Below are 57,671 nucleotides of genomic sequence, written 5' to 3' on the forward strand. Positions count from 1 at the left end.
AGCGTTCTGTAAGCCTGTGAAGGTGAGTTGAGAAGCTTGCTGGAGGTATCAGAAGTGCGAATGCTGACATGAGTAACGACAATGGGTGTGAAAAACACCCACGCCGAAAGACCAAGGTTTCCTGCGCAACGTTAATCGACGCAGGGTTAGTCGGTCCCTAAGGCGAGGCTGAAAAGCGTAGTCGATGGAAAACAGGTTAATATTCCTGTACTTCTGGTTATTGCGATGGAGGGACGGAGAAGGCTAGGCCAGCTTGGCGTTGGTTGTCCAAGTTTAAGGTGGTAGGCTGAGATCTTAGGTAAATCCGGGATCTTAAGGCCGAGAGCTGATGACGAGTTGTCTTTTAGACGACGAAGTGGTTGATGCCATGCTTCCAAGAAAAGCTTCTAAGCTTCAGGTAACCAGGAACCGTACCCCAAACCGACACAGGTGGTTGGGTAGAGAATACCAAGGCGCTTGAGAGAACTCGGGTGAAGGAACTAGGCAAAATGGCACCGTAACTTCGGGAGAAGGTGCGCCGGTGAGGGTGAAGGACTTGCTCCGTAAGCTCATGCCGGTCGAAGATACCAGGCCGCTGCGACTGTTTATTAAAAACACAGCACTCTGCAAACACGAAAGTGGACGTATAGGGTGTGACGCCTGCCCGGTGCCGGAAGGTTAATTGATGGGGTTAGCTAACGCGAAGCTCTTGATCGAAGCCCCGGTAAACGGCGGCCGTAACTATAACGGTCCTAAGGTAGCGAAATTCCTTGTCGGGTAAGTTCCGACCTGCACGAATGGCGTAACGATGGCGGCGCTGTCTCCACCCGAGACTCAGTGAAATTGAAATCGCTGTGAAGATGCAGTGTATCCGCGGCTAGACGGAAAGACCCCGTGAACCTTTACTATAGCTTTGCACTGGACTTTGAATTTGCTTGTGTAGGATAGGTGGGAGGCTTTGAAGCGTGGACGCCAGTTCGCGTGGAGCCAACCTTGAAATACCACCCTGGCAACTTTGAGGTTCTAACTCAGGTCCGTTATCCGGATCGAGGACAGTGTATGGTGGGTAGTTTGACTGGGGCGGTCTCCTCCTAAAGAGTAACGGAGGAGTACGAAGGTGCGCTCAGACCGGTCGGAAATCGGTCGTAGAGTATAAAGGCAAAAGCGCGCTTGACTGCGAGACAGACACGTCGAGCAGGTACGAAAGTAGGTCTTAGTGATCCGGTGGTTCTGTATGGAAGGGCCATCGCTCAACGGATAAAAGGTACTCCGGGGATAACAGGCTGATACCGCCCAAGAGTTCATATCGACGGCGGTGTTTGGCACCTCGATGTCGGCTCATCACATCCTGGGGCTGAAGCCGGTCCCAAGGGTATGGCTGTTCGCCATTTAAAGTGGTACGCGAGCTGGGTTTAGAACGTCGTGAGACAGTTCGGTCCCTATCTGCCGTGGACGTTTGAGATTTGAGAGGGGCTGCTCCTAGTACGAGAGGACCGGAGTGGACGAACCTCTGGTGTTCCGGTTGTCACGCCAGTGGCATTGCCGGGTAGCTATGTTCGGAATAGATAACCGCTGAAAGCATCTAAGCGGGAAACTAGCCTCAAGATGAGATCTCACTGGGACCTTGAGTCCCCTGAAGGGCCGTCGAAGACTACGACGTTGATAGGTTGGGTGTGTAAGCGCTGTGAGGCGTTGAGCTAACCAATACTAATTGCCCGTGAGGCTTGACCATATAACACCCAAGCAATTTGCGTCGGCTCTTTAATCCAGAGCAACCAGATTGCGGTGTGTGAAGACGCAATGAACCGAAAGTTCGATGCTCACAAAACACCGAATTCTATCCCATACCCAATTTGCTGAAGCGAGGCCACATGGCCACGACTCAGTACCCGAATTTCTTGACGACCATAGAGCATTGGAACCACCTGATCCCATCCCGAACTCAGTAGTGAAACGATGCATCGCCGATGGTAGTGTGGGGTTTCCCCATGTGAGAGTAGGTCATCGTCAAGATTAAATTCCAGGACCCCTGTTTGCGTACGCAAACAGGGGTTTTGTTTATGTAGAAGTCCATGAATTTCACCGGTACGTTGCTAACGCAACGATCTGGTACACAGAATTTCTTGACGACCATAGAGCATTGGAACCACCTGATCCCATCCCGAACTCAGCAGTGAAACGATGCATCGCCGATGGTAGTGTGGGGTTTCCCCATGTGAGAGTAGGTCATCGTCAAGATTGAATTCCGAAACCCCTGTCTGCTCACGCAGACAGGGGTTTTGTCGTTTAGGGCTCTAAGTGGCTGATAGTCGACTGTGCTCATACCGCCTGTCGTTCTCTTACGCTAAAAGCGGAAGATTCACACAAATCTCTAAGTTTTATCGATTTCTAGCCGAAAGCCTGACGAGCCATGCGTGCACCGAAATAGAGCGGTCGCAGAGTCCGCCTATCGCGATACATGGAATGTTCCACTCGGCACGCTCACCCCCCTTTGGCAAAAGAAGTCGATGAAATGAATCTCAAGTTCAGTCATAAAATTCTGTTGGCTGCGTCAGGCGTCGTGGTTCTGGCCTTCGCGCTATTCACGTTCTACAACGATTACCTGCAGCGCAACACGATCAGGCAGAACCTGGCGTCCTCCATCCAGCAATCCGGAGAGCTTACCGCCAGCAGTGTGCAGAACTGGCTCAGCGGTCGCATCCTGGTTCTCGAGAGCCTGGCACAAAACGTTGCCCATCAAGGTAGCGCCGCCGACCTTCCCGGCTTGGTCGATCAACCGGCGCTCACCTCCAACTTTCAGTTCACCTATGTTGGCCAAATCAACGGTGTATTCACCCAGCGCCCCGACGCGAAGATGCCTGAAGGCTATGACCCACGTCAGCGCCCTTGGTACAAGCAAGCCGTAGCAGCCGACAAAACCATGCTTACCCCGCCTTATATGGCGGCAGTAGGCGGCCAGATCGTGACGATCGCCATGCCGGTGAAGAAGAACGGAGAGTTGTTGGGCGTTGTGGGTGGCGACTTGAGCCTGCAAACCTTGGTAAAGATCATCAACTCGGTGGATTTTGGCGGTATTGGCCATGCATTCCTGGTCAGTGGTGATGGCCAGGTCATCGTCAGTCCTGACCAGGACCAGGTGATGAAAAACCTCAAGGATATCTACCCGGGCACCCAGGTGCGCATCGAGAAGGTTAACCAGGAGGTTGTCCTCAATGGACAAGACCGAATCCTGTCCTTTACACCAATCAACGGGTTGCCGGGGGCTGACTGGTACATCGGTCTGTCTATCGACAAAGATAAAGCCTATGCCGCACTGGGTAAATTTCGCACTTCAGCGTTGATCGCAATGCTCATCGCCGTGGTGGCGATTGCCGTACTGTTGAGTGTGCTGATTCAGGTGTTGTTGCGTCCGCTGACCACCATGGGCGTTGCCATGCAGGACATTGCCCAAGGCGAGGGTGATCTGACCCGCCGCCTCGACGTGACCAGCAAAGATGAGTTCGGCGAAGTCGGTAGCGCATTCAATCAGTTTGTCGAGCGGATCCACGCCTCGATTTCCGAAGTGTCCTCGGCCACCCGCCAGGTGCATGACCTGTCCCAGCGCGTAATGGCGTCGTCCAACGCGTCGATCATCGGCTCCGATGAACAAAGTGCACGTACCAACAGCGTGGCTGCCGCTATCAACGAGCTGGGTGCCGCTACCCAGGAAATCGCACGTAACGCCGCTGATGCCTCGCAGCATGCCAGCGGTGCCAGTGAGCAAGCTGATGATGGGCGCAAAGTGGTCGAGCAAACTATCCAGGCGATGTCGGAACTGTCGCAGAAAATCAGCCTGTCCTGCACCCAGATCGAAACCCTTAACGCCAGCACCGACAACATCGGACACATTCTCGATGTGATCAAGGGCATCTCCCAGCAGACCAACTTACTTGCGCTTAACGCGGCAATCGAAGCTGCCCGTGCCGGCGAAGCAGGGCGTGGGTTTGCCGTGGTGGCGGATGAAGTGCGTAACCTGGCTCACCGTACCCAGGAATCGGCAGAAGAGATCCACAAAATGATCACTTCGCTGCAAGTGGGTTCGCGTGAAGCCGTGACCACCATGAACGCCAGCCAGGTCTCCAGCGAAGAAAGCGTTGAAGTGGCTAACCAGGCCGGCGAGCGTCTGGTCAGCGTGACACAGCGAATCGTTGAGATCGACGGCATGAATCAATCGGTCGCCGCTGCCACCGAGGAGCAAACGGCGGTGGTTGAAACCCTCAATGTCGACATCAACCAGATCAACCTGCTGAACCAGCAAGGCGTGGCCAATCTCAACGAGACGCTCAAAGACTGCGACGCGCTGTCCCAGCAGGCCAGTCGATTGAAGCAATTGGTCGACAGCTTCAAGATCTGATCCTCGCTGTATCGGAGCGAGGCCTCGCTCCGATACAGCCGAGCAACTTCAATGCGGGCCCAAAGCCGCTCAGAGAAAGCCGATGGCCCTGAGGTAGTCACAGCCCTTGCGTAACAGTGCGGGGCTCTTTGGCGGATACTGTGTGCCCATTTGTTCCAGGCCCCATTGCGCGTTGCTGTAATGGATCATCGACGTGTCGCCGATGTCTTCACCCACCCCATCAAGGTAAAAGCCCAGTACGCCGAACAACGCATTGTCGTGGCGCACTGTGCGCAACGCCCGTTGCCAATGTTGAAGGCTTACCCGTTCGAAGGTGTGTCCGGCCTGGCTGAATGCATCAAGGTACTGGTCCCAGCTCAAAGGTTGAGGATTGTGCAGATTGAAGACGTTTCGCCCAGGGATAAAACGCGGGCTGTGAAACGCGATGAAGCGCGCCAGGAAGTCCACCGGCATCAGGTCGAAATTGCCCTCCATGCGAGGAACCCTGCCCAACTGCAGCGACCCCTTGAGCATCAACATCAATCGATTTTTATGGGGTTGGCAGACACCGTTCCGGCTGTTGAAACTGATATTCCCGGGCCGATGAATATTCACCCAGGCCCCTTGCTCGACTGCACGCCCCAACAGCCGCTCGGCCACCCACTTCGAGAGGTTGTAGCCGTTTTTTACATAGAGCGGCAACGCGCGGCTTGCGGGTGCTTCGAGCACATACCCATCAGTGTCGAGGCGACTGCAGGCCGACAGCGTTGAAATGAAATTGAAAACTTTCTTACAGTGGGTCTCGCAAAGGTGCAGGCATTCAAACACCGGTTCGACGTTGTCGTTGGCCAGTGCTATGTAGTCCATCACATGGTTGACCTGCGCCGCATTGTGCACCAGCACACCATGATTGCGGGCGAGGTGGTCGTACGCCTCTGCAGACAGACCCAGGCGGGGTTGGCGCAGGTCGGCGGCATACACCTGCACTCGGCTCAGGTCCAGCTGTTCCAGGCGGTATTCGCGCAACGCCTGAGAGAATCGGTCCGTCGCCGACTGGCCTGGGAGCGCCCGGACCAGGCACGCTACCTCCTGCGCCCCACCCGCCAGCAAGGCCTGGACGATGTGCACGCCGACAAAGCTGTTCGCCCCTGTGACAATCGCCTTGCGTGGATCCCCGGCGCGGGCCTCGGGCAGCACCTCAAGCGCCAAGGCTCGGGACGCATCTTTTTCCATCTGGCTGAACGATGTATTCGGCAGCGCTGCGCCCTCCATCTGCAAGGCCAGCGTACGAATCGTCGGCGCTTCAAAAAATTGGCTCAAGGAGAGGCTGCGGCCAAACTGCTCGCGCAGGCGCAGCAACAAGGTGGACAGCAGGATCGAATGGCCGCCCAGGTTGAAAAAGCTGTCGTCGATCGACACGTCACCGGCAGGCAACCCTAACAACTCCCCCCACAGGTCTACCAACTGCGCCTGGACTGGCGTGAGCGTGCTGCAACGCGTCATCTCCTGGGCGCGGGTAATCGGCGTCTCCCGCAACACCTTGCGATCGATCTTGCCGTTGCTCGAAGCGGGAAGGCTCGGCAGCTCGCTCCAGGCGACAGGTTGCATATGCTCAGGCAGCCACTGCCGTGCGTGCTCCTTCAGGCTGGCCAGCGTGGCGCCGGGTTCGGGCTGGGCCGCAAAGCCGATGATTCTGTGCGTCTGATCAATCACCACTGCCACTTGGCGAAACAACCGACTGCTGCGCAGGCAGTGCTCGATCTCCTGAGGTTCGACCCGAAAACCGCGAATCTTGACCTGGTCATCCCGTCGGCCGCCCAACTCGATACCGTCTTGCGTCCATTTCGCCAGGTCGCCGCTGCGGTAAGCCTGCAGCCATTGCCCGTCGGGCAACGTCAGCTTGATGAACGGGGAGTCGGCCTGCGGCGGTCCGTTCATATAGCTCAGGCTCACGCCCGGTCCTGCGAGGTACAGATCGCCCATCACCTGCTCGTCCACCGGTTGCAGGTGCTTGTCCAGGATCAAGACCTGACTGTTGGCGATGGGCAAGCCGATATTGCGATTGCTATCACCGAGCCGAAACGTTCGATGGGTTGCCAGTACCGTGGCTTCGGTGGGGCCATAGAGGTTGTGAAACTGGCATTGGCCGGCCATTCGCTCGATCACGTAGGGTTCGCAAAAGTCGCCGCCGGTGAGCAGGTGTGCGAGGCCCAGCGGCTGGTCCAGCGGCAAGATGCCGAGCAGTGCCGGTGGCAAGAAAGCATGAGTGACGCGTTGCAGGCGAATCAGCTCGACCAATTGCCGGGGATCGTGACGTTGTTCTGCGCTGGGGACAATCAACGCTGCGCCCGCGACCAAGGCGGGGAAAATATCGATCAGTGACGAGTCAAAGCTCAGCGGCGAAAATTGCAGAACGCGACTCTTATCGTCCAGCGCCACACAGGTACCGAGCCAGGCCGTGAAATGCGCCAGATTATGTTGGCTGAGCAGCACACCCTTGGGTTGCCCCGTGGTGCCAGAGGTGAAAAGCGCCATGCACGGCGCATCGGCGTGGGGACGATGGCGCATCAGCGGCTGTGTGGAGTCGATGCCGTGTGGGGCGAGCGTACTGACATCAAGTGAAACGAACTTATCCCGCAACGGGTGCAGGCCATTTTCCAGTAATACGCCTGCACCTGCGCTTGTCAGCATGCTGTGCTGGCGTTTTACCGGATGGTCCGGAGACAGCGGCAAATACACCGCGCCACAGCCCAGCACCGCCAGAATGCTTGCATAAAGCTCGGTAGATTTTTCCAGGCACACACCCACCACCGGTGGTGTTTCAATGCCCGCCAACAGGGGCAGCAGGTGTTGCTGAATCGCCACGGCTTTTTCCTGAAGCTGGCGATAAGTCACCCTGCGCCCCGCAATATTCAGCGCTGTACGATCGGCAAAGGCATTCAGGCTGGCCTGCAACCGTTCGATCATGGGCGCCTGTGCCGCCCGCAGCAATGCCGGGTCTGCTGTACGGTTGAATCGATGCATGAACGCCAGTGACTCCAGTCCTCGCAAGCCCTGTTCGGGCAAGGTGCCCGGGTTGGCCGTTGCACAGAAATAACCAGGGTCTCTCGAGAATCCGCTGACCAATGACGCTACCCACTCCACCAGAGCGTGCGCCGCACGACGACGCAGGCGCTGGCCGTTGCCGCTGGGCTCCTCGGCGACGTCGTGCACGGCCAACAGGCGCCGATCACGGTCATAGCAGCGAAACTGCAGTGCGGGTAACCCAGTTTCGGACACGGGGCCGATGCCCAGGCGCAGGCTCATCCACGGCGCATCGGTGGATAAGGCTGACGGTGACTGGCTGCCGTCCTCAATCACCAGGTCGACCGACCCCGCCCCCGCGATGTGCCCGTATTGTTCCAGCACCTGCTTGAGGGCCCCCAGTGCTTCACTGGTACCGCCCCATTCAATCATCAAGCGCCTCATGCCAGCCTCCCCGCCGCGGGCAGGTAGTCGTCCAGCGCGCGTGCCACGCTTGGGGTGTGCAGCACGCCGCTGTGGTGCAGGAAGCTCATGATGTTGCCCACCAGCGGGTGCTGGCGGGTGATAGGAAAATCCAACGCAACGATTTCATCCTGCAGCGCCAAACGAATATCGGTACTGACATCCAGGTGTTCGATCAACTGCAGGTCGAAGCCTTTCTGTATGTCGTTGGTCAGGTAATGGGCCAGAAAAGTCGGGAGCACGCCGGCAATGCTGTCGCGGTCTTGCGCGCTTGCCGACTGCCAGTAGATACGCACCAACTGTGTCCAGAACTGTGCGTGGCGCCCTTCATCGAACAGGTGATCGGCCATCAAGCCGCGTACGGACGACTTGATACTGTCGTCCTTGGAAAAGGCCGCCACATCATGGGTGACGGTGTTTTCGGCGATGGCCACGACAATCAACTCGACGGCATCGTGCAGGTGCTCCGGTGCCTGCGCCTGCGCGGCCGGCAAGGCGCGGCTCAGTTCGATCTGCCCCGGCAGGTCCAGGGGCTCGATACCGGTCAACGCCACGGCTTGCTGCAGGAAGTCCAGTGCCACCAATGCGTGGTAATCCTCATCCACCACGACGGTCATTGCATCGTAGCGGCAGGCGAGGGGGAGGGGCAGCGAGAAGCGATTCTTGGCAATACGGCGGGCAAGCTTATCGACGATCTCGGTTTCGAAAACCACGATGTCATGGATGAATCGATAAAAGCTTTGCGTCAGCACAAAGTCGCGGCATTGCGAGCAGCGCTCGAGAAAGGTCGCACTCAGTACAAGGGGTTGGCGGCTCAGGGGATAGATCAGTTTGCCGTCGTTTTCCAACATGCGGCGCGGGCGTGTGCGGATGGTTGCGCGCCGCTCCCAGTCTTCGGCAAAGGAGTGATAGCGGGTGGCGCTCATGGGTGTACCTCATGCATTGAGGCGTGTACGTCGTCCCAGAAGGTCATGCGGCTTTCCAGGGCACCGAAGGCAGCGCTATCGGCTTGTCGCTGGCGAGTCGGGTCTGCGCCGATCAAATGCTGGAGCACCTGCTCCGCCGCCGGGCCGTGCTCCTGGCTATCCAACTCGATATGACGGTTGAGGTAGTGACACAAGATGGGTGCCTGACGAGCAATCAAGGGGCTGCTGCACAGAAGGCGCTCGAACATCGATGCAATGACGCCTTCACGACCATGCAGGAAGGCCGCCGCGACGCAATGGGTGGGGGCGCTGAGTGCGATCTGCCATGTGCTGTCGACGAAGCGCGGCACACCGGGGGGCGCACCGATCATTCGCAGCGCTGCGCTGACCTCTACACCCTGGTGTTGCAGGTCAATGAAACGTGCGATGACACGGGTATTGGCGCCCACCTCCGCCATGGCTTCCAGGTACAGCTCAAAGTGACTGCAATGGCCCCGCGTCGGATGTTCGTCCGACTCCTCGCCCAGCACGATTTCATTGATCAGGCGTGCGGCCTGCGGATTGGCCGGCGGGAGCCAGGGTATTTGGGTGCAAGTAAGATCCTGCTGCAGGCGTTTGGTCAGGGTCATGAAGTCCCAAACCGCAAATACATGGCTTTCCATAAAGTGTTGTAATTTGCTAAGAGAAGTTATTTCTGCAAATAACGGATGACTGCACAGTTGAAGTTTCTTTTTTTCAAGCAAATGATGATGCATGGTTGACGCCTATGAAGTTGTTGCGACTGCTCTAGTTGCAGTGATGGATTGTAGTTGTTAGTTGGAAGATTAGCGTTAAGGCGCGCCCACGCGAGGAACGCTGGCTCAATACGCGGACAGCAATTGCGAGGTTTTTGGGTGGGTCGCTGATAATAAGCTGATTAAACGTTTGGACGAGCTTGTGAATGTATTAAATAGTTTTGCGAACAAAAACTTCCCGAAGAAATAGTTGTTTGAAGTGTGAGAGATTTCCTTATATAACGCCGATTTGAATAAGGCTTGCCGGTTTGTTCACAGTGTATCAACGCGGGACGCTTCCTGATAAAGAACGGTACCCCGCGATGCACAGGCTCAAAAACGGTAGGAGCCCCTTATAACGCGGCTGTTCTATTCGCAGTTTCGAGGCTATTGAGGTATCTATTGATGACCTCCATGCCTCGCATCAAGTGATTACGCAGTGTCAGGATGCTTTCGTCGATTTTCTTCTGCACCACCAGGTTGAGCAGTTCGCGGTGATCCTCTTGTGACGTCTCGCCCAGTCCCATCGCCTCGAGGTTGAAGCGCAGAAACCGCTCCTCTTCATTCAGCCCATGCTCCACCAATTTGAGCAGGCGATGGTTAGGCGCCTTGCCATACAGGATCATGTGAAACAGGCGATTGAGGCGACCGATCTCGCTGTAGTCTTTCTCGCATTCCAGCGCAGTGATACAGGCCTCTGCCTCGGCGATGTCCGACTCAGTGAGCAATGGGATCGACAAGCGCAAGGCTTCGGACTCCAACAGCATGCGCAGGGCATAGGTCTCAGCCGAATTGTCCTCGATCAAGGGCGCAACCACAGCGCCTTTGTGGGTCACCACATGCAGCAGGGATTGTGCCTCCAGTTGGCGCAAAGCTTCGCGCACCGGCATACGGCTGACGCCGAACAGGCTGGCGAGTTCTTGCTGGCGCATAGCAGTGCCACAGGGCAATCGGCCATCGAGAATGGCGTTACGCAACGTTTCTTCAATAACGGCGCGGGCAAGATGAGCAGGAATAGGTCCGCTGACCTTGATACTGCTTAAAGGGTTCGGCTTCTGCGTCACGGTTACGCTACCCTCCTTTTGAATAATAGAGTGTGTTTATTGGATCCAATGAACACTAGAGATGGGCCAGGTACTTGTCAAACAGCCAGAGTTTCCGTTTGTAAGGGCCCACAGCGTGTATTTTGTACGTCCCACAGGAGGCGGTTATAAACTCGCTCCACCGATGAATGATCGCACTGTGCCATTGTTTTTTGTGAGACGAAGCTTCACCATCCCTTGAAATTCCGTCTCTTTTCATGGACTGAACGCCTTGGCGGTAAGTTTTATTCCCTATCGAGTTTTTTGCTGGCTCTTATCAGCGATCTTATTGGCCGGCCTGATGCTCGGCGGGCTGCATGCCGATTGGGATTTCTCGCAGATCAGCCGCAAGGCCAGCGCCTTGTACGGGCCGTTGGGCGAGGGCCAGCAACGTATTGACGCGTGGCAGCGGCTGCTGAGCACCGAAAAACAGGTCAGCGAGCAAGACCAGCTCAAGGTCGTCAACGTGTTCTTCAACAAACAAATGACCTACGTGGAAGACATCGATCTCTGGCGTGCGGTCGACTATTGGGAGACACCCATCGAAGCACTCTGGAAGGGCGCCGGTGACTGTGAAGACTACGCCATCGCCAAGTATTTCAGTTTGCGTCATCTGGGCGTGTCCAGCGATAAATTGCGCATTACCTACGTCAAGGCCTTGCGTCAGAATCGTGCGCACATGGTCCTGACCTACTATTCGACCCCCGACGCGATCCCGTTGGTGCTCGACAGTCTGATGGACGACATTCTGCCGGCAACCCGCCGTACCGATTTGATCCCGGTGTATTCATTCAACGCCGAGGGGCTGTATCTGCCCGGCGCCAAGGGCAACAAGAAAGTCGGCGATACCAAACGCTTGTCGCGCTGGCAGGATGTGTTGAGAAAAATGCGTGCGGAAGGCTTCCCAGCCGAGCCTGCCAACTAGGAGTAACTGATCGGATGTCTTTGTTCAAACAGCTGTTGATCGCAATCTGTCTGTTCCTGGTGGTCGCCTTCAGCGGCAGCTTCATGGTCAGCCTGGAAAGTTCGCGCACGCAGTACGTCAACCAATTGCGCTCCCATGCGCAGGATGCCGCGACGGCACTGGCGCTGTCGCTGACCCCCAATATCGATGACCTGGCCATGGTCGAGTTGCTGGTCAGCTCGATCTTCGACAGCGGTTACTACGCCAGCATCCGTGTGGTGGACCTGGCCACGGACCAAACCATCGTCGAGCGCAGCGGCATACCCGACAACAATGGCGTGCCCCCTTGGTTTGTAAAATTGATCGGCCTGGAGCCGGCCGGTGGTGATGCGCTGGTGAGCCGTGGTTGGGAGCAGGCGGCGCGAGTCGAGGTGGTCAGCCATCCGATGTTCGCCCTGGCCAAACTCTGGCAGAGCGCCCTGGGCAGCCTTGGCTGGTTGCTGCTGTGCGGTGCGGTCAGCGTGGTGCTCGGCGGGCTGTTGCTGCGCCGGCAATTAAAGCCGTTGGACTATATGGTCAAGCAGTCCCACGCGATCGCCCGTCGGGAATTCCTCAGCCTGCCTGACCTGCCGCGCACGCCGGAGTTGCGCCGGGTGGTGCAGGCCATGAACCAAATGGTGGAAAAGCTCAAAGCGCTGTTCCAGGAGCAGGCCGAGCGCAGCGAAAAGTTGCGCACTGAATCCTATCAGGACAACCTCACCGGCCTGGCCAACCGCCGCTATTTCGAGATGCAGCTCAACGCCCGCGTCAGCAACCCCGAAGAAACCAACTCCGGCTACTTGCTGGTGTTGCGCGTCAAGGACCTGGCCGGCCTGAACCAGCGCCTGGGCGGCCAGCGTACCGACCAGCTGCTGCAAGCGGTCGGCGAACAACTGCTGCGCCAGTGCGAGCCGTACCCGGAAACCCATAACCTCGTGACCCGTATCCGAGGCGGCGAATTCGCCGTGCTGGCGCCTGGGCTCACCCGTGAAGAAGCGCTGCAATTGGCGCAGAACCTTGAAAGCACGTTGCTCAGCCTGCAGGCCACCGGCGCCAGCGATGTTACGCCCGTGGCCTACATCGGCCTGGCACCGTTCAACCATGGCGATGCGCCGCAGGCGCTGCTGACCCTCGCCGACCAAGCTTTGGCTCAAGCCGAAGGGCAGGGTGACAGCACCTGGGCGTGCCTCGACCACAGTGCCGCCGCCAGCGTCGGTGACGATCACCATGCCTGGCACACACTGTTGGACCAGGCGCTGACCCAACAGCGTTTCGAGTTGTACTTCCAGCCGGTTGTGGCCAGCCACGACCCGCAATTGGTCTTGCACTACAAAGTGCTGTCGCGCTTGCAGGACTTTGACGGCCATACCCTACCCGCTGGGCGTTTCCTGCCGTGGCTCGAGCGTTTCGGCTGGTCAGCCCGCCTGGACCGCATGATGCTCGAGCTAGTGCTCAAACAGATGAGCGGCCACAGCCACAATCTGGCGCTGAACCTCTCAGCCGCAACCTTGCAGGATCCTCAGGCACTGCAACGCATTTATGACCTGCTGCGCCAGCACAGCAACCTGGGCTCGCGCCTCACCCTGGAGATCGGTGAAGAGCAACTGCCGGAACAGCTCGTGCTGGAACAGATGACCCAGCGCCTGCGCGAGTTGGGCTTTTCCCTGAGCCTTCAGCGTTTCGGTGGGCGATTCAGCATGATCGGCAACCTGGCCCGCTTGGGTCTGGCCTACTTGAAAATCGACGGCAGCTATATCCGCGATATCGACCAGGAAAGCGACAAGCGCCTGTTTATCGAAGCCATCCAGCGCGCGGCCCACAGCATCGATCTGCCGTTGATTGCCGAACGTGTGGAGACCGAAGGTGAGCTGAGGGTGATTCGCGAGATGGGGATATTCGGAGTGCAGGGGCAGTTATTCGGCGAGCCCGCACCCTGGAAATAACGCAGATCCAATGTGGGAGGGGGCTTGCTCCCGATAGCAGTCAATCAGTCGATATTTGGGTGACTGATACGCCGCTATCGGGAGCAAGCCCCCTCCCACATTTCGATCCGGTTCGGCTTCAGGGCTCAGATAAGCCCTTTCTCATCATCATTGATCAACTGGCTCAACCCACCCAACGCTTCCCGCGCCTGGTTACGGTCCATCAACTTGGCCTGGGCTGCGGGCGGCAGGTCAGTTACGCTGATGACGCCCTTGCGGGTGAGCACCTGGATCAAGTCGTCCAGTACCCGGATCATCTCCAGGTCACTCTGCTTGAGCTGGGCCAGGCTGGTTTCCACCACTTCGTTGGCGTACCAGGCCTGGATCTCATGGTGATCGGCCGGCAGTGTTTCGGTGGATCCGGCAAAGGCGGCGGCCTCTACGCGACTCAACGCGCCCTGCGCATCACGTTGCACGTAAAACATAAGAACCCCTCGAAAAAAAGCCACACATCGTCAGCCGCATAGGGCGGTCGTGTGTTGATAAGCGCGAGTATGCGATGCAACCGGCCGCCAGGGCCAGCAACGTATCGCCCAAATAAATCGGCCGCCTCGAGGGCGGCCGATAAACCCAAGCTTAGGCGGTGTGATCGATCTTGATGGTCGGGTCGGCACCGCTGATCAGCGAGTTGATGTTGGTGTGGGACCAATCATTGCCTTCCAGCTTGATGGTCACATCCGCATTGGCCAGGCCACCGGCGGCGTTGAGCTTGCCTTCGCTGCTCACCTGCAGGGTCGACACGCCTTCTACCGTGGTGATCTTGAGGTAGTTATCGATGGTGCTGTCCGTCTCGCCCTTCAACAGATCACGCAGGTCAATTCGGTCACCTTCCGACGCCTTGAAGTCCTTGATCACATCGTTGCCGATGTCACCGGCCTTCCACACGAAGGTGTCGGCACCCGCACCGCCGATCAGGATGTCGTTGCCCTGACCGCCCATCAACGTGTCGTTGCCGGTACCGCCCAGCAAGATGTCATTGCCCTTGCCGCCGTCCAGCACGTCGTTGCCGCCTTGGCCGAACAGAATGTCATCGCCATTGCCGCCGAGCAGCGTGTCGTTGCCGTCCTTGGCGCCGGACACGTCGAAGTCCGCGTAATGCTCGGTGACGTACTGGTGCACATTCGAGGTGGTAACTGCCGAGACAGCCACACCGGCTTTCTGTGCCACGAAAGCCTGCAAGGCGTTGTAACCCTCGCCGGTCACCCCGCTGAAGCTCACTAGGTCGCCAAAGAGAATGTCATTGCCGTCGCCACCGCTGATGCTGTCCGCACCCGGCAGAGTCGCCTCGGTATGGCCGAGGATGGCGTTGGCCAGGTCTTTCGGATCGATATTGGCCTGTGGTTTGCCATCGCTGTCGTAAGGCTTCAGGTCGCTTAAGCTGATGTCGCTGTTGATGCCGATCGCTTCCACCTGCGACAGCCCGCCCAGCAGCGCAAAGGCGCTCTTGGAATTAGCCAATGTTGCCGCGTCAGTGCTGTTGCCTCGGCCGTCAAGATTGGACAGCTCAAAGGTGCCGTCGCCCTGAGCGCGGACCAGGCCCAGATTGGCGGCCGTCCACCAGAAGCCGTTCCAGGTTTGCAATTGAGCGGCACCCGAGGTGTCGATGCTGAAGTAATGGGTGTTATCCAGGTACTTGCCGACCGAGGTGCCGGGGGTGTAGTTGGCCGTCGTCACCACGTCATCGAACTTGACGTTGCCGTACAGCGTCACGTTGGTCTGCTCGCCGCTCTGGTAGAACGTCGGCTGACCGTCGGTGATGAAGTACGTCAGGTTAGTCGCACCGGTGTTTTTGCTCGCCAGGTCGCTTTGGAAGAAGTTGGCGGTGGTCTTGAACACGTCTTCGTAGTTGGTGCCGCCTTCCGACACCATCGAGTCCAACACCACTTTGAGCTGGGCCAGCGCATTGGGGGCATTGAGGTTGATGGCAATCGACTTGTTCACTTGGCTATCGAAGTCGGCCAGGAAGATATTCACCGTGCCCGACGTGTTGGCGCCCAGGCTGTTTTTCAGCGAGTTGAACACCGTGGTCAATGAAGCCTTCGCCGCGTCGATCGATGCGGTGCTCATGCTGCCGGAGCTGTCCACCATGAACGCGATGTTGTAGTTCTTGCCCTGCACCACGTTCAGGCCGCCGATGTCGGCTACCACGATGTCGTTGCCATCGCTGCCGATAATCGAGTCGCTGCCCGACGTGCCGGTTACCGAGTTATACGCCGCCGGGTAGACCGTCACCGGCAATTGCGCGGTGGTGGTCGCCGAGCCGCCGATGCTTTCGGTCGACGTCGAGGTCACGGTCAGGTTGAACTGGCCGCTGTAATAGGTCGGCGGCTTGATGGTCAGGGTGCCCATGTCCCAGCCGCTGACGTTGACTTCGCCCACGGTTTTCGTCGCGGTGAAGGTGTGTCCCGAAGCGTCGGTAAGCACCGAGCCTGCCGGAATGCCACCGATCTTCACCGCCAGGGTTTCCGAACCATCGGTGTCGGTCAGCGCGGTGGTGATCTTGGACAGTTTGACGCTGCCGTTTTCCAGGCCTTCGTTGAGCTTATAACCCACGTAGTAACCGTCACCGTTGCTACCATGCAGGTCGGACACGGTCACGCCGGCGTTGGTCAGGTCGGCAATGCCGGTGTACAGCGGGACGTTGCTGGTGCTCAAGTTCTGCGTCGCGCCGCCATTGATAGACAGGTTGACGTCAAAGCTGCCGGGGCCCGCCTGGTTGGCCTGATAGATCTCAAGGCTGTAGTAACCGCTGACCGCCGGCGTGAACGTGCCGCTGAACTTGCCGCTGTTGGTGCCCCACAGGCCGCTGGCCACGTCTTTACCGCCGACGTTGATCAGCAGGCTGTCATCGGCGACACCGCTGAAGGTGTAGTTCTTGCCGGCTTCCATGTACATCAGGCCGGAGATTTTTCCGCCTGAACCGGGGGTGACGTCAGTGGTGGACTCGACATTGGTCACCACCGCCGTGCTGTTCGGCGTGCCGGCGCCATCGATGGCTTTTTTCAGCACGTCCGGTGCGGCGCCGTTGCCGTTGGTGCCAAGGCCGGGAAGGCTGTTCCAGCTCTGTTTGATCAGGCCGACCGAGTTGACGTTGTTGTCAGCCACACCCAGGGTTGGCGCGTCGGCCACCGGGGTGATGTCGACCTTCACCGTGGCGCTGGTGCCCAGGTCCTTGCCGTCGGTGGGCTGGAACTTGAACTGTGCGTAATCGGCCTGCTTGTTACCGATGCCCGTGCCGCCATAACCGTCGGCGCCGGACTCGTTGGCGTTTGGCGTAAAGCGTAACTGGCCGCCATCGATCTGGGCTTTGGTAAGGGTCTGGCCGCTGGTCACATTGGTCCAGGTGGTGCCGTCGGTTGCCAGGTATTGCAGTTTGCCGGCCACCGGCAGGTCGGTGATTTTCACCCCGAGGCTGGCTGATGGCGAGTCCACGTCGCTCACGCCGAAGTTGGCCCAGGTCAAGGCCAGCGCAGTGTCTTCCGTACCGGTCACGGCCCCGCCCGTTGCCACTGGCGCATCGTTGACCGCCACCACGTTGACTGTGGTGGTGGCGACGTTGGAGTAATTGCCGCCGTCGGTCACCGCCACGGTAATGGTGCGCGGCGTGGTGCTTGGGTCGTGGCTGGTGTTGGTGAACGTGATGTTCTGGATACGCTGCATGTAGTCAGCCAGCGTCGCGCTGCCCGACAACGTCAGGGTGATGGTGCCCGTCTGATTGTTGGTGCTGACGCTGATGCCGTTCACGCTGTTGCCCAGGTTCAAGGCATCACCGGCTTGTGCATTGGTCAGGGTGACCGTTGCGCCGGTCAGCATGGTGCTGTCCGGATCGGTGATCTTGATATCGGTGTCGGCAATCGACACCCCCGGCCCGGCGGTGCCTTCGGTGAAGGTGGTCTTGAAGTCGTTGCCACTGGCACCGCTGGAGTTGTTGGCGTCCAGGTCGATAACCGGCGGCGCATCGTTGTCGAGGATGTCAGTGCTGACCGTGCCCTTGTCGATCACCAGGTTCTCGAAGTTGCCCCCGGTGGCCTTGTCGATGGTAATGACGATTTTTTCGGTCGGCTCGGTGATTCGGTCATCAAGCGTGCGGATATCAAACGGCACGCTGCTGGCGCCGGCTGGGATCTTCACGGTGTACACACCATTGAAATCCGAACCATCGGTGGCTGTGCCGCTGTACTTGAGGGTGACGGTTACATCGGTTTGCGCCGGGTTGCTCAAGGCCAGGGCGTAGTGCGCCGTACCGCCTTCGGTCACCGAAGCGTCGCCGCTGATGCTGAGGATAGTGTTGGTGACCACATCCGTGACTTTGGTGACCACGGTGCTGCCGTCGACCATCAAGTGCTCGTATTTGTCGCCGCCACTGACGACGGCACTGATTTTGGCAGTGACATCATTGGCGCCGACATACGCATCGTTCGGCGCGGTGGCGGTGGTGAAGCTGCTGGACTTGCCGCTGCCGATGGTAATGGTCGAGCCGTTATCCAGCTTCACCACCAGGTCGGAACCAACGTTGGTCACTGCCGCACCATTTTTGTCGACCAGCGACGCGGTGTAGACGATCTGCCCGCCCTCGCTGACCGAACCCGTGGCCTTGAGCACCACGGTTACATCGTCGATGGTGTCGTTGATCGTTGTCGTTGCGCCGTTGCCTGCGACTGCCAGTTTTTCGAAGTTACCGCCCGTGGCGTCAGTGATCTTGACCGTTTGGGTGCTCTTGTCGATGAACACGTCATCGCTTGGCGCGGCCACAGTTACGGTGCCGACGGTCTCGCCAGCCTTGATCGTGATGCTCGAACCGTTATCCAACTTCAGGGTGACGTCGCTGCCGGCCTTGTTGCTCAAGGTTGCGGTGTAGGTGATCTGGCCACCCTCGTTGACGGCGCTTGGCGCGGTCAGCGTGACGGTAGTGGTATCAGCTGTGCCCGGAGTGTCCGTGACAGTGGTGTTAACCGCTGTAGTACCTGGCACCAGGTTTTCAAAATGCTCGCCACCGGTCACGCCTTTGATGGCTGCGGTGACGGTTTGATCGCCTTTGTAAACGTCGTTTGGTGCCACGGTGGTGAGCGTGCCGCTGGATTGGTTCACACCGATGGTGATGGTTTTGCCGTTATCCAGAGTGACGGTTAGCGGATTGGTGGTGTTGTTCACCAGCGCGCCGTTTTTATCCACAAGGCTGGCGGTGTAGACGATATTGCCGCCTTCGCCGACGGTAGGAGTGGCGGTCAGAACCACATCGACCTTGTCGATGGTGTCGTTGATCGTGGTGGTTGCGCCGTTGCCCGCGACTTCCAGTTTTTCGAAGTTGCCGCCAGTTGCGTCGGTGATCTTGACCGTTTGGGTGCTCTTGTCGATGAACACATCATCGGTCGGAGCAGGTACGGTCACGGTGCCGACGGTATTACCCGCTTTGATGGTGATCGACGAGCCGTTGTCGAGTTTCAGCGTGACGTCACTGCCTGCTTTGTTGGAAAGCGTAGCGGTGTACGTAATCTGTCCACCTTCGTTGACTGCGGTTGGCGCTGTCAGGGTGACGGTAGTGGTATCAGCAGTGCCCGGAGTATCCGTGACAGTGGTGTTAACCGCTGTAGTACCTGGCACCAGGTTTTCAAAATGCTCGCCACCGGTCACGCCTTTGATGGCTGCGGTGACGGTTTGATCACCTTTGTAAACGTCGTTTGGTGCCACGGTAGTGAGTGTGCCGCTGGATTGGTTCACACCGATTGTGATGGTTTTGCCGTTGTCCAGAGTGACGGTTAGCGGATTGGTGGTGTTGTTCACCAGCGCGCCGTTTTTATCCACAAGGGTAGCGGTGTAGACGATGTTGCCGCCTTCGCCAACGGTAGGAGTGGCGGTCAGGACGACGTCAACTTTGTCGATGGTGTCGTTGATCGTAGTGGTTGCGCCGTTGCCTGCGACTTCCAGTTTTTCGAAGTTGCCGCCAGTTGCGTCGGTGATCTTGACCGTTTGGGTGCTCTTGTCGATGAACACATCATCGGTCGGAGCAGGCACAGTTACAGTGCCGACGGTGTCGCCCGCTTTAATAGTGATCGAAGAGCCGTTATCCAATTTTAACGTGACGTCGCTGCCCGCTTTATTAGAAAGCGTGGCGGTGTAGGTGATTTGACCACCTTCGTTGACGGCGCTTGGCGCGGTCAGGGTTACGGTAGTGGTATCAGCAGTACCCGGAGTGTCCGTGACAGTGGTGTTAACCGCTGTAGTACCTGGCACCAGGTTTTCAAAATGCTCGCCACCGGTCACGCCTTTGATAGCTGCGGTGACGGTTTGATCGCCTTTATAGACGTCGTTTGGTGCCACGCTGGTAACCGTGCCGCTGGATTGGTTCACGCCGATGGTGATGGTTTTACCGTTATCCAGAGTGACAGTCAGCGGATTGGTGATGTTATTCACCAGCGCGCCGTTTTTATCCACAAGGGTAGCGGTGTAGACGATGTTGCCACCTTCGCCAACGGTAGGAGTGGCGGTCAGGACGACGTCAACTTTGTCGATGGTGTCGTTGATCGTGGTGGTTGCGCCGTTGCCTGCGACTGCAAGCTTCTCGAAGTTGCCGCCAGTGGTTTCGGTGATCTGAACCGTCTGGGTGCTCTTATCGATAAACACATCATCGGTCGGAGCAGGCACGGTCACGGTGCCGACGGTATCGCCAGCCTTGATGATGATGCTCGAACCGTTGTCGAGTTTCAGCGTTACATCAGTACCTGCCTTGTTGCTCAAGGTAGCGGTGTAGGTGATCTGGCCCCCCTCGTTGACGGCGCTTGGCGCGGTCAGGGTGACGGTAGTGGTATCAGCTGTGCCCGGAGTGTCCGTGACAGTAGTGTTAACCGCTGTAGTACCTGGCACCAGGTTTTCAAAATGCTCGCCACCGGTCACGCCTTTGATAGCAGTGGTGACGGTTTGGTCGCCTTTGTAGACGTCGTTTGGTGCCACGGTGGTGAGCGTGCCGCTGGATTGGTTCACACCAATGGTAATGCTCTGGCCGTTATCCAAGGTGACGGTCAGCGGATTGGTGATGTTGCTCACCGGCGCGCCGTTTTTATCCACAAGACTGGCGGTGTAGACGATGCTGCCGCCCTCGCCAACGGTAGGAGTGGCGGTCAGAACTACATCGACCTTGTCGATGGTGTCGTTGATTGTGGTGGTTGCGCCATTACCTGCAACTTCCAGTTTCTCGAAGTTGCCGCCCGTGGCGTCAGTGATCTTGACTGTTTGAGTGCTCTTGTCGATGAACACGTCATCGCTTGGCGCTGGCACGGTCACAGTGCCGACGGTGTCGCCAGCCTTAACAATGATCGAGGAGCCGTTATCCAACTTCAGCGTAACGTCACTGCCCGCTTTATTGGAAAGCGTAGCGGTGTAGGTGATTTGACCACCTTCGTTGACGGCGCTTGGCGCGGTCAGCGTAACGGTAGTGGTGTTATCAGTGCCTGGGGTGTCAGTCACAGTTGTAGTGACTTTATCGGTACCCGGAACTAGGTTTTCGAAGTGCTCGCCACCGGTCACGCCTTTGATAGCAGCGGTGACGGTCTGGTCGCCCTTGTACACATCATCCGGAGCCACAACCGAAACAGAACCGCTCGATTGGTTCACACCAATGGTAATGCTCTGGCCGTTATCCAACGTGACGGTAAGCGGGTTGGTGATGTTGCTCACCGGCGTGCCGTTTTTATCTACAAGGGTAGCGGTGTAGACGATGTTGCCGCCTTCGCCGATGGTAGGAGTGGCGGTCAGAACTACATCGACCTTGTCGATGGTGTCGTTGATGGTGGTGGTTGCGCCATTACCCGCGACTTCCAGTTTTTCGAAGTTGCCGCCAGAAGCGTCGGTGATTTTGACGGTCTGAGTGCTCTTGTCGACGAACACGTCATCGCTTGGCGCGGGCACGGTCACGGTGCCGACAGTGTCGCCAGCCTTAACAGTGATCGAGGAGCCGTTATCCAACTTCAGCGTAACGTCACTGCCTGCTTTGTTGGAAAGCGTCGCGGTGTAGGTGATTTGACCACCTTCGTTGACGGCGCTTGGCGCGGTCAGCGTGACGGTGGTGGTGTTATCAGTGCCTGGGGTGTCAGTCACAGTTGTAGTGACTTTATCGGTACCCGGAACTAGGTTTTCGAAGTGCTCGCCACCGGTCACGTCCTTGATAGCGGCCGCGACGGTTTGATCGCCTTTGTAGACGTCATCCGGCGCAACAACCGAAACACTACCGCTCGACTGGTTCACACCAATGGTAATGCTCTGGCCGTTATCCAGAGTGACGGTCAACGGATTGGTGATGTTGCTCACCGGCGTGCCGTTTTTATCCACAAGGGTAGCGGTGTAGACGATGTTGCCGCCTTCGCCAACGGTAGGAGTGGCGGTCAGAACTACATCGACCTTGTCGATGGTGTCGTTGATCGTGGTGGTTGCGCCATTGCCTGCAACTTCCAGTTTTTCGAAGTTGCCGCCAGTGGCGTCAGTGATCTTGACCGTTTGAGTGCTCTTATCGATAAACACGTCATCAGTCGGAGCAGGCACGGTCACGGTGCCAACGGTATCGCCGGCTTTGATGGTGATCGAAGAGCCGTTGTCCAGCTTCAGAGTGACGTCACTGCCGGCCTTGTTGCTCAAGGTTGCGGTGTAGCTGATCTGGCCGCCTTCGTTAACCGCGCTTGGTGCGGTCAGCGTAACGGTAGTGGTGTTGTCGGTACCCGGTGTATCGGTAACAGTGGTGTTAACCGCTGTAGTACCTGGCACCAGGTTTTCAAAATGCTCGCCACCGGTCACGCCTTTGATGGCTGCGGTGACGGTTTGATCGCCTTTGTAAACGTCGTTTGGCGCCACGGTGGTGAGCGTGCCGCTGGATTGGTTCACACCGATGGTGATGGTTTTGCCGTTATCCAGAGTGACAGTTAGCGGATTGGTGGTGTTGTTCACCAGCGCGCCGTTTTTATCCACAAGGGTAGCGGTGTAGACGATGTTGCCACCTTCGCCAACGGTAGGAGTGGCGGTCAGGGCCACGTCGACCTTGTCGATGGTGTCGTTGATTGTGGTGGTTGCGCCATTACCAGCAACTTCCAGTTTCTCGAAGTTGCCGCCGGAAGCGTCGGTGATTTTGACGGTCTGAGTGCTCTTATCGATAAACACGTCATCAGTCGGAGCAGGCACGGTCACGGTGCCGACGGTATCGCCAGCCTTGATGATGATGCTCGAACCGTTGTCGAGTTTCAGCGTTACATCAGTACCTGCCTTGTTGCTCAAGGTCGCGGTGTAGGTGATCTGACCACCTTCGTTAACTGCACTTGGCGCTGTCAGGGTGACAGTAGTGGTATCAGCAGTGCCCGGAGTATCCGTGACAGTGGTATTCACTGCGGTGGTGCCTGGCACCAGATTCTCGAAATGTTCGCCACCGGTCACGCCTTTGATAGCTGCGGTGACGGTTTGATCGCCTTTGTAGACGTCGTTCGGTGCCACGCTGGTAACCGTGCCGCTGGATTGGTTTACACCGATGGTGATGGTTTTGCCGTTATCCAGAGTGACGGTTAGCGGATTGGTGGTGTTGTTCACCAGCGCGCCGTTTTTATCCACAAGGGTAGCGGTGTAGACGATGTTGCCACCTTCGCCAACGGTAGGAGTGGCGGTCAGAACTACATCGACCTTATCGATGGTGTCGTTGATTGTGGTGGTTGCGCCATTGCCTGCGACTTCCAGTTTCTCGAAGTTGCCGCCAGAAGCGTCGGTGATTTTGACGGTCTGAGTGCTCTTATCGATAAACACGTCATCAGTCGGAGCAGGCACGGTCACGGTGCCGACGGTATCGCCAGCCTTGATGGTGATCGAAGAGCCGTTGTCCAGCTTCAGAGTAACGTCACTGCCGGCCTTGTTGCTCAAGGTTGCGGTATAGCTGATCTGGCTGCCTTCGTTAACCGCGCTTGGTGCGGTCAGCGTAACGGTAGTGGTGTTGTCGGTACCCGGTGTATCGGTAACAGTGGTGTTAACCTGAGTAGTACCTGGCACCAGGTTTTCGAAATGCTCGCCACCGGCGACGTCCTTGATAGCGGCCGTGACGGTTTGATCGCCTTTGTAGACGTCATCCGGCGCAACAACCGAAACACTACCGCTCGACTGGTTCACACCAATGGTAATGCTCTGGCCGTTATCCAGAGTGACGGTCAGCGGATTGGTGATGTTATTCACCGGCGTACCGTTCTTATCCACAAGGCTGGCGGTGTAGACAATGTTGCCGCCCTCGCCAACGGTAGGAGTGGCGGTCAGAACAACATCGACCTTGTCGATGGTGTCGTTGATCGTGGTGGTTGCGCCGTTGCCCGCGACTTCCAGTTTTTCGAAGTTGCCGCCAGAAGCGTCGGTGATTTTGACGGTCTGAGTGCTCTTATCGATAAACACGTCATCAGTCGGAGCAGGCACGGTCACGGTGCCGACGGTGTCGCCAGCCTTAACAGTGATCGAGGAGCCGTTATCCAACTTCAGGGTGACGTCACTGCCCGCTTTATTAGAGAGCGTCGCGGTGTACGTAATCTGACCACCTTCGTTAACTGCACTTGGCGCGGTCAGAGTGACGGTAGTTGTGTTATCGGTACCCGGCGTATCGGTAACGGTCGTGTTGACCGGAGCAGTACCAGGCACCAAATTCTCGAAATGTTCGCCACCGGTTACGCCATTGATAGCGGTGGTGACAGTTTGATCGCCTTTGTATACATCATCCGGCGCAACAACCGAGACAGAGCCGCTCGATTGGTTTACCCCAATGCTGATGCTCTGGCCGTTATCCAACGTCACGGTCAGCGGGTTGGTGATGTTGGTCACCGGCGCGCCGTTTTTATCCACAAGGCTGGCGGTGTAGACGATGTTGCCGCCTTCGCCAACGGTAGGAGTGGCGGTCAGAACTACATCGACCTTGTCGATGGTGTCGTTGATTGTGGTGGTCGCACCATTACCCGCAATTTCCAGTTTCTCAAAGTTGCCGCCAGAAGCGTCGGTGATTTTGACGGTCTGAGTGCTCTTATCGATAAACACGTCATCAGTCGGAGCAGGCACGGTCACGGTGCCGACGGTATCGCCAGCCTTGATGGTGATCGAAGAGCCGTTGTCCAGCTTCAGAGTGACATCACTGCTGGCCTTGTTGCTCAAGGTCGCGGTGTAGGTGATCTGACCACCTTCGTTGACTGCGGTTGGCGCGGTCAGCGTGACGGTAGTGGTGTTGTCGGTACCCGGTGTATCGGTAACAGTGGTGTTAACCGGAGTCGTACCTGGCACCAGGTTTTCGAAATGCTCGCTCCCGGTCACGCCTTTGATAGCAGCGGTGACGGTCTGGTCGCCCTTGTACACATCATCCGGAGCCACAACCGAAACAGAACCGCTCGATTGGTTCACACCAATGGTAATGCTCTGGCCGTTATCCAACGTCACGGTCAGCGGGTTCGTGATGTTGTTCACCGGCGCGCCATTCTTATCCACAAGGCTGGCGGTGTAGACGATGCTGCCGCCTTCGCCAACGGTAGGAGTGGCGGTCAGAACAACATCGACCTTGTCGATGGTGTCGTTGATCGTGGTGGTTGCGCCGTTGCCTGCAACTTCCAGTTTCTCGAAGTTGCCGCCAGAAGCGTCGGTGATTTTGACGGTCTGAGTGCTCTTGTCGACGAACACGTCATCGCTTGGCGCTGGCACGGTCACAGTGCCGACGGTATCGCCAGCCTTAACAATGATCGAGGAGCCGTTATCCAACTTCAGGGTGACGTCACTGCCCGCTTTATTAGAGAGCGTCGCGGTGTACGTAATCTGACCACCTTCGTTCGCTTCAGCCGGAGCAGTCAGCGTAACGGTGGTAGCGTTGTCAGTGCCTGGGGTGTCAGTAACGGTCGTGTTGACCGGAGCGGTACTCGGCACCAAGTTTTCGAAATGCTCGCCACCGGTCACGCCATTGATAGCAGCGGTGACGGTTTGATCGCCTTTGTAGACATCATCCGGCGCAACAACCGAAACAGAACCGCTCGTTTGGTTTACACCGATGGTAATGCTCTGCCCGTTATCCAGAGTGACAGTCAGCGGATTGGTGATGTTAGTCACCGGCGTGCCGTTCTTATCCACAAGGCTGGCGGTGTAGACGATGTTGCCGCCTTCGCCAACGGTAGGAGTGGCGGTCAGAACTACATCGACCTTGTCGATGGTGTCGTTGATGGTGGTGGTTGCGCCGTTGCCTGCGATTTCCAGTTTTTCGAAGTTGCCGCCAGTGGCGTCAGTGATCTTGACCGTTTGAGTGCTCTTATCGATAAACACGTCATCAGTCGGAGCAGGCACGGTCACGGTGCCAACGGTATCGCCGGCTTTGATGGTGATGCTCGAGCCGTTATCCAACTTCAGGGTGACGTCACTGCCGGCTTTATTAGAGAGCGTCGCGGTGTAGGTAATTTGACCGCCTTCGTTCGCTTCAGCCGGAGCCGTCAGCGTCACTGTGGTGGCGTTGTCAGTGCCGGGAGTATCAGTAACGGTGGTATTGACCGGCGTGGTGCCCGGCACTAGGTTTTCGAAGTGCTCACCGCCAGTGACAGTCTGAATGGCAGTGGTGACGGTCTGGTCGCCTTTGTAAACATCATCCGGTGCCACGGCGGTGACCGTGCCGCTCGATTGGTTTACCCCGATGGTGATGCTCTGGCCATTATCCAAAGTGACGGTCAGCGGATTGGTGATGTTGGTCACCGGCGTACCGTTCTTATCCACAAGGCTGGCGGTGTAGACGATGCTGCCGCCTTCGCCAACGGTAGGAGTGGCGGTCAGAACAACATCGACCTTGTCGATGGTGTCGTTGATGGTGGTGGTTGCGCCATTGCCCGCAACTTCAAGCTTCTCAAAGTTGCCGCCCGTGGCGTCAGTGATCTTGACCGTTTGAGTGCTCTTATCGATAAACACGTCATCGGTAGGCGCAGGGACGGTCACGGTGCCAACGGTATCGCCGGCTTTGATGGTGATCGAAGATCCGTTGTCCAGCTTCAGAGTGACGTCACTGCCGGCCTTGTTGCTCAAGGTTGCGGTGTAGCTGATCTGGCCGCCTTCGTTAACCGCACTTGGCGCGGTCAGCGTGACGGTAGTGGTGTTGTCGGTACCCGGTGTGTCGGTAACAGTGGTGTTAACCGGAGTAGTACCTGGCACCAGGTTTTCGAAATGCTCGCCACCGGTCACGCCTTTGATAGCAGCGGTGACGGTCTGGTCGCCCTTGTACACATCATCCGGAGCCACAACCGAAACAGAACCGCTCGATTGGTTCACACCAATGGTAATGCTCTGGCCGTTATCCAAGGTGACGGTCAGCGGATTGGTGATGTTGGTCACCGGCGTACCGTTCTTATCCACAAGGCTGGCGGTGTAGACGATGTTGCCGCCTTCGCCAACGGTGGTTGTGGCGGTCAGAACCACATCGACCTTGTCGATGGTGTCGTTAATTGTCGTCGTCGCACCGTTACCCGCAACTTCCAGTTTTTCGAAGTTGCCGCCAGTGGTTTCAGTGATCTGAACAGTCTGGGTGCTCTTGTCGATGAACACGTCATCGGTAGGTGCAGGCACAGTTACAGTGCCAACGGTATCGCCGGCCTTGATGGTGATGCTCGAACCGTTGTCCAACTTCAGCGTGACGTCGCTGCCGGCTTTATTAGAAAGCGTAGCGGTGTAGGTGATCTGACCACCTTCGTTCGCCTCGGCCGGAGCTGTCAGCGTGACGGTCGTGGTGTCGATGGAGTCGGTAATGGTGGTAACCGCTGGCGTCGTACTCGGCACCAGGTTTTCAAAGTTGCCGCCGGTTGCGCCAGTAATGGTGGTGCTGATGGTGCTGCCGTTGACGTAGACATCGTTCGGCGGCGTGTCGACGACCACGGTGCCCACGGACTCGCCGGCCTTGATAGTGATCACCGAGCCATTGCTCAAGGTGACGTTAACCGGCGTCTGCGCAGGGTTGCTCAGGGTAGCGGTGTAGGTGATCTGGCCACCTTCGGTGACGGCCGTGTCGGCTGTCAGCGTAACGGCGGTGGCGTCGACCGAATCAGTGATGGTCGTAACGGCAGGCGTTGTGCTCGGTGCCAGGTTTTCAAAGTTGCCGCCGGTGGCACCGGTGATCGTGGTGCTGACGGTCGAACCGTTAACGTAGACATCGTTGGCCGGGGTATCGACCACAACGGTGCCCACGGACTCGCCGGCCTTGATAGTAATCACCGAGCCATTGCTCAGGGTGACGTTCACCGGCGTCTGCGCCGGGTTGGTCAGGGTAGCGGTGTAGGTGATCTGGCCACCTTCGGTGACGGCCGTGTCGGCTGTCAGCGTAACGGCGGTGGCGTCGACCGAATCAGTGATGGTCGTAACGGCAGGCGTTGTGCTCGGTACCAGGTTTTCAAAGTTGCCGCCGCTGGCACCGGTGATCGTGGTGCTGACGGTCGAACCGTTAACGTAGACATCGTTGGCAGGGGTATCGACCACCACGGTGCCCACGGACTCGCCGGCCTTGATAGTAATCACCGAGCCATTGCTCAAAGTGACAGTGACCGGCGTCTGCGCCGGGTTGGTCAGGGTAGCGGTGTAGGTGATCTGCCCCCCTTCGGTCACAGTCGAACCGGCCGTCAGTGTGACAGTGGTGCTATCAACCGAATCAGTAATCGTAGTGACCGCAGGCGTGGTGCTCGGCACCAGGTTTTCAAAGTTGCCGCCGGTTGCGCCGGTAATAGTGGTGCTGACAGTCGAACCGTTAACGTAGACATCGTTAGCCGGGGTATCGACTACAACGGTGCCCGTCGACTCGCCGGCTTTGATAGTGATCACCGAGCCATTGCTCAAAGTGACGTTCACCGGCGTCTGCGCCGGGTTGGTCAAGGTCGCGGTGTAAGTAATCTGCCCGCCTTCGGTCACGCTCGAACCGGCCGTCAAGGTCACGGTGGTGGTGTCGAGGGTATCGGTAATCTGTGTCACGGCCGGGTTAGGGTCGAGGGTCAGCACCAGGTTGTTGCCGCCGGTGGTGCCGGTGACATTGACGCTGATCTGGCTGGCGTCGATGTACGGGCTGTCATTAGGTGCCAGGGGCACGTTGACGGTGCCGGTCAGTTGGCCGGACGGGATGGTGATCACCGCGCCGTTGGACAGAGTAATGGTCAAGTCGCTGGTGCCGGGCTGGGTCACGGTGGCGGTGTAGGTCAGCACGCCTCCGGCTTCGGTGATGCTAGGCGTGGCGCTCAGGCTCAGGGTCGCAGGCTGCAGCGCCAGGTTGCCGTTGCCGGTAGAAGCCTGGGCACCCGTAAAGGTGTTCAGGGTTGACGTGCCCTGGCCGATAGGGGCGGTGGGAAAGCCAATGGTCGGATCGACACGGCCGGCGGTCGCGTCCAGCACCACAAAGCTGTGGCCCCCGCCTGCGGCGCCATTACCGGCAGCGGTTGCGCCAGCGGCCGTGGCTTCCAGGTCGGTGGTCGGGTCGGCGCCGGCGGCGATGGCTTGTTGCAGTTCGGCTACCGACGGCGCGGCCTGTTCGGTGGCGGCGGCCAGGTCGGCAGTGGAGTCCGGCATGTCGGCGCTCCACTGGGTGTCGCGGCCCAGGTCCAGTGTGCGCCCATCAGCCAGTTCCAGGCTCACCGCGCCCGACAGGCCCGTGTCAATCTGGTCGCCCGCGAACAGGCGATCACCCTCAACCAGAACACGGCGCGTTCCTTCCGGAGAAATAACGAACACTTGACCAACAATGCTTTTGACGATGGCAACAACATTGCTCATTAAATATTTCTCCGGCGATCCGTTTCTGATGATTTCCATGTGGCCGCTCACGAGGAAGGCCAAACTGGAGGGCGTAGTCTATAAAGTTACTGGCGTCAAATTTCTGGCTGAAATTTTTAGCGATCTTGTTTCTGCCAAACTATTGACCTTATGGTCGCCATCCTAAACAATCGCCTCCGTAATGTCACATTGATATTTATGCGGCGAACCGTCCTACATGTGTGAAGCAGTTCCGCTATTTGAACTTTCCGACGTACGGTCATTACGGTAGCCATTATCCGACGCAGCGGCGCCAATCGCTGTGATTTGAGACAAGAAGTCCTGGGGAATTTTTTAATGCGTCTGCACCTGCTTAAGGCAATACCGTTCGTTCTCGCCGCCAGTTTTGTCCAGGCTCAAACACTGCCCCAAGCCATGCAGCAGGCACTGGATGTGCACCCTGAGATTCAGGCCGGTGTGAACAGTCGTATCGCCGCCGATTACCAGTTGCGTGCGGCGCAGGGCGGGTATCTGCCGCGTGTCGATTTGAATGCCGGCTATGGCCGTGCGGGCACCGATAACGCCTCCACCCGCCTCGCTAATGGCACGGGCGGCAACCACTGGGAAACCCTCAATCGCGGCGAGTCCAGCCTGCGCCTGCAACAAATGATTTTTGACGGTTTCGCCACCTCCAGCGAAGTCGGGCGTCAACAAGCCAACGTCAACGCCCGTGCCTATTCCCTGCTCGGTACATCCGAGCGCACCGCGTTGACCGTTGCCCAGGTCTACCTGGAAGTGTTGACCCGTCGCGAGTTCGTGCGCCTGGCCGAAGACAACCTGCGCAACCACGAACGCATTTACGATCAGATCAAGCTGCGCACCCAGCGCGGCGTCGGTAACGGCGCCGACCAGGACCAGGCCGAAGCGCGTCTGGCCCAGGCCCGCAACAACCTGATCACCGAGCAGACCAACCTGGCGGATGCGCAAACCAACTACCTCAGCGCCGTTGGTCAAATGCCCGACCAGCTTGAGCGCCCGGCGCCGTTCATGGCCATGCTCCCGGCCGACCTGAATGAAGCGCGTCGCCAGATGCTCGACAACAGCCCGGTCCTGCGCTCGGCCGAGTCGGACATCTCTGCCGCCGAGAAGCAGTATGCCGCCGCCAAGTCCAGCTTCTACCCGCGCTTTGATGCTGAGTTGGGCACCAACGCCGACAACAACGTCGGCGGCGACGCCAACCACAGCAACGGCTGGGAAGCCATGGTGCGCATGCGCTTCAACCTGTTTGCCGGTGGCAGCAACAAGGCCGACCTGCAATCGAAGTCGTACCAGGCCAACCAGGCCCTGGACATCCGCAACAACGCCCTGCGCCAGCTCAATGAAGAACTGGGCCTTGCCTGGAACGCCCTGAACAATGCCAACGCGCAGCTGCCGGTGGCCCAGCAGTATGTGGACCACAGCACGCGCGTGCGCACCTCCTACCAGCAACAGTTCAGCCTGGGCCAACGTACCCTGCTGGACTTGCTCGACAGCGAGAACGAATTGTTCACCGCTTCGCGTCGCCTGGAAGAGATCAAGAACATTCAGTTATTTACTCAGTACCGAATCAAGGCGACCATGGGCCAATTGCTCAAAAGCCAAGGCGTAGTCGCTCCAATGGCCTCGATCGTGCAAAACGATGTGAAGCCCAAAGTCCAACTGCCTGGGATGAACTGAGTCACCCGTAGCCCCATCTGTTAGTCGAGAGTGCACCGCGTGGAATCCGAAGTCAGTCGAGTTCATCTCAGTCATGATCCACGCACGCTGCACGACGACCCGTTACTCGACGGGTTGTTGGCACTCTGCGCGCTGCATCAGAAACCGGCCAGCGCGGCCATGCTCACCACCGGCCTGCCGCTGCCTTCGCAGCGCCTGAGTGCCGAGTTGTTGTCGCGTGCCGCCGCGCGTGCCGGGCTGCAGGGCCGGCTGTTGCAACGCAAGCTCGAACAGATCCCGGCCATCGCGTTGCCGGCGCTGTTGTTGCTCAAGGACGGGCGCAGTACTGTGCTGGTCGGCTGGCAGGGCGACGATGAAGCGCGGGTGCTGCTCAGCGAAAGCGACGGCGGGGAAGTGCTGATCAAGCGCGAACTGCTGGCCGCTGACTACATCGGCAAAGTCTTCTTCGCCCAGCCGCAGCACAAATTCGACGTCAACCATGGCACCCTGATCCCGCGTGCGCGGTCCTGGTTTCGTGACACCCTTAAGCGCTCGCGCTGGTTGTATACCGACGCCATCGCCGCCAGCTTCCTGATCAACATCATCGCCATGGCCGCGCCGCTGTTCGTGATGAACGTGTACGACCGCGTGGTGCCGAACCAGGCCACCGCCACCCTGTGGGTGCTGGCCGTGGGCATCTGTGGCGCGTACCTGTTCGACCTGGTGCTCAAAAGCCTGCGCAGTCTGTGCCTGGACCTGGCCGGTAAAAAAACCGACCTGATCATCTCCGCCACCTTGTTCGAGCGCATCGTCGGCATGTCGATGAAGTACCGCCCGGCGCGGGTCGGCAGCTTTGCGCAGAACATCCATGAGTTTCAGAGCCTGCGCGACTTCCTCGCCTCGCTGACCCTTACCAGTCTGATCGACCTGCCGTTCACGCTGCTGATCTTCCTGGTGATCGCCCTGCTCGGCGGCCATCTGGTGTGGATTCCGGTGCTGGCGTTCCCGATTGCCCTGGGTATCGGCTACGCCCTGCAGAAGCCGTTGGTCGCGACCATGGAACGCACCATGGCCCTGGCCGCCGAGCGCCAGTCGAGCCTGATCGAGACCCTCGCCGGGCTGGACGCGGTCAAGGTCAACAACGCCGAGAGCGAACGCCAGTACGGCTGGGAACAGACCATCGGCACCTTGAGCCGGCTCGAACTGCGGGTGAAGTTGCTGTCGGGCCTGTCGATGAACATGACCCTGCTGATCCAGCAACTGGCCGGCGTGATCATGATCGTGTTCGGCGTGTACCAGATCATCGACGGCAACCTGAGCATGGGCGGCCTGATTGCCTGCTACATGCTCAGTGGCCGCGCGTTGAGCCCGCTGGCTTCGCTGTCGGGCCTGCTCACGCGCTACCAGCAAGCCAAGGTCACCATGACCTCGGTGGACCAGATGATGGAACTGCCCCAGGAGCGCAACTTCGAAGAGCGCCCCATGAGCCGCCGCACCCTGCAAGGCGCCATCGAGTGCCGGGGCCTCAACTTCACCTATCCGAACCAACAGAACGCTGCGCTGAAAAACATCAACCTGGTGATCAAGCCAGGGGAAAAAATCGGCATCATCGGCCGCAGCGGCTCGGGCAAAAGCTCCCTGGCCAAATTGATCGTCGGCCTTTACCAGCCCGACTCCGGCGCGTTGCTGGTGGATGGCGTGGACGTGCGCCAGATCGATGTCAGCGAACTGCGCCACAACATCGGCTACGTCGCCCAGGATATCCAACTGCTGGCCGGCACCCTGCGTGACAACCTGGTCAGCGGCGCACGCTACGTCGAAGACGAAATGGTCCTGCAGGCGGCGGAATTGGCCGGCGTGCACGAATTCGCGCGCCTGCACCCGCAAGGCTACGAACTGCAAGTCGGCGAGCGTGGGCAGAACCTGTCCGGCGGCCAGCGCCAGAACGTCGCCCTGGCCCGTGCGCTGCTGCTCAACCCGCCCATCCTGCTGCTGGACGAACCCACCAGTGCCATGGACAACACCGGTGAAGAACGCTTGAAACAACGCCTGCACGCCGTGGTGCAAAACAAGACCGTGGTGCTGGTAACGCACCGTGCCTCGCTGCTCTCCCTGGTAGACCGCCTGCTGGTGGTCGACCGTGGGCAGATTCTTGCGGACGGCCCGAAAGCCGTGGTCATGGAAGCGTTGAAGAAGGGGCAGATCAGTGTTGCTTAACTCCATTAAAAACGCGGTCGGCCGCTACTTCAAAGGTTCCGACTCGCTGCACGGCCAGCCGCTGCCCGAGGTCAACAAAGCGTTGATCGAAGATGCGCCGCGAGTCATCCGCCTGACCATCTGGGCCATCATTGCCTTCTTTCTGTTTCTGGTGGTGTGGGCGGGTTTCTCCGAAATCGACGAAGTGACCCGTGGCGACGGCAAGGCGATTCCGTCGTCCAAATTGCAGAAAATCCAGAACCTGGAAGGCGGCATCGTCGCCGAGCTGTACGTCAAGGAAGGCCAGATCGTCGAGGCCGGTGCGCCGCTGATTCGCCTGGATGACACGCGGTTCGTGTCCAACGCCGGGGAAACCGAAGCCCTGCGCCTGGCCATGCAATTGCGCGTCGAACGCCTGAGTGCGCAGGTGGATGATCGGCCACTGAACATTCCCGAAGAGGTGCTCAAGGCCGCGCCCAGCCAAGCCGCCAACGAACGCTCGCTGTATGAAAGCCGTCGCCAGCAGTTGAAAGACGAAGTTGGCGGCTTGCAGGAACAACTGGTGCAGCGCCAGCAGGAATTGCGCGAGTTCACCTCCAAGCAAGGCCAGTACCGCAGCCAGCTGTCCCTGCAACGCCAGGAAATCAACATGTCCGAGCCGCTGGTGGCCCAGGGCGCGGTGTCGCCGGTGGAAGTGCTGCGCCTCAAGCGCGCCGAAATGGAAACCCGGGGCCAGCTGGACGCCACCACCCTGGCGATCCCCCGTGCCGAATCGGCGATCAAGGAAGTGCAGCGCAAGATCGACGAAACCCGTGGCAAATTCCGCAGCGAAGCCCTGACCCAACTCAACGAGGCCCGCACCGAACTGAACAAGGCCGAATCCACTGGTCGCGCCCTGGAAGACCGTGTCAGCCGTACCCTGGTCACCTCGCCGGTGCGCGGCATCGTCAAGCAGCTGCTGGTCAACACCGTCGGCGGCGTGATCCAGCCGGGCAGTGACATGGTGGAAATCGTGCCGCTGAACGACACCCTGCTGGTGGAAGCCAAGATCCGCCCGCAAGACATTGCGTTCCTGCACCCTGGTCAAGAAGCGGTGGTCAAATTCACCGCTTACGACTACACCATCTACGGTGGCCTGAAGGCCAAGCTCGAACGCATCGGCGCTGACACCATCACCGATGAAGACAAGAAAACCACCTACTACATGATCACCCTGCGCACCGACCGCAGCCACCTGGGCACCGATGAGAAGCCGCTGCTGATCATTCCCGGCATGGTCGCCTCGGTGGACATCATCACCGGCAAGAAAAGCATCCTCAGCTACCTGCTCAAGCCGATCATCAAGGCGCGGGCCGAGGCGTTGCACGAGCGGTAATCTCTATCGCCCTTGCGGGCCTCATCGGGGGCAAGTCGAATCGTCGCACCGCCCCTCCCACATTTGAATGCGTTCACAAATCAAGTGTGGGAGGGGGCTTGCCCCCGATGAGGCCATCAGCATCACCCAAAGCATATGGATATGCCCTAACAATATTTAAACTTCCATTCTTAGACCTATAAATTCACTCCCCTGTCTGCCGGAAGTGAATCCAATGTCCACTATCAACCAAACCTTCGACATCCGCCCCTTCCCCGGCAGTGTCGGCGCCGAAGTCATCGGCCTGGATCTATCCCAACCCGTCAACGACCAGGACTTTGCCCGCATCCATCGCGCACACCTGGACCACCACGTCATCGTGTTCCGCGACCAACGCATCACCCCCGAACAACAGATCGCCTTCAGCCGCCGCTTCGGTGTGCTGCAGATCCATGTGCTCAAACAGTTCCTGCTGGCCAACCACCCGGAGATCCTGATCGTCTCCAACATTATCGAAAACGGCCAGTCCATCGGCTTGGGCGATGCGGGCAAGTTCTGGCACTCGGACCTGTCGTACAAGGAGCTGCCCAGCCTGGGCTCGATGCTGCATGCCCAGGAACTACCGTCCGAAGGCGGCGACACGCTGTTTGCCGACATGCACAAAGCCTGGGAGCAACTGCCCGAGCACCTGCGCAACGCCGTTGAAGGGCGCCGCGCCGCGCATTCCTACACCGCGCGTTACAGCGAAAGCAAATTCGAGGGCAACTGGCGTCCCACCCTGACCCCTGAACAGCTCGCCCAAGTGGCCGAAGTGGAGCACCCCATTGTGCGCACTCACCCTGAAAACGGCCGCAAGGCACTGTTCGTCAGTGAAGGCTTCACCACCCGCATCGTCGGCCTGCCAGAGGACGAAAGCCGCAGCCTGCTGGCCCAGCTCTACGCCCACAGCGTGCTGCCGGCAAACATCTACCGCCACCAGTGGCAGCCCCATGACCTGGTGTTTTGGGACAACCGCTCGCTGATCCACCTGGCGGCCGGTTGCCCGGGCCACCTGCGCCGCAAGTTGTTCCGCACCACCATCCAGGGCGACGCGCCGTTCTGAACCGCTAAAGCCTGCTAGGATTGCGTCCAGTTCACTCCCGACCGAACACGAGTGCTTGGCATGCAACTACCCGACATGAACCTGCTGGTCGCCCTCGACGCCTTGCTCGATGAAGGTAGCGTGGTGGGCGCCGCGCGACGGATGAACCTGAGCCCGGCGGCCATGAGCCGTACCCTCACGCGTATCCGCGAGGCAGTGGGTGATCCGATCCTGGTGCGTGCCGGCCGCGGCCTGGTGCCGACGCCCAAGGCGCTTGAGCTGCAAGGCCAGGTGCGCAACGTGGTGGAGCAGGCGGCGTTGTTGTTTCGCTCGGCGGACCAGGTCGATTTGAGCACTTTGCGCCGCCGCTTCAGCGTGCGCGCCAATGACTTTTTCATCGGTGTGTATGGCGGTCGGCTGTTCGACACCCTGCAACGCGCGGCGCCGTTCTGCGAACTGCGCTTCGTGCCCGAAGGCGACACCGACGATGAAGCGCTGCGCGAAGGGCGGTTGGACCTGCGGGTGAGCAATACCATGCCGGCCGGGCCTGAAGTGAAGGTGCAGAACCTGTTCTCGACCACGTTCGTCGGCCTGGCCCGGGAAGATCACCCGCTGTTCGACGAAGAGATCACCGCCGCTCGGTTTGCCAGCTATTCCCACATCAGCATCTCGCGACGCGGCATCGCCCGTGGGCCTATCGATACCGCCTTGAATGCCCAGGGCCTGGAGCGCCACGTCGCAATGATCGCTCCCGGCTTTCACGGCGCGATGTTCATGTTGCCCGACTCCGACCTGCTGCTGCCGGTACCCAAGGAAGCCCTCCTGAGCGCCCGGCGCCTGAAGCTGCCGCTGCGTTCGTTCGCCTTGCCGATTTCGCTGCCGACCCTGGTATTGGCGCAATCCTGGCACCCGCGTTTCGACAAAGACCCGGCGCACAAATGGCTGCGCGAGACCATGCGCGAGAGCTGCCACGCCACCTGGCTGGAAGCCCAGCCGGGCTGAAATCAAATGTGGGAGGGGGCAAGCCCTAATGCCAGTCAGTTAAGGCGACACCGAACCTGTGGCGAGGGAGCTTGCTCCCGCTGGACTGCGCAGCAGTCCCATTGTTTGGGGCCGCTTCGCGCCCCAGCGGGAGCAAGCTCCCTCGCCACAAGTTAGTTCTCGCTCCTGCTACTTCTTAACTGACCGGCATTAGGGCAAGCCCCCTCCCACATTAAAAGCCCTGCATTACCCGGTGGATTGCGCCTGGCGCACTTATAACCTGCCAACAAGTCACTTTTTGTCATGCATTTGCCTGATTAAACTACTCGGGTATTCCCATTCCGAGTTACCTGTCCATGACTTCCCTCGCTGCCCCCGCCTTCGAGGCCGCAGCCAAACCCACTGCGCCCAGCCCTCCGGTGTTCGGCCCGCGCATCATCATCGGCCTGGTCGGCGTGTTGCTGGCGGTGTTGGTGTCTGGCCTCAATGAGATGGTGACCAAGGTCGCCCTCGCCGATATCCGTGGTGCGCTGTACATCGGCTTTGACGAAGGCACCTGGCTGGTCGCGGCGTACACCGCCACTTCCGTCGCAGCCATGGCATTCGCGCCATGGTGCGCGGTGACGCTCTCCCTGCGCCGTTTCACCCTGGGTGCCATTGGCGTGTTTACGCTGCTCGGCATCCTGTGCCCGTTTGCACCGAACTACGAAAGCCTGTTGCTGCTGCGCACCGTGCAAGGCCTGGCCGGTGGCGCGTTGCCGCCGATGCTGATGACCGTGGCGCTGCGTTTCCTGCCGGCCAACGTCAAATTGTACGGGTTGGCCGGCTATGCACTGACCGCCACTTTCGGCCCGAGCCTGGGCACGCCATTGGCGGCGCTGTGGACCGAATACGTCGGCTGGCAATGGGCGTTCTGGCAGATCGTCGGGCCGTGCCTGTTGGCGATGGCCGCCGTGGCCTACGGCTTGCCGCAGGATCCGCTGCGCCTGGAACGCTTCAAACAGTTCAACTGGCGTGGTCTGCTGTTGGGCTTCCCGGCGATCTGCATGCTGGTGATCGGCCTGTTGCAAGGCAATCGCCTGGACTGGTTCGAGTCGGGCCTGATCACCTTTTTGCTCAGTGGCGGCGCGCTGCTGCTGGTGCTGTTCATGCTCAACGAATGGTCGCAGCCGCTGCCATTCTTCAAGCTGCAGATGCTCGGCCTGCGCAACCTGTCGTTCGCCTTGATCGTACTGGCCGGGGTGTTGATGGTGCTGACCTCGGTGATCATCATCCCGTCGAGTTTTCTCGCTCAGGTCCAGGGCTACCGGCCACTGCAAACCGCGCCGGTGATGTTGCTGATGGCGCTGCCGCAGTTGATCGCGCTGCCACTGGTGGCGGCGCTGTGCAATCTGCGCTGGGTCGATTGCCGCTGGGTGCTGGGCATTGGCCTGAGCATGCTGGTGGTGTGCTGCATCGGCAGTTCGCACCTGACCTCGGCGTGGATTCGCGATGATTTTTATGGCTGGTACCTGCTGCAGATTTTCGCTCAGCCGATGGCGGTTCTGCCGTTGCTGATGCTGTCCACCGGCAGTATTCAACCCATCGAAGGGCCATTCGCCTCGGCGTGGTTCAATACCGTCAAGGGTCTGTCCGCCGTGATCGCCACGGCGGTGCTGGATACGCTGACCACCCAGCGCGGGCATTTCCACTCGACCATGCTGGTGGACCGCCTGGGCAACTCTCCCCTGGCCGACGGCGACGCGCCGGGCCTGGCGCACCGCCTGCACGAGCAGACCGTGGTGCTCACCTCTTCGGATCTGTATGTCGTCATGGCCGGTGTCGCGGTGGCGTTGATCCTGCTGATTTTCTGGATGCCCACGCGGATTTTCCCGCCTCGTGCACCGACCTGACCCCAAGGATTTCTCATGAAACGCAAAGACAAAATTGCCGTCTCCGTCATCGCCGTATTTGCCGTGGGCGTGCTGGTGTACCTGGTTGCGCCGGGCATCCTGGGCAGCCAGCGCCAGACCACCAACGATGCCTTCGTCGCCGCCGATTTCACCCTGGTTGCACCCCGCGTTGCCGGGTTCATCAAGGACGTGCTGGTGGAAGACAACCAGCGCGTCAAAGCCGGCCAGCTGTTGGCGCTGATCGACGACCGTGACTTTCGCGCCGCCGCCCAGGCTGCCGACGCCGACACCCTGGTCGCCCAGGCCCAACTGAAAAACGCCACCGCGACCCTTGAACGCCAAAGCTCGGTGATCGCCCAGGCCCAAGCCACCGTGGCCGCGGATCGCGCCGAAGTGGCGTTTGCCGAACACGAACTGAACCGCTACAACCACCTCGCCGGCGTCGGCGCGGGCACCGTGCAGAACGCCCAGCAAGCCAAGACCCGCATCGACCAGGCCACCGCGCGCCTGGCCAAATCCACGGCGGTGCTGGCAGCCGAACGCAAGCAAGTGGAAATTCTCACCGCCCAGCGTGACGCTGCCGAAGGCGGTCTCAAGCGTGCACAGGCCGCGCTGGAAATGGCCAGTTATCAGCTGTCCTACACCCGCATCGTCGCGCCGGTGGACGGCATGGTCGGTGAGCGTGCGGTACGGGTGGGCGCCTATGTCACGCCGGGCAGCAAAATCCTTGCCGTGGTGCCGCTGGCCCAAGCCTATGTCGTGGCCAATTTCCAGGAGACGCAACTGTCGCACATGCAGGCCGGCCAAGCCGTGCAGGTGCGGGTCGACAGCCTCGATGGCGAGTTGCTCAACGGCCATCTGGAAAGCCTGGCGCCTGCCACGGGGGTGACCTTTGCCTCGGTCAAGCCGGACAACGCCACCGGTAACTTCACCAAGGTGGTGCAGCGTATTCCGGTGAAGATTGTGCTTGAGCCGAACCAGCCGCTGACCGAGCGCTTGCGCGTCGGTATGTCAGTGGAAGCCAGCGTCGACACTCACGCCGCCGCGCAACAACATGAGGTGGCCCAGCAATGAGACACCTTGCCTGGCTCACCCTGAGCCTGATCAGTTTAAGCGCTTGCACGGTCGGCCCGGACTTCCAGCGGCCGCAAGGTCCGTCTGTGGCCCAATGGAGTGAGCCCCAGGGGCGTCAGGCGGCCAGTCGCGCCACCAGCGACCCGTTGCAGGAGCGCTGGTGGGACGTGTTCCACGACGAACAATTGTCGGCCCTTACGCGCCGAGCCCTCAGTGATAACCTCGACCTGAAACTGGCCAGCAGCCGCCTGCAACAAAGCCGCGCTGTGCGCCAGGTGACCACCGCCGAGCGTTATCCCAACGTCGACGTGGGCGGCGCTTACCAGCGTAAGCGCAACAGTGGCAAAGGCTTGAGCGACCCCTCCGGCGAGAACGGCCGCTCGGCGTTCAACCAATGGGACATGAGCTTTTCCGCCGCTTGGGAAGTGGACTTCTGGGGCCGGGTCAAGCGTGAGACCGAAGCCGCCGACGCCACCCTGGAAGTCGCGGAGAACGACCGCCGCGCCGTGTTGCTGTCGGTGCTGGCCGAGACCGCCCAGGACTACATTCAACTGCGCGGCGTACAAAACACCCGCGCCGTCACCGAGCAGAACCTCGACGTCGCCCGCCACAGCCTCAAGCTTTCGCAACTGCGCCTGGCCGATGGCGTGGCGACCGACCTGGACGTGGCCGAAGCCGCCGCCCAAGTCGCCGCCATCGAAGCGCGCCTGCCGGATTTGCAGCAACGCCAGGACCAGTTGATCAACGCCCTGAGCCTGCTGATGGGCGAGCCTCCGCAAGCCCTGCATGCGCAGCTATCCAAGGACGCCGCCGTGCCGCAGACCCAGCGCCAGGTCGCTATCGGCCTGTCCTCGGAGCTGGCCGAGCGCCGCCCGGACATCCGCCAGGCCGAAGCCCGCCTGCACGCCGCCACCGCCAGCATCGGCGTGGCCAAGGGCGATTTCTACCCGCGCATCACCTTGTCCGGCAGCCTCGGCTCCCAGGCCATGCAGCTCGCGGATCTCGGTTCCTGGGGCTCGCGCGCCTTTGCCTTCGGCCCGCAGTTCAGCCTGCCGCTGTTCAACGGCGGGCGCCTGCAAGGCATGGTGAATCTGCGCGAAGCCCAGCAACAGGAAGCGGCGCTGGCCTACCAGCAAACCGTGCTGCGCGCCTGGCATGAAATCGACGACCAGTTGACCCGCTACAACGCCAGCCAACTGCGCCGCGACAGCCTCGCCGAAGCCGTGCGCCAGAACCAGATCGCCCTGACCACCGCGCAACACCAGTACGTCGAAGGCGTGGCGGATTTCGTCAACGTGCTCACCGTGCAAAGCGCGCTGCTGGCGACTCAGGAACAGTGGGTGGAAAGTTCTACGAGTGTGTCGCTGGCGATGGTGGGCTTGTATAAAGCGTTGGGTGACGGCTGGGAGTCGGTGTATCCGTTGCACGCTGTTCACTGATGACTGTGGGAAGTCGGGTATAACACCTACGTCTCGCAGCGCACCAGTAATTTGGATTGCTACTACGACGAAGGGCGAAAGGCTGTGTCGAGCGTGACCTGCGACTGGTAATTACGTATTTACGTGCGCATTAACATGAACGTGACGTCGTCTTCGGGTATGCACCCGTCAAGGGTGCGTTCCATGATGGCCTTGAATTGGTCCTCGGCTGAGAGTTCGGCCCAGAATCCATCTGTCGCCATGATCCATAGGGTGTCTTGGGCAATCTGCACGGATTGAATGTGAGGCTCGTGGGCCCGCCGGTGGCTCATGCAGTTGAGCAGTGTTTTACGAGCTGGGGAGTTGGCGATGAATGAATGGCTCAGGTCGCCTTTCCAGTTTGGACCGCAGTGAGGTGAACTCACCCAGTTAAGGCATTGAGATTTCTCCAGATGACCCAGGCAGCAATCACCTGCGTGAATGGAGATAGCTGTGTGACCGACTACCAGCAGTACAAGGTAGCTGGTGGACGCCAATGGAAAGTCTGGACAAATGTTTGAATGCACTTCGTCGAGGGAAGTAAGCACTAGCGTCAGGGCGTGTTCAGGACAAGACACCACAACGGGTTGCGCATGGCGAAAACACTCAAGCAGGTGGTGACTCAAAGCGCTTGCCAATTCGCCACTCTTTGGTTTTGAAGTGCCGTCGGCAATCACGTAGAGGTATGCGCCAGCATTGTGTGCCGAGCCGCTGACATCGCGGTTCTCTATCCTATCGGTTCCTTGTCGACTCAAGCTCAATTGCAGAATCAAGCGGTTGCTCCGAATCCAATCAACGCGGTCAGTCGTTCGTGAATCAACGCCGCACGAGCTGGATCCTGGGCGGTGCTTTGGATCACGTCCTCAAATGCGGGTAACGCAAGCAGTGCCGTAAATTGTTCGCTCACGAAATGCCGCAGTTCGTGAGGCGCTAGTTTCACTTCTTCGATGAGTTCTTCCCTGCCATCCAGCAGGGCGATGATGTCCTCAATGTCGTTGGACATCAGTACATCACCATGACCGCGCCCCTGATAAGCCTGCAATTTGGCTGCGAGGAACCAAGGTGCGGCGAACACTCTGATCCGCGTTCCGTTGGGCAGGGTGTAGCCAATCGCGCGTTCTAACCCGCCCACGAACCAAGTATTGGCGAAGCCTAGGACGCTCTCCTGCGTCGGCATGAAGTCGACTTTCAACTGGCCCAGTCGTAAACGGCAGGTTACCGAGTCTTGGCCAGTATTTTTGAAACCTCGAGGTTTGAGTTTTTCTTCCAGCCGATACCAATCAGCGGTGCCTGTCAGATGAATGACCAGGTCCACATCATCGGTACCGCGAATCGACTCCAATGTGTATTCATCAGTGATAAGCAAGACAGTGGTGCATCCACCGACAAAGGCAACTTGCTCGCATAACTCTTCGCCCAAGGCCTCGGCAACCTCCTCCAGCATTTGCAGCATCATTGTTCGGTTGGACGTCACAGTATCCACTCCCGCAGCATGGCGTCGGCGACTTTGGTCTCACGCGGTCCGCCGATGCGGATGGCATCAACGAGGGCCAGGAAATGGTAGAGAAGCTCGTCTTTCTTCACGGCGCCGGGAACGGTTTTGTACAACGGTGTAATTGCCTGCCCTTTGCTTTTTCCGTAGGCATCTGGCCAGACGGGAATAAGGTCGCCCCCGCTCATCACTTTGCCTGCCAATACCGGTGCGGCAAAGGCCGTTGGAATGCCTCGGACGATAGCGCCAGGCTTAACCGGAAAAATATAGCGAATGCTGTGCGTAACTAAATCGAGCAGCGCTGTGCTTCTTACCAGCGGGATTCCATCGATGTGCCTTGTATAAATCAAGCCGATTTCCCTGCAACGATTCAGGGATGAAGACACTTCAGTTTTGCTCAGGCCCAACGCTGAGGACAGAGCTCTCACAGAGTAGTTTTGTGAAGCGTGCTCTTCAGAATCCTCGTCTGCGTCATCCCACCCGCGCCAGTCATCCATTGTTGAAAGTTGTACGGTTTCGAAGTTTTCAATATAGGTCGGAAGACTTTGAAAACCGAGGGACGCGGTCTCTTTTTCAACAGAGAACACCCGTTTTTTTACGCGCTCCCCTTTGGCCTGTAGTTCGAGGCTGATCAGTTTGAACAGCACTACAATGTCTTGACTTTTCATATGGCCTCAAAAGTTATTGTCCTCTGTCCGCGGACAGAGGACACTTTCTTGCATAAAGCCAGCCTCCCTGTCAACGATTCTGCAAAAACACCACATACCCCCGAAACCACTCACTCCCCTGTAAATACTCCGGCGCTTGCCATTCTCCGCCCTGAATCAGGCCGACCTTGAACGGCACGCCCAGCCGGTTCATCCGGGGCAAATACGCGGCGTAGTCGGGGATGCTGTGCCGCCCTTGATAGGTCTGCACCACCACTTCATCCACCACGCCCTTGAGCTGGGCGATGGCGGCGGGGTCGGCGTTGCTGCTCCAGTCCATCAGGCCGGTGATGCTCAAGCGCAGGTCGGTCGGCAGGCGTTGGCGCAGGTCGCGCAGAAAGGTTGCGTATTCGTGCAGGTATTGAGTGCGGGCGTCAAAGTCGATCTGGATGCCGACCACCGGGTTGCCCGCCTCGCGCCAGCGTTGCACCTGGCCGAGCAGTTGGGTGTAGACCGATTCAGGCCACCGCAGGGTGTGAGCGCGGTAGACCACCCAGATGTCGCCCTGGGTGATACGCGGCACGCTCATGCCCTGGGCGATCAGTTGCGCACCGCGTTGCGGCGCGCGGCGGGTGGAGTTGATCTGGCCCTGCAGGATGTAGAGGGTCTTGGCCTGCTTGAGCACCGGCTGGGGCGCGACGCCGCTCCACAGCCAGAAAGCGTCGTAGTCACGGGCGTCAACAGCACCGAAGGCCGGGCTTGCCAGCAACAGCAGGCCCAGCCACAGGGTTTTCACCAGTAGTACTGCAGCGATTTGCCCCACTGGGTGTCGGCGAAACCGCTCTTGAGCTGGCGGAACCAGCCTTTGCGCACGGCCGGCGCCACGTCTTCGCCGCCGCAGCTGTTGTAGCCGGCCGGCGCGTAGCAATTGATCGCGCGAAACAGTGCGTAGGCCCGGTCGGTTTTGGGCGCCTTGGCATTGGCGATCACCTGCTGGTAGCCGTCCAGGCGCGCGAAGGTTTCACCTTTGAACTCCGAGGCGGTGCTGCCAAGGCTGCCGGTGGCGCGGGCTTGCTCCAGCGGCATGCCGTCCAGGCCATTGCGCAGGATAAATTCCCCCAGGCAGTTGAGGGCTTGCGGGTTTTTTGCGTCGCTTTGCAAGGTCACGGCGGTTTGCGCGACGCTCGGGCAGGCATAGCCGGATTCGGCCTTGTCACCGTTCCACTGGAACAGTTTCAGGCTTTGCCCGCCGCTGTAGGTGTAACCCAGGCTGGTGCCGAGTTTGTCGTCAGACAGCGAGGCCTGCTTGAGGTCGTCGGCGAAGGTCGCGAACTGGCGGTGCAGCAGGTCTTTGTAGAGCAGCACGAATTGGGCGGTCTGGCGTTCAGTCGGGTCGTTGGCCTTGGCGATCTGCTGGCGCAACAGGTCGGGACCGGCCACGTTGCGCAGCAGGATGTAGCGCACCTGCCTGGCACTGATCGGCGAGTCGGCGGCGAACACCTTGGTCAGTTGGCCGCTGCGCTCGTAATTCATCGCCAGCGCCAGCTCCAATTGGTCGCGTTGCAGCGGTTGCTTGGCCAGCGGCAGCAGTTGCAGCCACAGCGCTTCGGCGCCTTTCCAGTCTTGCTTGGCTTCCAGGGCCAGGGCGCGCAGGGTCTGCTGGCTGAAGCCGAAGTAATCCAGGGTTGGCGGCAGGTCCGTCGGCAGGTGCTTCAGGGCCGTGTCGGGTTGATGCTCGACATACAGGGCATACGCCGCTTGCAGGTAGTCGAACAAGGCCGGCTCGTTGGCGAAGGTGCTCTTTTGCTTGTCGAGGGCTTCGCGACTCAACAGGGGCGGGGTATGGGCACGCATGGCCATCAGGTCGCTGACCAGTTGCAGCATCGGGCTGTTGACCGCCTGGTTGCTGGCCATCAGCAATTTGAGGTCGGCTTCTTCCACCAACGCGTCCACGCTCACATTGCGCTGGGCGTCGCTGGCCTCGGTGAATTGCCAGGTGAAATCTGCGGCGAGCCTGGTCTCGTCATTCGCCAGCCAGTGCACCCGGCGCAGCAGGCCACGGGCGGACGCGACGTAAGCGCCCTGCGGGTAGGTTTTCAGGTAGCCGAGAAAGCCTTCTTCGGCGTCGCTCAACGCGGCCTTGTCCACATGCTCGCGCTGGGGCACACCGTATTCGTCGAAGGCTTCGGCCTGGGCTTGGTTCAGCGAGGTGCGCGCGGCCATGTACAGCGCAGTTTCCTTCAGCCAGGGCACCTCGCTGGTCGCGGCGGCGGCGAAACCGCGTTCGGCGTTACCGAAGCGGCCGCTGTAGAAGTCAGCGGCGGCCTGCAGATAAGTGCGAAACAGTTGGGCGCTGGCCGAGGGGGTCAGTTGCGCATCCACCACCTGGCCGTCCCAGTCACAGGTGGTCAGCAGCTGCAGACGTGCTTTCACCAGCAGGTCGCGCTCGGCGGGCGGCATATCGGCCTTGATCACCTGGCTGATAAACGCGGTGGCGCTGTCATCAGCGTTGCTGCGGCAGCGGCTGCCTTCGCCATCGAGAAATGCTTCGCCTGCGGTCTTGTACTCCTCACGCTTGATACCCAGCGGCGCGAGCAGGGTGTCGAGCTCGGCGGTGCGCGAATCGTCCGCTTGGTTATCGGGTTCGTCCTCTGCGGCCGGAACCGGCACCAGGCGATACACCGGAAACGGCACCGGGCCGAAACCCTGGGCCAGGTCCTCTTCGCTCAGGGCATTCGGCGCCAGGGGTGCGGCCTTTTTGGCGGCCAGCAACAGGCGCAGGTTTACCCGGCTATCGTTGCCTGGGCTGAGAAAGGGTTGGTTGCTGCAGGGTTCGAGACTGTCACGCGACACCCGCCAGTCGGGGTAGCACGAGTCGTCGGAACTGGCCTGGGCCGTCAGGGGAATGCCGGCCAGCAGAGCCAGTGCCAGAGGTGACAATAAACCGATGCGCATGACGTGTCCTTGATCCTGGGTCCTTGGAGGACGGCAATCATAGCGTGATCCGACGCCAGCTTCGGTGAACGCTCACACAAATCACGGATTTGTCCGATTGAGGGTAGTGGCGTTTTAACCTTGCTGACATAGACTGCGTTCTTCATCAGGGAGGATCGTATGAAGCTATTGCGGCTATGGCTGTTGAGTGTTGCCTGCGTGATCGGCGTGGCGCCTGTCGCCATGGCGGACGACCCCTTGCTGGATCACCCGCCGGCGGCTGCCGCCGGCACTGATGAGGCGCGCGGCGTGTTACGGGCCCGCGACCAGGCGATGCTGGCCAGCGAGTTGTCGGGGCGCATCGTCGAACTGCCGTTCAGTGAGGGCGAGTCGTTCAAGAAGGGCGACACCCTGGCGCGTTTCGATTGCTCGGCCTACCAGGCGCAACTGAATGCCGCCCAGGCTGCCAGCCGTGGCGCCGGTGAAGAGCTGGCCCACAACAAACAGCTGGCGGCGCTCAATTCAGTCGGGCGCTTTGAAGTGGCCCGCGCCGAAGCCAAACTCAGCGAAACCCAGGCCCAGTCCCAGGTCTACCAGGTGCAGGTCAAGCGTTGCAGCGTGCTGGCGCCGTATGACGGCCAGGTGGTGCAGCGCAAGGTGCAACGCTATGAAAGCGTGTCGGCAGGGGCGCCGCTGCTGGAAATCGTCGACAACCGCAGCCTGGAAATCCACCTGCTGGTGCCGTCACGCTGGATGGACAAGCTCAAGCCCGGCCAGACCTTCACCTTTACCCCCGATGAAACCGGCCAGGCGTTCAGCGCCACGGTCAAACGACTCGGCGCGCGCATTGACGAGGGCAGCCAGACGCTGCTGCTGGTCGCCACTTTACCCAACGCCGCCGGGTTGATGGCAGGCATGAGTGGCACCGCACACTTTGCGCAATTGCAATGAACGCCCCGATGCCGGGCAGCAGCGAGCGGGTGTTTGCGCAGTTTCTGGACCTGGAACGCCAGACCCGCGCCGCGCGCACCACCGAGCAACTGGCCTACAGCCTGGTCAATGACAGCCAGCCGCTGTTTGGCTATCGGCATGCCGCACTGTTGATCGCCGGCAAGGTGCAGGCGGTGACAGCCGTGAGTAACGTCGACCCGAATGCGCCGTTCGTGGCCTTTGTCGAGCAGGCGGTGGCGCAGTTGCACAAGCAGGCGCTGGCCCAGACCGCACGCGTCGTGCCGGCGGAGCAGTTGAGCGAGGCGGTGCGGGCGGATTGGCAAAGCCTGTCTGCCGGCCAGGTGTTCTGGTTGCCGTTGATCGACCCCCAGGGCCGAGTGTTCGGTGGCCTGTGGCTGGCGCGAGATACCCCGTGGAATCCGGCCGAGCAAGTGTTGCTGGCGCAATTGGGCGACACCTGCAGCCATGCCTGGCATGCACTGCAGCCGCAGCGGCCGTGGCGGTTGCGCCTGACCCGCAAGCGCCGGCTGATGGTGGTGGTCGCCTTGCTGCTGTTGCTGCTGATTCCGGTGCGCCAATCCGTGCTGGCGCCCGCCGAAGTGGTGCCGCTGGCCGGGCAGGTGGTGGCGGCGCCGCTGGATGGGGTGATTGCACAGTTTTTGGTCAAGCCCAACCAGGCGGTAAAAACCGGTGATCTGTTGCTGCGTTTCGAAAGCACCACTCTCACGGCCCAGGCCGACGTGTCGGCGCGTGCCCTGGGCGTGGCCGAGGCCGAGTTGAAGGCCAGCGCGCAGCGGGCTTTTGCCGATGCCGAATCGAATTCGCGTATCGACCTGCTGGCGGCCCGGGTCGAGCAAAAACGCGCCGAACGCGATTACGCCCGCGAACTGCTCAAGCGCAGCGAAGTGCGCGCCGAGCGCGACGGTATCGCCGTCTTCGCCGACGCCGAGCGCTGGACCGGCAAACCCGTACAAACCGGCGAGCGCCTGTTGCAGATTGCCGACCCCGACCAGGCCGAGTTGCGCATTGAGCTGGCGGTAGGCGATGCGATCGCCCTGGAACCGAACGCCCAGGTAGCGCTGTTCCTCGACAGCGACCCTTTGCATCGCCACCTGGCGACCTTGCAACGGGCAGCCTATGAAGCGCAGCCCACACCGGGTGGCCAACTGGCCTATCGCCTGGATGCGCAATTCGACGAAGCACCGCCGCGTATCGGCCTGCGCGGCACGGCCAAGCTGTTTGGCGAGCGCGCGCCGCTGGCGCTGTACCTGTTGCGGCGGCCGCTGGCAGGCCTGCGCCAGAGCGTGGGCCTCTGATGGACTTGCCCAAACTGCGTGAAGACCTGCAACTGTCCAGCGCCGGCGCGGCCCTGGACGGCTCGCCGCGCTGGACCCTGGCCGACCCGGTGCGCGGGCGCTATTTCAAACTGGGCGCCACCGCCATTCGCTTGCTGCGCCACTGGTCCCTGGGTGACCCGGAAAAAGTCCTGCTGGCCGCCAACCGCGAGCCGGGCCTGGCGTTGGGCGGCAGTGAAGTGGATGAACTGCTGGGTTTTCTGCGCGCCCACGACCTGATCGCCGCCCTCGACCCGCAGCAGCGCGCCAGTTACCTCTACAAATCTGCCGCGCGCAAACAAAGCCTGTGGCAGGTGCTGCTGCATCAATATCTGTTTTTCCGGATTCCGCTGTGGCGACCGGATGCGTTTCTCAACCGTGCCTGGCCGCTGCTGGCGCGCTTTGGCCCTGGGTTGTTGCGCTACGGCTTGCCGATCATTTTGGTGCTTGGGGTGTTTCTGGTCGCGCGCGACTGGCAGCGCTTTGTGGCGACGTTTCCGCATCTGTTCAGCCTGGGCGGCGCCCTGGCGTTTGGCGTGGCGCTGTTCTTTGCCAAGCTGTGCCATGAATTCGGCCATGCCTTTATGGCCAAGCGCGCCGGGTGCAGGGTGCAGAGCATGGGCGTGGCGTTCATGGTGTTGCTGCCGATGTTCTACACCGACGTAAGCGATGCCTGGCGGGTCAATGATCGTCGCGCGCGCTTGATGATCGGGGCGGGTGGGGTCATGGCCGAGTTGTTGCTGGCGTGCATCGCCCTGCTGGCCTGGTCGCTGCTGCCGGACGGCCCGGCGCGCACGGCAGCGTTCATGCTGGCAAGCGCCACCTGGCTGACCACCCTGGCGATCAACCTCAACCCGTTCATGCGCTTCGATGGTTACTTTTTGATCAGCGATTGGTGGGAGGTGGATAACCTGCAAGGTCGCGCCTTTGCGCTGTGTCGCTGGCGCTTGCGCGAGCTGCTGTTCGGTTATGGCGAACCGGCACCGGAGCCGTGGTCGCCGAATATGCAACGCCGGCTATTGTGGTGGGGCTACCTGGCGTGGCTGTGGCGCGCGGCGCTGTTTTTAGGGATCGCCGTGGCGGTGTATCACCTGTTTTTCAAGCTGCTGGGGATCGTCCTGATGGGCGTGGAACTGGTGTGGTTTATCGGCCTGCCGATCTTCAAGGAGTGGCGCCAATGGTGGAGCCGACGCAGCCAGGCCCATGCGCCGCGAGTCATGCTCAGCAGCCTGGGCCTGGTGCTGTTGGTGCTCGCGCTGGTGGTGCCCTGGCGCAGCGCGGTGGAGCTGCCGACCATGCTCGAAGCCGGGCGCGCCAGTGCGCTGCATGCGCCGGTGGCGGCGCGGGTCAAGCACTTGCGGGTGGTGGACGGGCAAGTGGTGACCCAGGGCCAGGTGCTGATGGAGCTGGAATCACCGGACCTGGACGCCCGGCAAAGCATCGTGCGCCGCGAAGTGGAGATTTTGCAGTTGCAGATGCGCCGCCAGGCCGGGCGCAGTGAAACGGCAGTGGACGCCGGCATCAATGATCAGCGCCTGTCCCAGGCCCTCGCCGAATACCGTGGCCTGGCCGCCCAGCGCGAACGCCTGCTGCTGCGCGCGCCTCACGCCGGCACGGTGCGCGATGTGCTGCCGCAATTGAGCGTGGGGCGCTGGCTGTCGCCCAAGGACTCGCTGGCGCGGGTGGTGGAAGAGGGCGCCCGCCTGCGCGGTTACATCGCCGAGGCCGAGCTGTGGCGGGTGGCGCCGGGGGCAACCGGACGGTTTATCGCCGATGACCCGATGCACGCGGCCATCCCGGTGGAATTGACCGATATCGACGCCAACGGTGTGGCCTACCTGGACCAGGAGGCGCTGACCTCAGACCATCACGGGCCGATTGCCGTGCGCCGCGATGAAAACCAGCGCCCGGAGCCGGTGCAGGCGCAATACGGCGCACGCTTGAAAAGTCTGCAAGCGATTGCAACGCCCCGTCAGCCGTTGCGCGGCGTGGTGATACTGCAGGGGCGCAGTGAGTCGGTGCTGGGCGTGGCCTGGCGACGGGCGGCGGCGTTGGGTGTACGGGAAAGCGGGTTCTAGGAGTGAACGCAATGTCGAACAAGCAAGATGCCCTGGCGCAGGGCCTGGTGATGCGTCCCTCACGCAGTACCGACGGGCCGTTTTTGCAGCGCCTTTACCGCTCGGCACGTGCGGATCTGCAGTGGATTGATGGCGAGCAGGCGCTGGTCGAGGAGGTGATCGCCCAGCAATTCCAGGTCCAGGAAAAGGGCCTGGACGAGCATTTTCCCGGTGCGCTGCACTATGTCATCGAAAAACTGGACACGCCCATCGGCGCCTTGAGTGCCGACTTCGGGGCCCATGAAATCCGGGTGTTGTACCTGGCATTCATCCCCACCGCGCGTGGCCAGGGTTTTGGCCGCGCGGTATTGCAGGGGGTGCAGCAGGCGGCCACGCAGGTGATGTGCCCGGTGAGCACGGTGGTGTGGGCGAGCAACCCCCATGCGTGCCGGCATTACCTGGCGCTGGGGTTTCGGGTGGAAGAACAGACGCCCGCCGCGCAGCGGTTGGTGTGGTACCCGTCTCAGTTGAACACGATGCAGAAATAACCCCGCTCGCTGTCGCGGCCCATGGCAGGTTCGCGGGACACAAACACCTGTTCGAGGCAGGCGTCCGCCAGCGGTAAACGGCATAAGCCGTCGACGAAATCCGTGGGTACAAGGCTTTCGAACAGCACCCTGAAGGCCCCGCGCGGGCTGCCGGGCAAGGTGGCTTTGGGGGTCTCGCTGAGGCTTTGGACTTGGATCGGCAGCGCCGAACCGTCGGGCAGGTAAAGCACGGCGGTGCCATCAAGCAACGGTCGAAAATGTTCAGGGGTGACCAGGTTCAACATGTGAGGCTCCATTTCAGAGATGCCGGGGCCTGCGAGCCCCGGCCAGGGGTTAATCGCGCGACGGAAAAAGCCCGTTCAAGGCAATGCTGAAATTGATCGCAAGGTAAGGGTTCATGGTGGCCAAGGCCTGGCCCTGACCGGCGACACTGATCGTGCCTCCGGCCACGGCGGTGCTCACGCCCTGCAGAGGGACCGGCGTGGCGCCCTGCTGGTCTGAATAGATTGCGGCGCTGCCCGGCCCACCGCCGGAAGCGCCGATAAACGCGTTGGTAGCGCTGGGTACTGTCAGCGGGTTGCTGGAGGTGTTCGCCAGTTGCACCGAGGTGGTGGCGGTGAGTGGTGTCATGGCGTGGGTGTGGGCAGGCAGGTTGAGCAGGGTGGCGGTGACGGATTCCGTGCCGGAGATTTCGCCAATGACGCGCGCCGACAAACCCGCGCCGCTGCCTTGACCAATGGGCATTCGACCTTGCAGGTTAGGCAGCATGAAGCTGACGCTGCCATTTCCGCCGTAAACGACACCGAGCAGGGCGTACAGCGCCTGGTACTGGTTGACGGCAAGGGTTTGCCCGGCGCACAGGGCCCAGTCTCTGGGGGCGAAATCAAACGCAAAGGGTTGGATGGTGCCGATGAAAACTTCCATGGATCGTTCATCCTTGTGATGGCTAGACAGGGGGGAGGACGCCAATCGGTCCGGCGCCATCGCAGAGCGTAGTCGCCGTTGTTGCTTGCTGCCTGGCGGTTGCGAAACAGCGAGCGAAACCGGGGCTTTTGTCCTAGAGTGGCGCGTGTTTGCGCATGTGTGGGGTTTGCCTGGTAAACGGGCTGTGTCTGGGGAGTTGAGGTGCGACGGTCTGTGGTAGAACAAGACGACAAAGTGGCGGCACTTTCCGTAGTCAATCGCCTTTCGAGCGCCTGGGAAGGCGCCGGTTGGCTCAGCCGTTTGTGGTGGGTGCCGATCCTGGCGCTGGCCATGGCCGTGCGGTTTTATGGCCTGACGGCTGCGGCGATCTGGGGCGATGAGGGCTCAAGCCTGCTGCTCAGCGAATACGCCCTGGACGACCTGTGGTTTCACGCCGCCCATGATGTGCACCCGCCGCTGTACTTTTTCATGCTGCGCGGCTGGATCGAACTGTTCGGCGACGGCATCTGGTCGATTCGCGGCATGAGCGCGATCCCCGGCGTGCTGGCGGTGGGCCTGGGCGTCTGGCTCACGCGGCAACTGTCTACCCGTCGCGCTGCGGTGCTGGCGGGGGTGCTGCTGGCGCTGTTCCCCTCCGCCGTGCGCTACAGCCAGGAAGTGCGCATGTACTCGCTGCTGGCCGTGTGGTTACTGGGGGCCACGCTGGCGCTGGTGTACTGGGTGCGCCAACCCGCGCGCACGCGTTTCCTGGTCGTTTATGCGCTGTTGATGGCCGCCGGTTTTTATACCCATTACTTCACTGCACTGTGCGTGCTGGTGCACTGGGCTTACCTGGGGCTGCTGTGCCCGTCCCAGGCGCCCGGCCAGCGCCTGATCCTGCGTCCGTCGTGGTGGTGCGCCAATGCGCTGGTCGTGGCGTTGTATTTGCCCTGGCTGCCGAACCTGCTTGACCTCGTGCAACACGTCGAACAGCTCAAGGTCGGCGGTGACATTGGCTGGGAAGACCCGGTCACGTTGACCTCCGTGCCGTCGATGATCTGGCAGTTCACGCTTCAGGATGAAGGCGTGGACTTCTGGCGACCGCTGTTCTGGCTGTTCCCGCTGTTGTTGATCGCCGTCGTGATAGCCACCGCCTGGCAGGATCGCGAGCGCCATCACCCGGCCCGCCTGCTGGCGCTGTTCTTCCTGTTGCCGCTACTGCTGGTGTATGCGGTGTCGTTCATCTCGCCGGTGTTTATCGAGCGCTACCTCACGGTATACGCCCTGGGCTTGCCGATCCTTGTGGCCCTGGCCATCGACCGCCTGCCCACGCGCCTGGCATGGCTGGGCGCGGCGTTGTGCGTGGTGTTTGTCGGAGTGGAGCTGCTGGGGCTGAAAAACAATGCCACGGTGGATGTGCATGATCAGTTCAACGTGCCGGTGGAGTTCGTCAACCGCAACTACCAGGAAGGCGACCGCATCGTTCTCAGCGACATGATGTGGTACCTCAGCTACGTGTATTACGACCAGACCGACGCCCAACTGCAGCTTTACACCCCGCCCAGGCCCGACGGCACGCCGACTCGGCCGAATGCCTATGGCTTCGGCACCCTGGTGGATCAGGACGGCGGGCGCATCTACCTTGACCGTCTGTCTGCCTTAGCGCCCGACACCCGCCGTGTCTGGCTGATCAGCAGCAACGAACTGCCGGATGAATTCGCGCCGATTCCGCCAGGCTGGCAAGAACTTTTGCAGCAGGACGGCGGCGGCGCGCGGGCGCGGCTATTCGTGCTGTGTGGCGGGCCAGAGCCTTCGCGGCCCGCCGGTTGCCGCTAATCACGAATTGGTATTAGGTGCATGCCAAAATAGTGGCAAATGATCGCTAGTCGGCACTGTGTTTCTCAACTACGCTCCGGCCCACAAACGGATTTTTGTCCTACAAAGTGGTGAACGGATTGCAGTATCACTTTATCTCGGGCTTGCCGCGCTCCGGCTCGACCCTGCTCTCTGCGATTTTATTGCAGAACCCGCGTTTTCACGCCGGCATGAGCAGCCCTTTAGGCACTTTGTTCAATGGTGTGCTGGCGCAGTGCAGCGCCGGCAGCGAGTTTGGCTCGGTCATCGATGCCAACACCCGTCGTCGCCTGTTGCGCGGCCTGTTTGATTCCTACTACGCCGACAAAGCCTCCATCCCGGTGGTATTCGACACCAACCGCCAGTGGTGTGCGCGCATGCCTGCGCTGCACGACCTGTTTCCCCAGGCCAAGGTCGTCGCCTGTGTGCGCAACGTCGCCTGGATCATGGACAGCCTGGAACGCCTGTATCGCGCCAATCCCTTCGAAAACACCAAGCTGTTTGGCGATGACGTCGAGCGCAACACGGTCTACAGCCGCTGTGAAACCCTGGCCCAGCGCAACCGTCTGGTCGGGTTTGCCTGGGCTGCGCTCAAGGAAGCCTATTACGGTGAGCATGCCGATTCTTTGCTGATCGTCGATTACGACTTGCTCAGCCAAGCCCCGGAGCGGGTCATGCGGCTGGTCTACGATTTTATCGGCGAGCCGTGGTTTGAGCATGACTTCGACAACCTCGCCTACGACGCGCCGGCATTCGACGAGGCGCTGGGCGTTGCCGGCTTGCACAAGGTCCAGCCCAAGGTGCGCTTGCAGTCGCGGCGCACCATCCTGCCGCCGGACTTGTTCCAGCAGTACACCGAGTTGTCGTTTTGGCAGGACGGCTCAGCCAGCGCCGCCAATGTGATTCGTATGAAGGCCAACGCCGCGATCAGTTGATCGCGGCGTTTTCATTTTTCTCAAGAACGTTTGACGCCGGGTGAGCAGCATGTGGTGGAGCAATCGCAAGTCGCGGGAAACCGAAGCAGTACGGGCACGGGTCTCGCCGATGATCATGCACCTGGAGCCGCGCATGCTGTTCGACGGCGCAGTCGCCGCCACCGTGGCTGAAGCGGCGCAACCCGACAGCCATCCCACCGCTGACGCCGCCAAGCCGCCGACGGCTGACCACCCGAGCGTGAGCAAAGACACCCACGGCCAGGCCGACGCGCCAGCCGTTTCACCCGTAGCCGTGCCCGGTCAAACCGTGGTGTTCGTGGATGCCCGGGTCAAGGACTCCGCCAGCTTGTTGCAAGGCGTGGCCCCGGGCGCCCAGGTCATCCAGCTGGATGCGAGCAAGGACGGCCTGCAGCAGATTGCCGACTACCTCGACACTCACCAGGGCGTCAGCTCGGTGCAGATCATTGCCCACGGCAACGCGGGCGATCTGTGGCTCGGTACTACCTACCTGTCGGCCGACAATGTCGCGGCCCGCAGCGCGGTGCTGGGGGAAATCGGCAAGGACATGAACGTTGGCGGCGACATCCTGATTTACGGCTGCTACACCGCCGAGGGCGAACGCGGCCTGAATTTTGTCGATTCCCTGGCGCAGTTGACCGGCCGCGACGTGGCGGCGTCGATCAACCGCACGGGCGTGGGCGGCGACTGGGACCTGGAGATCGCCACCGGCTCCATCGAAAGCGCCAACGTGCTGTCGACCAAAGCCATGAGCGATTACCAGTGGGGCCTGGCGACCTGGACCGCTACCAACAACCTCAACACCGGGGTCGGCTCGCTGCGCGCGGCCATCGCCTCGGCGCAGAACGGCGATATCGTCACGTTCAATTCCGGCCTCTCCGGCTCGACCGTGGCGCTCACCTCCGAGTTGCTGATCAATAAAAACATCACCGTCGATGGTGACCTGGACAACAATGGCACTGCAGATATCACCCTCGATGGCCAGTACCGGTCCCGCGTCGTGGAAATCGCGTCCGGCAGTACGGTAACCCTCGATGGCCTGGTCATCACCAAAGGGCTGGTGGCGGGCAACGGCGGCAACGGCGGCGCGGCAGCGGCGGGCGCGATGGGCGGGGGGATTTTCAACGCTGGCACCCTCACGCTCAACAACGTGACGGTCACCGCCAACGCCGCGTCCGGTGGCGGTGGCGGTGGTGGCGTGACGCCCGCCTATTCCGGCGGCGGTGGCGGCGGCGGCGGGGGTATCGGTGGGGGAAGCGGCGGCCATGGCGGTTCGACCGGCCCAGGCAACCTCACGTATGCCGGGGGCGCCGGCAGCGCAGGCGCTGGCGGCTACGGGGGGGGCTACTCAGTCAACGACATGGGCGGACGCGGCGGCACCAGTACCGGCGGCCTGGGTGGCAATGGCGCCTCCGGCTACAGCCACGGCGGTGACGGCGGATCGGCGACCAACGGCACGCTTTCGATTGGCGGTGGCGGTGGCGGCTCCGGCTGGGACAAGGTCGGCGGCGTCGGCGGCAATGCATCGGGCGGTATCTACAACGCTTCAAGCGGCACCCTGAAAGTGATCGGTGCTTCGGTGATCAGCAACAACATCGCGGCCGGCGGCGGCGGTGGGGGCGGCGGCAGCGGCGGCAAGATCTTCGACGGCGGCGCCGGTGGTCGCGGTGTGGGGGCCATCTGGAACAACGGCGGGACCGTGTTGATCACCGCCGCCAACTTTGCCGCACTGAGTGGTAACGCCGCGGCCAGCGGGGCAGGCGGCCCTACGAGCGGGGGCACTGCGGGTACCTCGCCGAGCGCGCAGCCCTCGATTTACAGCAGTGGCGGCGTCCTCAATACCGCCTATGTCGAGCCCCCGACCGCGACCATCGTGCTGGCTGATAGCGCCCTGAAAATCGGCGATACCTCCCTGGTAACCATCACCTTCAGCCGGGCCGTGAGCGGTTTCACCAATGCCGACCTGGCCATCGCCAATGGCACGTTGACGGCCGTTTCCAGCGCCGACGGCGGCATTACCTGGACGGCGACGTTTACGCCCACCAATGCCATCTCGGACACCACCAACGTTATCTCCCTGGACAACACCGGCGTGGCGGCCATCTCCGACGGCGCAGTCGGCGTCGGCACCACCAATTCCGCCAACTACGTGGTCGACACGCTTCGCCCGACGGCCACGATCGCTATCACCGACACGGCACTCAAAGCCGGCGAAACCACGGCAGTGACCTTTACTTTCAGTGAAGCCGTAAGCGGTTTCACCAACGCTGACCTGACCATCGCCAACGGTACGCTGACGGCTGTCAGCAGCGGCGATGGCGGTATCACCTGGACGGCGACCTTTACCCCGACCACCGCTATCACCGACGCCACCAACCTGATCACCCTGGACAACACCGGCATTGCCGACCAGGCCGGCAACGCCGGCAGTGGCACCACCGATTCGGCCAACTACGCCATTGATACGGCCCGGCCGACCGCGACCATCGTGGTCGCCGACAATAACCTGAGCATCGGTGAAACCTCGCTGGTGACCATCACCTTCAGTGAGGCCGTGAGCGGTTTCACCAACGCGGACCTGACCCTCGCCAACGGGACGCTGTCGGCCGTCACCAGCGGCGACGGCGGCATCACCTGGACGGCCACGTTCACGCCCACCAACAGCGTCACTGACACCACCAACGTGATTACCCTGAATAACGCCGGGGTAGCAGACGCTGCCGGAAACACCGGGCAGGGCACCACCGATTCGAACAACTTCGTGGTCGACACCACGCGTCCGACCGCTACCCTTGTCGTGGCCGACACCGCGCTGGCCATTGGTGAAACCTCAACGGTCACCATCACGTTCAACAAGGCCGTCAGCGGCTTTACCAACGCGGACCTGGCTGTCGCCAACGGTACGTTGTCGGCCGTCAGCAGCAGCGACGGCGGCATCACCTGGACCGCGACGCTCACCCCGACGGCCAGCATTACCGACACCACCAACCTCA

General features: G+C 60.3%; 31 protein-coding genes and 3 rRNA genes (2 of these 34 cut by a window edge). 21 read left to right on the forward strand and 13 right to left on the reverse strand.

Annotation, left to right across the window (positions count from 1 at the left end; translation table 11 throughout):
* From C4J93_RS00595 to C4J93_RS00610, 4 genes are all read left to right on the forward strand, one after another.
* Positions 1 to 1,711: ribosomal RNA gene (locus C4J93_RS00595) — 23S ribosomal RNA — on the forward strand; it begins 1,181 nt to the left of the window's first position.
* Positions 1,712 to 1,876: 165 nt separating this feature from the next.
* Positions 1,877 to 1,992 (forward strand): 5S ribosomal RNA (gene rrf, locus C4J93_RS00600).
* Between the two features lie 109 nt (positions 1,993 to 2,101).
* Positions 2,102 to 2,217, forward strand: a 5S ribosomal RNA gene (gene rrf, locus C4J93_RS00605).
* A gap of 274 nt (positions 2,218 to 2,491) precedes the next feature.
* Positions 2,492 to 4,372, forward strand: coding sequence for a methyl-accepting chemotaxis protein (locus C4J93_RS00610; RefSeq protein ID WP_124360674.1), 1,881 nt, complete (start codon positions 2,492 to 2,494; stop codon positions 4,370 to 4,372).
* A gap of 69 nt (positions 4,373 to 4,441) precedes the next feature.
* Here the strand turns inward: C4J93_RS00610 and C4J93_RS00615 are convergent, their stop codons facing one another.
* The 4 genes from C4J93_RS00615 to C4J93_RS00630 form a co-directional block, all read right to left on the reverse strand.
* Positions 4,442 to 7,819: an amino acid adenylation domain-containing protein gene (locus C4J93_RS00615; RefSeq protein ID WP_124428313.1), complete on the reverse strand. Its 3,378-nt coding sequence runs from the start codon at positions 7,817 to 7,819 to the stop codon at positions 4,442 to 4,444.
* The gene (locus C4J93_RS00620; RefSeq protein ID WP_124428314.1) at positions 7,816 to 8,763 is read right to left on the reverse strand and encodes a diiron oxygenase; all 948 of its coding nucleotides are present in this window, start codon (positions 8,761 to 8,763) and stop codon (positions 7,816 to 7,818) included. Before C4J93_RS00620 ends, C4J93_RS00615 begins: the two co-directional genes overlap by 4 nt.
* Complete coding sequence (locus C4J93_RS00625; protein ID WP_124428315.1) at positions 8,760 to 9,518, reverse strand: DUF3050 domain-containing protein; 759 nt, start codon at positions 9,516 to 9,518, stop codon at positions 8,760 to 8,762. The genes C4J93_RS00620 and C4J93_RS00625 overlap by 4 nt, the downstream gene beginning before the upstream one ends.
* 371 nt (positions 9,519 to 9,889) lie before the next feature.
* Positions 9,890 to 10,600: a GntR family transcriptional regulator gene (locus C4J93_RS00630; RefSeq protein WP_124369113.1), complete on the reverse strand. Its 711-nt coding sequence runs from the start codon at positions 10,598 to 10,600 to the stop codon at positions 9,890 to 9,892.
* A 319-nt stretch (positions 10,601 to 10,919) separates the two neighbouring features.
* Between C4J93_RS00630 and lapG the strand changes: the two genes are divergently transcribed.
* Positions 10,920 to 11,543: a cysteine protease LapG gene (lapG, locus tag C4J93_RS00635; protein ID WP_256657439.1), complete on the forward strand. Its 624-nt coding sequence runs from the start codon at positions 10,920 to 10,922 to the stop codon at positions 11,541 to 11,543.
* A 14-nt stretch (positions 11,544 to 11,557) separates the two neighbouring features.
* Positions 11,558 to 13,504: a cyclic di-GMP receptor LapD gene (lapD, locus tag C4J93_RS00640; protein WP_124428316.1), complete on the forward strand. Its 1,947-nt coding sequence runs from the start codon at positions 11,558 to 11,560 to the stop codon at positions 13,502 to 13,504.
* A 125-nt stretch (positions 13,505 to 13,629) separates the two neighbouring features.
* On the opposite strand, the gene C4J93_RS00645 is transcribed toward lapD, so the two are convergent.
* Both C4J93_RS00645 and C4J93_RS00650 read right to left on the reverse strand, forming a co-directional pair.
* Positions 13,630 to 13,968: a tryptophan synthase subunit beta gene (locus C4J93_RS00645; RefSeq protein ID WP_124402622.1), complete on the reverse strand. Its 339-nt coding sequence runs from the start codon at positions 13,966 to 13,968 to the stop codon at positions 13,630 to 13,632.
* A gap of 151 nt (positions 13,969 to 14,119) precedes the next feature.
* Positions 14,120 to 29,296, reverse strand: a complete 15,177-nt coding sequence (locus C4J93_RS00650; protein ID WP_124428317.1) for a retention module-containing protein — start codon at positions 29,294 to 29,296, stop codon at positions 14,120 to 14,122.
* 336 nt (positions 29,297 to 29,632) lie between these two features.
* On the opposite strand from C4J93_RS00650, the gene C4J93_RS00655 reads away from it, so the two are divergent.
* The 8 genes from C4J93_RS00655 to C4J93_RS00690 all read left to right on the forward strand — a co-directional run bounded on the left by C4J93_RS00655 (position 29,633) and on the right by C4J93_RS00690 (position 40,987).
* On the forward strand, positions 29,633 to 30,991 hold the full coding sequence (locus C4J93_RS00655; protein ID WP_124360682.1) for a TolC family outer membrane protein: 1,359 nt from the start codon (positions 29,633 to 29,635) through the stop codon (positions 30,989 to 30,991).
* A 39-nt stretch (positions 30,992 to 31,030) separates the two neighbouring features.
* Positions 31,031 to 33,187, forward strand: coding sequence for a type I secretion system permease/ATPase (locus C4J93_RS00660; RefSeq protein ID WP_124365323.1), 2,157 nt, complete (start codon positions 31,031 to 31,033; stop codon positions 33,185 to 33,187).
* Positions 33,177 to 34,541 carry an HlyD family type I secretion periplasmic adaptor subunit gene (locus C4J93_RS00665; protein ID WP_124428318.1) on the forward strand — a complete coding sequence of 455 codons (1,365 nt, stop codon included), beginning with the start codon at positions 33,177 to 33,179 and terminating at the stop codon, positions 34,539 to 34,541. Before C4J93_RS00660 ends, C4J93_RS00665 begins: the two co-directional genes overlap by 11 nt.
* A 214-nt stretch (positions 34,542 to 34,755) precedes the next feature.
* Positions 34,756 to 35,622, forward strand: coding sequence for a TauD/TfdA family dioxygenase (locus C4J93_RS00670; RefSeq protein ID WP_124428319.1), 867 nt, complete (start codon positions 34,756 to 34,758; stop codon positions 35,620 to 35,622).
* A gap of 60 nt (positions 35,623 to 35,682) precedes the next feature.
* On the forward strand, positions 35,683 to 36,603 hold the full coding sequence (locus C4J93_RS00675) for a LysR family transcriptional regulator (protein WP_124369119.1): 921 nt from the start codon (positions 35,683 to 35,685) through the stop codon (positions 36,601 to 36,603).
* 335 nt (positions 36,604 to 36,938) lie between these two features.
* A complete protein-coding gene (locus C4J93_RS00680; RefSeq protein ID WP_124408746.1) occupies positions 36,939 to 38,474 on the forward strand; it encodes an MFS transporter in 1,536 nt (511 codons plus the stop codon).
* 15 nt (positions 38,475 to 38,489) lie between these two features.
* On the forward strand, positions 38,490 to 39,548 hold the full coding sequence (locus tag C4J93_RS00685) for an HlyD family secretion protein (RefSeq protein ID WP_124365327.1): 1,059 nt from the start codon (positions 38,490 to 38,492) through the stop codon (positions 39,546 to 39,548).
* Entirely contained in the window at positions 39,545 to 40,987 is a 1,443-nt protein-coding gene (locus tag C4J93_RS00690; RefSeq protein ID WP_124428320.1) for an efflux transporter outer membrane subunit, read from the forward strand. Before C4J93_RS00685 ends, C4J93_RS00690 begins: the two co-directional genes overlap by 4 nt.
* Positions 40,988 to 41,106: 119 nt before the next feature.
* Here C4J93_RS00690 and C4J93_RS00695 read toward each other — a convergent pair whose 3' ends face one another.
* The 5 genes from C4J93_RS00695 to C4J93_RS00715 all read right to left on the reverse strand — a co-directional run bounded on the left by C4J93_RS00695 (position 41,107) and on the right by C4J93_RS00715 (position 46,099).
* Entirely contained in the window at positions 41,107 to 41,778 is a 672-nt protein-coding gene (locus C4J93_RS00695) for a protein phosphatase 2C family protein (RefSeq protein WP_124428321.1), read from the reverse strand.
* A complete protein-coding gene (locus C4J93_RS00700) occupies positions 41,775 to 42,461 on the reverse strand; it encodes a hypothetical protein (protein ID WP_124372363.1) in 687 nt (228 codons plus the stop codon). The genes C4J93_RS00695 and C4J93_RS00700 overlap by 4 nt, the downstream gene beginning before the upstream one ends.
* Before the next feature lie 14 nt (positions 42,462 to 42,475).
* On the reverse strand, positions 42,476 to 43,165 hold the full coding sequence (locus tag C4J93_RS00705; protein ID WP_124405743.1) for a hypothetical protein: 690 nt from the start codon (positions 43,163 to 43,165) through the stop codon (positions 42,476 to 42,478).
* 70 nt (positions 43,166 to 43,235) lie between these two features.
* Positions 43,236 to 43,940 (reverse strand): DUF3142 domain-containing protein, encoded by a 705-nt coding sequence (locus tag C4J93_RS00710; protein ID WP_124428322.1) that lies wholly within the window; start codon positions 43,938 to 43,940, stop codon positions 43,236 to 43,238.
* The gene (locus C4J93_RS00715; protein ID WP_124428323.1) at positions 43,937 to 46,099 is read right to left on the reverse strand and encodes an outer membrane assembly lipoprotein YfiO; all 2,163 of its coding nucleotides are present in this window, start codon (positions 46,097 to 46,099) and stop codon (positions 43,937 to 43,939) included. The genes C4J93_RS00710 and C4J93_RS00715 overlap by 4 nt, the downstream gene beginning before the upstream one ends.
* Positions 46,100 to 46,258: 159 nt before the next feature.
* Here C4J93_RS00715 and C4J93_RS00720 point away from each other — a divergent pair, with 159 nt between their 5' ends.
* From C4J93_RS00720 to C4J93_RS00735, 4 genes are read left to right on the forward strand one after another with little or no spacing between them, the layout of a single operon-like run.
* Positions 46,259 to 47,029 carry an efflux RND transporter periplasmic adaptor subunit gene (locus C4J93_RS00720; protein ID WP_124408752.1) on the forward strand — a complete coding sequence of 257 codons (771 nt, stop codon included), beginning with the start codon at positions 46,259 to 46,261 and terminating at the stop codon, positions 47,027 to 47,029.
* On the forward strand, positions 47,026 to 48,345 hold the full coding sequence (locus tag C4J93_RS00725) for an efflux RND transporter periplasmic adaptor subunit (protein ID WP_124360695.1): 1,320 nt from the start codon (positions 47,026 to 47,028) through the stop codon (positions 48,343 to 48,345). The genes C4J93_RS00720 and C4J93_RS00725 overlap by 4 nt, the downstream gene beginning before the upstream one ends.
* Positions 48,345 to 50,441 (forward strand): HlyD family efflux transporter periplasmic adaptor subunit, encoded by a 2,097-nt coding sequence (locus tag C4J93_RS00730; protein WP_124428324.1) that lies wholly within the window; start codon positions 48,345 to 48,347, stop codon positions 50,439 to 50,441. The genes C4J93_RS00725 and C4J93_RS00730 overlap by 1 nt, the downstream gene beginning before the upstream one ends.
* Positions 50,442 to 50,452: 11 nt before the next feature.
* On the forward strand, positions 50,453 to 50,968 hold the full coding sequence (locus C4J93_RS00735; RefSeq protein ID WP_124428325.1) for a GNAT family N-acetyltransferase: 516 nt from the start codon (positions 50,453 to 50,455) through the stop codon (positions 50,966 to 50,968).
* On the opposite strand, the gene C4J93_RS00740 is transcribed toward C4J93_RS00735, so the two are convergent.
* The gene (locus C4J93_RS00740; protein ID WP_124428326.1) at positions 50,944 to 51,252 is read right to left on the reverse strand and encodes a hypothetical protein; all 309 of its coding nucleotides are present in this window, start codon (positions 51,250 to 51,252) and stop codon (positions 50,944 to 50,946) included. The genes C4J93_RS00735 and C4J93_RS00740 overlap by 25 nt on opposite strands.
* Before the next feature lie 49 nt (positions 51,253 to 51,301).
* On the reverse strand, positions 51,302 to 51,892 hold the full coding sequence (locus C4J93_RS00745) for a phage tail protein (RefSeq protein ID WP_124360699.1): 591 nt from the start codon (positions 51,890 to 51,892) through the stop codon (positions 51,302 to 51,304).
* Between the two features lie 201 nt (positions 51,893 to 52,093).
* Here C4J93_RS00745 and C4J93_RS00750 point away from each other — a divergent pair, with 201 nt between their 5' ends.
* From C4J93_RS00750 to C4J93_RS00760, 3 genes are all read left to right on the forward strand, one after another.
* Positions 52,094 to 53,707, forward strand: coding sequence for a glycosyltransferase family 39 protein (locus C4J93_RS00750; protein WP_124428327.1), 1,614 nt, complete (start codon positions 52,094 to 52,096; stop codon positions 53,705 to 53,707).
* Between the two features lie 110 nt (positions 53,708 to 53,817).
* Positions 53,818 to 54,660, forward strand: a complete 843-nt coding sequence (locus C4J93_RS00755) for a sulfotransferase (RefSeq protein ID WP_124372365.1) — start codon at positions 53,818 to 53,820, stop codon at positions 54,658 to 54,660.
* A gap of 49 nt (positions 54,661 to 54,709) precedes the next feature.
* Positions 54,710 to 57,671, forward strand: the beginning of a protein-coding gene (locus C4J93_RS00760; protein WP_124428328.1) for an Ig-like domain-containing protein. 4,916 nt of this gene lie beyond the right edge of the window; only the first 2,962 of its 7,878 coding nucleotides appear in the window; the start codon lies at positions 54,710 to 54,712; its stop codon lies beyond the right edge, outside the window.

The sequence above is a fragment of the Pseudomonas sp. R2-37-08W genome (assembly GCF_003851705.1).
Taxonomy (GTDB): Bacteria; Pseudomonadota; Gammaproteobacteria; order Pseudomonadales; family Pseudomonadaceae; genus Aquipseudomonas.

What these genes read in the sequence shown, in the direction of transcription:
- C4J93_RS00610 (WP_124360674.1), top strand. Translation starts at nt 2,492, where the DNA reads ATGAATCTCAAGTTCAGTCATAAAATTCTGTTGGCTGCGTCAGGCGTC.
- C4J93_RS00615 (WP_124428313.1), bottom strand. Translation starts at nt 7,819, where the DNA reads ATGAGGCGCTTGATGATTGAATGGGGCGGTACCAGTGAAGCACTGGGG.
- C4J93_RS00620 (WP_124428314.1), bottom strand. Translation starts at nt 8,763, where the DNA reads ATGAGCGCCACCCGCTATCACTCCTTTGCCGAAGACTGGGAGCGGCGC.
- C4J93_RS00625 (WP_124428315.1), bottom strand. Translation starts at nt 9,518, where the DNA reads ATGCATCATCATTTGCTTGAAAAAAAGAAACTTCAACTGTGCAGTCAT.
- lapG (WP_256657439.1), top strand. Translation starts at nt 10,920, where the DNA reads ATGCTCGGCGGGCTGCATGCCGATTGGGATTTCTCGCAGATCAGCCGC.
- lapD (WP_124428316.1), top strand. Translation starts at nt 11,558, where the DNA reads ATGTCTTTGTTCAAACAGCTGTTGATCGCAATCTGTCTGTTCCTGGTG.
- C4J93_RS00645 (WP_124402622.1), bottom strand. Translation starts at nt 13,968, where the DNA reads ATGTTTTACGTGCAACGTGATGCGCAGGGCGCGTTGAGTCGCGTAGAG.
- C4J93_RS00650 (WP_124428317.1), bottom strand. Translation starts at nt 29,296, where the DNA reads ATGAGCAATGTTGTTGCCATCGTCAAAAGCATTGTTGGTCAAGTGTTC.
- C4J93_RS00655 (WP_124360682.1), top strand. Translation starts at nt 29,633, where the DNA reads ATGCGTCTGCACCTGCTTAAGGCAATACCGTTCGTTCTCGCCGCCAGT.
- C4J93_RS00670 (WP_124428319.1), top strand. Translation starts at nt 34,756, where the DNA reads ATGTCCACTATCAACCAAACCTTCGACATCCGCCCCTTCCCCGGCAGT.
- C4J93_RS00675 (WP_124369119.1), top strand. Translation starts at nt 35,683, where the DNA reads ATGCAACTACCCGACATGAACCTGCTGGTCGCCCTCGACGCCTTGCTC.
- C4J93_RS00680 (WP_124408746.1), top strand. Translation starts at nt 36,939, where the DNA reads ATGACTTCCCTCGCTGCCCCCGCCTTCGAGGCCGCAGCCAAACCCACT.
- C4J93_RS00685 (WP_124365327.1), top strand. Translation starts at nt 38,490, where the DNA reads ATGAAACGCAAAGACAAAATTGCCGTCTCCGTCATCGCCGTATTTGCC.
- C4J93_RS00690 (WP_124428320.1), top strand. Translation starts at nt 39,545, where the DNA reads ATGAGACACCTTGCCTGGCTCACCCTGAGCCTGATCAGTTTAAGCGCT.
- C4J93_RS00700 (WP_124372363.1), bottom strand. Translation starts at nt 42,461, where the DNA reads ATGATGCTGCAAATGCTGGAGGAGGTTGCCGAGGCCTTGGGCGAAGAG.
- C4J93_RS00705 (WP_124405743.1), bottom strand. Translation starts at nt 43,165, where the DNA reads ATGAAAAGTCAAGACATTGTAGTGCTGTTCAAACTGATCAGCCTCGAA.
- C4J93_RS00715 (WP_124428323.1), bottom strand. Translation starts at nt 46,099, where the DNA reads ATGCGCATCGGTTTATTGTCACCTCTGGCACTGGCTCTGCTGGCCGGC.
- C4J93_RS00720 (WP_124408752.1), top strand. Translation starts at nt 46,259, where the DNA reads ATGAAGCTATTGCGGCTATGGCTGTTGAGTGTTGCCTGCGTGATCGGC.
- C4J93_RS00725 (WP_124360695.1), top strand. Translation starts at nt 47,026, where the DNA reads ATGAACGCCCCGATGCCGGGCAGCAGCGAGCGGGTGTTTGCGCAGTTT.
- C4J93_RS00730 (WP_124428324.1), top strand. Translation starts at nt 48,345, where the DNA reads ATGGACTTGCCCAAACTGCGTGAAGACCTGCAACTGTCCAGCGCCGGC.
- C4J93_RS00735 (WP_124428325.1), top strand. Translation starts at nt 50,453, where the DNA reads ATGTCGAACAAGCAAGATGCCCTGGCGCAGGGCCTGGTGATGCGTCCC.
- C4J93_RS00740 (WP_124428326.1), bottom strand. Translation starts at nt 51,252, where the DNA reads ATGTTGAACCTGGTCACCCCTGAACATTTTCGACCGTTGCTTGATGGC.
- C4J93_RS00745 (WP_124360699.1), bottom strand. Translation starts at nt 51,892, where the DNA reads ATGGAAGTTTTCATCGGCACCATCCAACCCTTTGCGTTTGATTTCGCC.